Source organism: Caulobacter sp. Root1472 (assembly GCF_001426985.1).
Taxonomy (GTDB): domain Bacteria; phylum Pseudomonadota; class Alphaproteobacteria; order Caulobacterales; family Caulobacteraceae; genus Caulobacter; species Caulobacter rhizosphaerae.
In genome coordinates this window covers 1-54,656 of the sequence record NZ_LMFX01000007.1, presented here as the reverse complement: position 1 = coordinate 54,656, position 54,656 = coordinate 1, and the positions used below count along the sequence as shown (strand labels likewise).

Below are 54,656 nucleotides of genomic sequence, written 5' to 3'. Positions count from 1 at the left end.
CGCCGGCGCGCCAAGACGCTTCACATGCGGGCTGAACCAGGGGTCCCGGGCACGAGGCCCGGGATGACGGTTCGAAAGGGAATGGGCGCTCGTGGGCTAGAACCATGACCCGCGCCCCCTTCACCCGCGAGGCCCCCGACGTCCGCCGCGCGGCCCTGGTCGAGGCCGCCGCGCGGATCCTCGCCGCCAAGGGCGTGGCCGGGGCGTCGGTGCGGACGATCTGCGCCGAGGCGGGGGTCAGCCCCGGCCTGCTGCGGCACTATTTCGACGGCGTCGACGCCCTGGTCGCGGCGACCTACGAGGCGACCGGGGCGCGGATCGACGCGGCGCTGGAGGCGGCGGTCGCGGCGGCGGGCGAGGGCCCCCGCGCCCGGCTGTCGGCCTATCTGACCGCCAGCTTCGCCCCGCCGGTTCTGGACCCGGACCTGCTGGCCACCTGGCTGGCCTTCTGGAGTCTGGTCAAGGTGGACCCGGCCATCGCCGCCATCCACCGGCGGACCTATGCGGGGTATCGCGCCCGGCTGGAGGAACTGCTGGGCGCCTGCGACCCGCGGGTCGACGCCCGGCTGGCGGCCATCGGCCTGACCGCCGTGGTGGACGGGCTATGGCTGGAGCTGTGCCTGGACGCCACGGTCTTCACCCCGGCCGAGGCCGGAGCCATCGCCGAACGGCTGGCGGCGGGCTATCTGGGCGGATGACCCAGATCCGCACCGCCCGCCTGGTCCTGCGCAAGCCGCGCGAGGACGACCTGCAGCCGCTGCACGCGATCATGTCGGACGCGCAGGCCATGCGCTACTGGTCGACGCCGCCGCATCGCGACATCGAGACCACCCGCGACTGGCTGGCCGGGATGATCGCCCTGCCGGCCGAGCTGGGCGAGGACTACATCGTCGAGCGCGAGGGGCGGCTGATCGGCAAGCTGGGCCTGTGGCGGACGCCGGAGATCGGCTTCCTGCTGGACCGCGCGGTGTGGGGACTGGGCTATGGCGCCGAGGCCCTGAGGGCCTTCGCCGTCCATGTCTTCGCCGAACGCACCGACCACCTGACCGCCGACGTCGATCCCGCCAACGCCGCCAGCCTGGCGCTTTTGACCAAGGTAGGCTTTCGAGAGACCGGCCGGGCGGCGCGCACCTGGCAGGTCGGCGACCACTGGGTAGACAGCGTCTATCTGCGGCTGGACCGCGCCGACTTCGAAAACCTCGTCCTTCGACAAGCTCAGGATGAGGTTTTCTAGCGGCTTATCAATGGTCCTCATCCTGAGCTTGTCGAAGGACGAGGACCACGCACGGCCTCGAAGGTCGATCAGCCCGGGGGCGAGGGCGCGTCCCGCTTCCGGTCTTTATGACTCCCTTATATGCCCGCCTGGAATCCGCATCGCGCCCTTATGCGGCGGGCGTGTAGGCCGTCGCTCCCTTCGATGGACGTCAGCCTCATGGCCCATACCCCACCCGAGCCGGCCACGCCGGCGGCGCGCGCCGCCCGGTTCGGCGCCCTGTGGCTGGGGGCCATCGGCGTGGTGTTCGGCGACATCGGCACCAGCCCGCTCTACGCCATGCGCGAGGCCCTGGCCCACGCCGGCGGGGTGGAGCCCCGGCTGGCGGTGTTCGGCGTGGTGTCGCTGGTGTTCTGGGCCCTGACCCTGGTGGTCACCCTGAAATACGTCGTGATCGTCATGCGGGCCGACAACGGCGGCGAGGGCGGCACCCTGGCGCTGATGGCGCTCGCCCAGAAAGCATTGGCGCAGAACGCCTTGAAGAAGCGCTCGGCCTGGCTGGTGCTGCTGGGCATCGTCGGGGCGGCGCTGTTCTACGGCGACGGCCTGATCACCCCGGCGATCTCGGTGCTGTCGGCGGTCGAGGGCCTGACCACCGCGCCGGTGATCGGGGCCCACTTCCAGCCGTTCGTCCTGCCGCTGGCGGCGGTGATCCTGCTGGGCCTGTTCGCGGTGCAGTCGCGCGGCACCGAGGTGGTGGGGCGGTTCTTCGGGCCGATCACCCTGGTGTGGTTCGTGGCCCTGGCGGCGCTGGGCCTGCCGTTCGTGCTGCAGCGGCCCGACATCCTGCTGGCCTTCAGCCCGGTCTACGCGGTCAAGCTGCTGGTCGCCGACGGCCCGCTGGGGGTGACGATCCTGGGCAGCGTCTTCCTGTGCGTGACCGGGGCCGAGGCGCTGTACGCCGACATGGGCCATTTCGGCAAGGGACCGATCCGGGCCGGCTGGCTGCTGGTGGCCCTGCCGTGCCTGATGGTTAACTATCTGGGCCAGGGCGCCCTGTGCCTGATCCGGCCGGCCGCCATGGACAACCCGTTCTTCGCCATGATCCCGCACGCGGTCTACTGGCCGGTCATGCTGCTGACCACGGCGGCCACCATCATCGCCAGCCAGGCGGTGATCACCGGCGCCTTCTCGGTGACCCAGCAGGCGGTGCAGCTGGGCCTGCTGCCGCGGATCGACATCAAGCGCACCAGCGAGACCGTGGCCGGCCAGATCTTCGTGCCGCAGGTCAACATCGCCCTGGCCGTGGGCGTGCTGTTCCTGCTGTTCATGTTCAAGACCTCGTCGAACATGGCCTCGGCCTATGGGGTGGCGGTGACCACGACCATGGTCGTGACCGTGGCCCTGCTGTTCGTGGTCGCCCACCGCCACTGGAAGTGGCCGCTGTGGGCCTGCGTGGCGGTGCTGGCCCCGTTCCTGGCCCTGGACCTGGTGTTCCTGGGCTCCAACGCGCTGAAGATCGCCGACGGCGGCTGGGTGCCGCTGGCGGCGGCCGGGGCCATCGTCCTGGCGATGTGGACCTGGCGGACCGGCAGCGAGCTGCTGCACAGCAAGGTCCATCGCGACTCGATCGCCCTGGCCGACCTGATCGACAGCCTGCGGGCCCGGCCGCCGCATCCGGTGCCGGGCACGGCGATCTTCCTGACCTCGGACCCGTCGGTCGCCCCGGTGGCCCTGCTGCACAATCTCAAGCACAACAAGGTGCTGCACGCCGAGAACGTGGTCATGACCGTGCGCACCGCCGACCAGCCGCGGGTGGCCGAGAGGGACCGGGTCGAGATCGAGTCCCTGGGCGGAGCGGGCGAGGGCCCGGGCTTCCGGCGGGTGACCATCCACTACGGCTTCATGGAGACGCCGAACGTGCCGCGCGCCCTGGGCAGCTGCCGCCGTCGGGGCCTGGTCTTCGACCTGATGTCGACCTCGTTCTTCGTCGGCCGCCGCACGGTGGTGGCCTCGCCCGGGGTCGGCATGCCGCTGTGGCAGGACAAGCTGTTCATCTGGATGGTCCGCAACGCGGCGGATCCCATCGACTACTTCCACATCCCGGCCGGGCGGGTGGTGGAGATGGGTTCGCAGGTGGTGGTGTAGACGGCGGCTTCACTCACAAACACGCACCTTCAACCGTCATTCCGGGCCTTGTGCCCGGAACCCCTCTATCGGTCGCAGGAGCAGCGGGGGCGGTTCGCCGGCGAACCGCTTGCGTCTCACGTAGAAGCTGAACCAGGGATCCCGGGCACAAGGCCCGGGATGACGACCGGAAGGAGATGGGGCCCAAATCAAACCCTCACTCCGCGGCGTAGACCACCGGGTGGACGTGGGCCCACAGGTGGGCGCGGTAGGTGTCGAAGCACTGCTCGCCGCAGATCAGCCGCATGACCGCGCCCTCGGCGATGAAGCGGGCGCAGTCGGGGCGTTCGCTGACCAGGGGGTGCAGGGCCTCGGCGTTCCAGGCCTTGGAGTGCTCGATGTCCAGCTGGGCGTGCAGGGCGAAGTACTTGCGGGCCGTCGGCGAGACGCCCAGGCGCTTGAGGCCGGCGTCGACGCAGGCCACGCGGCCCGGAGCGGTCAGCTCGACCACCCCCAGGGCGCCGATCGACTGGTAGGTGTAGCGCCGCGTGGTGGCGAAGGCGGTCATGGTGTTGGCCAGGCACAGCGACTGCCACAGGGTGGAGTCGATGGTCGGCGCCAGGCCCAGGACCTCCGTCGTGCGGACCAGCATCGGGCCGTGCATGCCGCCGGCCGTCCCCCGGCCCATCTCGTCCCAGTAGTTGCGGGCCAGCTCCAGCTTGGCGCGGTCGCTGACCTTGACCTGGGTCATGGCCACCAGGTCGTCGAAGCCGGCCTCGCCGGCCGCCTCCTGGGTCAGGAACCACTTGACGTCCTCCAGGCTGGCTGCGCCCTCCAGCCAGTCGAACAGCGGGTCGTCCTGGCCAGGGCCGGTCTCTTCGAGATGCTCGAACCAGGCCACGAAGTCGTCGGCGTGCGTCGGGACGTCGGCGACCATGGGCAGGACGTGGTCGCGGAACTGCTCGACGAACTCGCCCTCGATCCGCTTCATCCGGGCCTCGTTCGAGACCTCGGCGCGCCAGTCGGGGTCGGGCGTCCCGACCGCCAGGCGGCGGTGGTTCCAGTGGGCCAGGCCGCGGTGCAGGGCCTCGGCGTCGGGGAATTCAGGGCTGAAGACGCCGATGCGCGCCAGTCGTTCGCCACCAAACACGGCGTGCTCCTAAGGTCGGATACGGGTCTCTGAAAGGACGAAAAAGGCCGCTCCCGGCGAGGGGGCGGCCTGGTCGCGGACGCTGGGAATCAGGGCTGGTCGGTGCGGCCGGGCTCGATGGCGCCGGTGTCGACGCCGCCCTCCAGGCCATTGTTCAGGTCATCGACGCCCTCGCCTTCGACGCCTTCGCCGTCACGGCGGGGATCGCGCTGGCCCTGCTGATTCTGCTGATCGGACTGCCGGCGTTGGTCGTCCGACGGCTGTTGTTGCAGACCTTCGCGGTTGGTTTCGTCGCCCATGGTGGTCGCTCCCTGATCGCGCCGGAGGCTTCCGGCGGGGAGATCAACGGGGCGGCGTGCGAGGCGTTCCTAAGTCGATAGACCGACAAAAACGCCGGCGGTGTTGCATTGAAGGGCAACGTATGTGAACGCTCACCTCTAGCTTGAGGAGGGAAAGTGCGATGATTGTCGCGATGATGCTGGTCCTGACCGTGCAGGCCGCGCCGGACGAACAGCCGCCGGAATTCCGCTTCGCCGCCGGCTGCGTGGCCATCGCCGACATCGCGGCGAGCGATATCGCCAAGGCGCTGCGCAAGCCGTCGCTGACCCAGGAGGAGCGGGTGAAGGTCGAGCAGAGCGCGATGATCTTCGCCCGCGTCTCCGACCGGGCCAAGATCGCCAAGCGCATGGCCGCGAGTCTGGAGGGTCTGTCGCCGGCGGACCAGGACCTGATGTCACGCCAGCAGAGGCAGGTGTTCCAGTCCGTGCCCGGCGAGCTTCGCGTGGCCATGGTGGACAGCTGCGTCTACAGGTTCGCGCGCGACCTGATGCCAGACTGACGGAGGCCTGGTGTGAGCAGGGCCCGGGACACACGCATGCGTGTGTCCCGATCGGGGCTACCCCGCCATCGTCTCGCGCTTTTCCTCCAGCGCCAGCCAGTCCTCCTCGGCCGTGGCCAGGTCGGCGCGGGCCTTGTCGAGGTCCTTCATCACCTTGTCGAAGCCCTTGGGATCGCGGGCGTAGAAGCCCGGATCGGCCAGCCGGGCCTCGATGTCGGCGATGATCCTCGGCGAGGCGGCGATCAGGGCCTCGCATTCCTCCAGCCGCCGCTGGTCCTTGTAGGACAGCTTGACGGTCTTCTTCGGCGCCGCCGGGGCCGAGGGGGTGATCACCGCCTTGTGCGAGCCCGTGCCGGTGGCGAAGTCGCCGGCCGCGCCGCGCGCCCCCTTGAAGAAGTCGGGGGCCTGGTCGATCAGGTCGCTCCAGCCGCCGGGGGTCTCCAGCACGCGGCCGTGGCCGTTCATGGCGATGGTCGAGGTGGCCAGGCGATCGATGAAGTCGCGGTCGTGGCTGACCAGGATGAGGGTTCCCTCGAAATCGGCCAGCACCTCTTCCAGCAGGTCCAGGGTGTCCATGTCCAGGTCGTTGGTCGGCTCGTCCAGCACCATCAGGTTGGTGGGGGTGGCCAGGGCCCGGGCCAGCAGCAGGCGGTTGCGCTCGCCGCCCGACAGGCTGGTGACCGGCTGGCGCAGCTGGGCCTCGGTGAACAGGAACTCCTTGGCGTAGCCGGCCACGTGCTTGGGGACGCCGCGCACCAGGATCGAGTCGCCGCCGCCGGGGGTCAGGAAGTCCCACAGCGTCATCTTCTCCGACAGCGCCATGCGGTTCTGGTCGACGTAGGAGATCTCCAGGTTGGTGCCCAGGCTGATCGTGCCAGCGTCGATCGGGATCTCGCCCAGCAGCATGCGCACCAGGGTGGTCTTGCCCGCCCCGTTGGGACCGACCAGGGCCACGCGGTCGCCGCGCAGGATGCGGGTCGAGAAGTCCTCGACGATCACGCGGTCGCCGAATTTCTTGGTGACGTGCTTGGCCTCGACCACCTTCTTGCCCGACGTGCCCGAGCTCTCCACGGCCAGGGTCATGCTGCCGCGCTTGTCGGCCTGGATGTCGCGCTTCTGGGCGCGCAGGTCCATCAGGGCCCGGCGACGGCCCTCGTTGCGGGCCCGGCGGCCCTGGACGCCGCGCGCCAGCCAGGCGTTCTCGCGCTCCAGCTGCTTGTTCAGGCGGCGCTCCTCGTCGGCCTCGGCGGCCAGCACCTGCTCGCTCCAGACCTCGAATTCGTGGAAGCCCTTGTCCAGGCGGCGCACCTTGCGGTGCTCCAGCCAGAAGGTGCGCTGGGTGACGCGGTTGAGGAAGGCGCGGTCGTGGCTGACGATCAGGGCCGCGCACTTGGAGCTTGCTAACTCTTCCTCCAGGGTCTGGATGGCGAAGATGTCCAGGTGGTTGGTCGGCTCGTCCAGCAGCAGCACGTCGGGCTGCTCGGCGAACGCCCGGGCCAGGGCCGCGCGGCGCCGCTCGCCGCCCGACAGGCCCACCGTGCTCTTGGCGTAGTCCAGGCCGAAGTCGGCCAGGGTGGCGTGGGCCTCGTAGTCCTCGGCCCCGCCGGCCGTGCAGTAGTCCAGCAGGGTGTCGCCGACGATGTCCGGCTCCTGGCTGACATAGACGATCTTGGCGCCGGGCTGGGCGGCGCGCTCGCCGCTGTCGGCCTCGATCCCCTGATTGGCCAGGATCTTCAGCAGGGTCGACTTGCCCGCCCCGTTGCGCCCGACCAGGCAGGCGCGCACCCGCGGCTCCAGCGCCAGGTCGACGCCGTCGAACAGCGGCTTGGCCCCATCGGCGAGGCGGACGTCCTTGAGGGCCAGGACAGGGGCGCGAGTCGGGGAAGCCATGGTCGGTGGGGTCTAACTGTCGAGCGGAAAGGGGGGGAGATGGGGGCGTATAGCAGGGGAGGCGAGGGGGCGGGGGGAATTATTGGGGCTTGCCCCGACGCGCGAAACTAGCGCTACCTTGGCGAGCATGACCGACGCCGCCGAACCCATCGCCAAGCCCTATCGTGTCCACATGGTCGCCGCCGTGATCGTGGCGGGCCTGCTGTGGCTGGCCGACGGACGGCTCTGGCCATCGGTCGCGGATCGTCTGGGCAGGTTCTTCTGGCTGTTCTTCCTGCTGCAGCTCGTGCCGAACGCTTGGCTCTTGAGGTCCCGGCTGGGGCGGATCGTGGCCACGCTTCTGTATGGCGGGTTCTTCTGGATCGCTGGCGAAGGCCTCAGCGCGCGGGCCGCCGAGAGCAGCGGGGCGCGCAACCTGATCCTATTGGGCGGAGCGTGCATCCTGGCGGTGATCGCCGCCAACGTGATCTGGGACCGGGCGCCCCAGGCCTGGCGCGCCCGGATAGCGGCGTCACGGATCACCTACGGCGTCGGGTCCTGCGTGCTGCTGGTGCTGGGCGGCGGCGTGATCTGGACCGTGACCGGCGCGGTCGATGAAGGCGTCGGCGCGAGCGGGCGGGTCGGGCTGACCGCTTTGCTTTTGGCTATGGCCGGCGGGCTGGTCCTGGGCCTCTGGCGACTGGAGGGCTGGGCCCGCGCCTTCGCCTGCTGGGCCGTGGTCGGTCTGACCTGGATGGGGATCATGACCGGCCTCGCCACGGGCGCCGCGCCGGCTGGGATCGGCCTAGGCGGCTGGCTGCTGGCGACACTGCCGCCCCTGATCGTCGGCGCGGTGCTGCTGGCCTACTACCGGATCAGCAAGGCCTACAGAGTCTAGCACGTAAGGCCCAACGAAAAAGGGGCCGTCCTTTCGGACGACCCCCTTCCACCTCATCGGGCGCGCACGGATGCGCCCGTACGCGAGATCCTAGTACTTCAGGCGGACGCCCACCCGGAAGTAGCGGCCGACGATGCCCGACTGCGAGTAGGTCGGGTTCCAGTTCACGCCGGCGTAGTTGGCCGGGTTGAACATCGGGCCGGTGTCGAACAGGTTCATGACGTCGGCATAGACGGTGGCCTTTTCGGTCACGTCGTAGGCGCCGGTCAGGTCGACCGTCGTGAACGACTTGATGCGGCAGTTGAAGCCCTCGCCGCCGTAGAGGCAGGCGCTGTCGTAGCTGTCGTCGATCTCGCGCATGCCGCTGACGTAGCTCATGACGCCCGTGACGTGGATCGGGCCACGCTCGAACGTGTTGGTCCACGACAGGCGGTTCTTCGGGGTGCCGGCGCCCGAGGACAGCACGTAGGGCGCTTCCTTGCCGACGTAGTTATAGGTCGTGCCGTCCTGCGTGTACTTGAAGTCGAACAGGGTGGTGGCGTCCAGGTTGCTGGTCCACTTCACGTCGGCCGGCAGGTAGAAGGTGGCCTGGACGTTCAGGTCCAGACCGCTGGTCACCAGCGAGTCGGCGTTGATGTAGGGCGAAGCCACCGAGAGCACGCGTGGCAGGGCCGTCGGGTGTTCCGGATCGGCCGCGTCCGGCGTGACGACGTAGCCGGCCGGGATGGCTTCGCCGGCGTAGTAGGCGGCCAGGGCCGTACCGGCGCTGGCCTGGGCGATCACGTCGGTCTTCTTGATGTGGTAGTAGTCCAGCGCGATGCTGAAGTTGCGGGTCGGGGCCCAGACCGCGCCGACCGTGTAGCTGGTCGATTTTTCAGGATCCAGGTCCGGATTGGCCGTGGTGATCGACGAGAGCGAGTAGGCCTTGGTGTACTCGTTGTTGCCGTGAGCGTCGCGGAAGGCGGCGTACTTGTCGGCGTTGAACGAGAACGTCGTGAAACCCTGGCTGGCCGAGTTGCCGGCTTCGGAGAAGCTGGGCGCGCGGAAGCCCTTCGAGATCGTGCCGCGCAGGGCGACCGTCTTGATCGGCGTGAACTTGACCCCGATCTTCGGCGAGAAGTTGCCGCCGAAGTCCGAATAGTGGTCGTAGCGACCCGAGACGTTGACTTCGATCTTGTCGGTGATCGGCATGCCCAGTTCGGCGAAGGCCGAGGCGACCGTGCGGTTGCCCTCGGTGCGGGCGTTGCCCAGGCCCTGGGCGTCGTTGACCGGGTTCAGGGCCGGGTCGTTGGTGGCCTCGTAGCGGAACTCGCCGCCCAGGCCCAGCTGGGCGTCGCCGCCCGGCAGGCTGAAGACCGGACGCGAGGCCTGGACGTTGATCGAGTCCAGGTCGGTGGTCGAGGTCTTGGCCAGGTCCGGCGACAGGGCCTTGCGGACGGCCGCGCTGTTCTGCGACGGGTCGACGAAGTTGTAGGCCCCCGTCTGGATGTCGCTCATCAGCTGCTTGTAGCTGAGGAAGCCGGTCTGCACGCTTTCCAGCGAGTCGTGGGCGATCACCAGGTTGGCCTGGTAGTTCCAGTCCGCCACGTCGCCCTTAACGCCGCCCACCATCCGCAGCATGCGGTTGTTGTAGCGGGCCGAGGCCGGCAGGTCGCTGAAGCGGTACTTGATCAGGGCGTAGTCGCCGTCGGCCGCGAACGGGTTGTTCGGGTTCAGGCGGCGGTTCACCGCGGTGGTGTCGGTGGCGCAGTTGACGCCCGTGTCGCAGATCCACACCGGCAGGACCAGGTTGGACAGGTTGTTCGGGGTGCTCGACGAGATGGTCACGGGCGTGCCGCGGACCGAGGTCTTGCTCTGGACGAAGCTGCCGCTCAGATAGGCTTCCAGGTGCTCGGTCGGCTTGATCGTGAAGCGGCCATAGACCGCCGCGCGCGACTGCTTGGGCTGGATGTCGCCGAAGTTGGCGATGTTCTGGGCGCAGTAGGTCCCCATCGGAACGCCGTCTTCGTCGGTCTGCGAGGTCAGCGGCGCGTCGGCGGCGCAGGTGCGCAGCGGCTGCCACAGGCTGCCGTCGACGGCCAGGCCGGTGGTCAGGTCGTTGCCGGTGATCGTGGCCGGCTTGATGTTGCCGTAGAAGGTGCTGCCGCCGGTCTGCGGGTTATTGTTCTGGCCGCCGGGGATCGAGGACAGGTCGTTGGTGTTGTACGGGAAGCCGCGCTGGTCGCCGCGGATGGCCTTGTCCAGCTGATATTCGACGTCGAAGTACAGGTTGTACTTGTCGGTATCCAGGTCGCCGTAGCCGACGTCGCCGGTGAAGCGGAACTGGTCGCCGCCGCCATGCTGGCTGGTGCCGTACGAGGCGTCGGCGCTCATGCCCTGGTAATTGGACTTCATGATGATGTTGACGACGCCGCCAATGGCGTCGGCGCCGTACAGCGACGAGGCGCCGTCCTTCAGGGTCTCGACGCGCTCGACCGCGTTGAACGGGATCGAGTTGAGGTCGACGAACGCCTTCTGGCCGTCGTCGGCCAGCGGGTAGTTGGCGTTGCGCAGGCCGTCGATCATCACCAGGGTCGAGTTGACCGACAGGCCGCGCAGCGACACGCCGGTGGAGCCGGCGGCGAAGCCGCTGCCGAAGGCGGCGGGGATCGAGCCGGAGTTGTCGGCCGACAGGCTGCGGATGGCGTCGGCGATCGTGGTGATGCCCTGGGCCTTCAGCTGCTCGGTGGTCTGGACGGTGACCGGCGAGGGGGTGGCGGTGTCGGTGCGGCGGAGCAGCGAACCGGTGACGACGACGGCTTCGACTTCGTTGTCGGCGGGCGCGGCCTGGGCGGCGGCGGCCGGGGTCGACGCGGTCTGAGCGTTCGCGGCGAAGGCGGCGAAGGTGGCGACCCCCGCCATCATCGTCGTCGCGAGCAGGCGCCCGCGGGTGATCTGCAATTTCATGTCGGTCCCTCCGGGCGCTCGGAGCCTGGCCGCATCGGCTGCTCGTCCCGTCGCCCTGTCAGCTTCAGGTTTCCCGGCGGACCTTCGTCCCCGGTTGCCGCTGGGATTGGAACCGTCAAAGACAGGCGTCAATCGCCGACGCTGTCATGTAATCAATATGTCTAGGACCTGTCACATCCAAGCAACGGCCGATGCGGAAATGTGGCGGGAATAGGTCTTTTGGGTGTCAGCTGCGCAATGCGCTGTAGAGAAAACGCCGATCTTCTAGCTTGACTATAAGTATCGCGGTTCGAGGAACGGGTGATCTGAAATCTGATCCTTACAGATCCGTAATCATTATGACGATGCTCATCGACAGTCGATATTCCTGGATCGACTATCGATATGGGCGACGGCGCAAAACGGCCGATTTCGCGGGTGTCGGCGCGAGCCGGAGACCGTTCCCGGCCAGCCGGGATCCGTCGGGGATGGAACGATGACCGGCCGGTCCGCCACGATCCCGCCCGGCGTGGCCGAGCGGCGGCGTTTGGATGCGGCTCCGGCTAAGGAAGCGTGCCCGGTCGATACGGATCGGTGGCGTGACTGTGTCCTTCAGGTCTCGACCCTTCCACTAGCCGCCGGGCGGATCGGCATCCGCCGTGGGGCCGAAAACCTCGTCCTTCGACAAGCCCAGGATGAGGTTTTCTTACTGCCGGGCCTGCAAATGGTCCTCATCCTGAGCCTGTCGAAGGACGAGGGCCACGCACGGCCTTGAACGTCGATCCGCCCCTAATACGGCAACGGCTCCGGCGAGGGCGCCGGCCCGGGCGCCGGGACGTCGGGCTGGGTCACCGGCTCCAGCGCCGAGGCCGAGCGGGCGAACTCGGCGGCCAGGGTTTCGTAGAAGCCGTTGCGGGGATCGGGCGTGGACAGGGGCGCGGGGTCGGCCAGCAGCCAGGGGAAGTCGCGCACCGCCAGGCCCTCGTGGGCGGCCAGCATGTAGCGCCGCCAGATGCTGGCCGGCATGTCGCCGCCGACCACCTTGTTCATCGGCTTGTCGTCGTCGTTGCCGACCCAGACGCCGGTCACGTAGTCGGGGGTGAAGCCCACGAACCAGGCGTCGCGCCAGTTCTGGCTGGTGCCGGTCTTGCCGGCCGCCGGCCAGCCGAACGCCGCCCGCCGGGCGGTGCCGACCTCGACCACCTTCTTCATCATCTTGACCATCATGCTGGCCTTGCTGATGTCATAGACGCTGGCCGGGACCGCCGGGGCGGAATGGGCGAAGATCGGCCGGCCGTCCTGGGTGGCGATGCTCTCGATCACATAGGGCTCCAGGCGCAGGCCGCCCTGCTGGAACACCTGGAACCCCGAGGTCAGCTGCAGCAGGCTGACCTCATAGGCCCCCAGCGCCACCGACAGGTCGGGATTGGGGGGCAGGGTGGTGATCCCGAACCGCCGGGCCAGGTCGCCGATCGCCGGGCCGCCGGCCTCCTGGGCCAGCTTGACGGCGATGGTGTTGATCGAATTGACCAGGGCGTCCTGCACGGTCATCGGGCCGCGATAGCCGCCGCCGTAGTTCTCGGGCTTCCAGGCGCCGAACCGCACCGGACCGTCCACCCGGATGTCGGTGGGCAGCACGCCCTTTTCCAGGGCGGCGGCGTAGACGAACGGCTTGAAGGTCGAGCCCGGCTGGCGGCGGGCCTGGACGGCCCGGTTGAACGGGCTCTCGACATAGTCGGTCCCGCCGACCATGGCCCGCACGGCCCCGTCGCCCGACAGCGACAGCAGGGCCGCCTGGCCGGCCCCGGCGTTGGCGCCGCCGATCTCGATGGCCTGGCGGACGGTCTCGGCGCCCACGTGCTGCAGGCGCGAATCGATGGTCAGGCGCACCACCAGGTCGGGGGCGTTCTGGCCGGCGATGCGCACGGCCTCGGCTGTGGCGTAGTCCAGCACCCAGCCGTAGTCGCCCTCCTCGGCCACGGCCAGGGGCGAGAGCCTGGGGGTGTCCTCCAGGGCCCGGCGCTCCTGCTCGGCGGTGATCCAGCCCTCCTGGCGCATGTTGGCCAGGACCAGGCGCGAGCGGGCCAGGGCCGCGCCCATGTCGCGGGTCAGGGCCAGGCGCGAGGGGGCCTTGGGCAGGCTGGCCAGCAGGGCCGCCTCGGACAGGCTCAGCTGGCTGGCCGACTTGCCGAAATAGGTGCGCGACGCCCCGTCCACCCCGAAGGTGTTGGCCCCGAAGAACACCCGGTTCAGATACAGCTCCAGCACCTCGTCCTTGCTCAGGACCTGCTCCAGCCGGTAGGCCATCAGCATCTCCTGCAGCTTGCGCTTGACCGTGCGGTCGGGCGTCAGGAACAGGCCCTTGGCCAGCTGCTGGGACAGGGTCGAGGCGCCCTGCACGGTGCGGCCGGCCTTGTGGTTGACGTAAGCCGCGCGGGCGATGCCGTAGGGGTCGATGGCCCCGTGCTGGTAGAACCGCTTGTCCTCGGCGGCCAGGAAGGCCAGCGGCACGTAGTTGGGCAGGCCGGCCAGGCCTATGCGCTGGCCATAGCGCGGGCCGCGGGTGGCGATCACCTGGCCGCTGCGGTCCTCGAACCGCACGCCCGGCGCGCGGTTGACCGCGAACAGCGCCTCGCGCGAGGGCAGGGTCGGGGTGTCGCGCAGGTACTTCCACCAGACGAAGCCGGCCCCGGCCGCGCCGCCGACCACCGGGGCCATCAGGACCGCCAGGGCGGCGATCCAGATCCAGCGGCCCCGGCGGGCGCGGGCCTTGGCCCGGGCGTGCTTGAGGTCGGCGCGGAACGGCTCCTCCGGCGGCGGCGGCGGGGGCGGCGCGGACCCGAAGACCGGCGGCGCGGCCGGCGGGGTCGCCGGCTTGTCGTCGTCGAACCGGTAAGGCGGGAGCGTCCAGTCGTTCACGTGCGTCCTATGGTCCGCTTTGGCTCGGTCCTGGCTTCACCCGTTTGTCGCGGGCGCGATTTGGGTTTAGGACGCCGCCATGATGGCGCGCAAACCTTTCTGGGAGACGAAGTCCCTACACCAGATGACCGTCCCCGAGTGGGAAAGCCTGTGCGACGGCTGCGGCCTGTGCTGCCTGGTCCGCTTCGAGGACGAGGACACCGGCGAGATCATCCCCACCCGAGTGCACTGCCAGCTGTTCGACGAGCACCGCTGCAGCTGCAAGGACTATCCCAATCGCCGCAAGACCGTGCCCGACTGCATCAAGCTGACGCCGCACAACATCGAGACCCTGGAATGGATGCCGCCGTCCTGCGCCTACCGCCGGCTGCACGAGGGCAAGACCCTGCCAGACTGGCATCCGCTGGTCACCGGCGACCCCGACAGCACCCACAAGGCCGGGATCTCGGTGCGCGACCAGACGGTGTCGGAGCTCTCCTTCGAGGACGCGGAGGACGCCATGGACTTCGTGGCCACCGACCTGATGGTCGACAAGGGCGACCTGCCCTACGACCCGGAGGACTGAGCGGCCGCCGCCTCGGGGGCGGCCCGTCAGTCGCCCGGCTTCCGCTTGCCCGACAGTAGGGCGTAGATCGCCATGGCGTGGCCGTGGCCCAGGCCCAGCGTCCCCTTGCCCCAGTCCACCACCTGGCCGGCCTTGACCGCGGGCTTGAGCCGGCCGCCGTCGGACAGCCCGGCCGTGTCGGCGGCGGCCTTCAAGGCGTCGGCGTCGAGGCCGGTCTTGGCCTGGATGGTGTCGAGATAGGCTTGGAAGGACATGGCGCGGCTCCGTTCGGCGGCGTGTTCGACCAAGGACGGTCCGAAGCGGCGAGGGCCGACAAGGCGGCGAAGTTTTTAGTCCTGAACGGCTGTCCGCGCGGCCTCGCCGAGGCGCCTTGCGACGTCGAGCGGGCCACCCGGGGGCGACTCTGAACACGGTGGTCGCTGAGTCGATCCACGCCTCCGCCCCGTGGCGACCCGCGCCGAATCCCGGCACGCCTGTCCTCGCCGAAGGAGGCGCCCCATGGCCCACGACGACCGCACCCGGTTCATTCCCCGTCGCACGCCCGAGTCCGCGGCCATGGTGGCCAATGTCCGGCGGGCCATGGCGCTCACCGCCGCCCTCAACCGCCTGACCTATGACGACTCCGACCAGGTCCGCGCCCTGTTCAGCCAGCTGACCGGCCAGGCCGTGGACGCCGGCTTTTGCCTGATCCCGCCGTTCTACACCGAGAGCGGGGTCCACATCCGGGTCGGGCGCGACGTCTTCGTCAACCAGAACTGCACCTTCTACGACCTGGGCGGCATCGACATCGGCGACGCGGCGATGATCGGGCCGAACGTCAGCCTGATCACCTCCGGCCACCCGATCGAGCCCTCCCGGCGGCGCGACGGCGTGGTGGCCAAGCCCATCGTCATCGAGCGCAACGTCTGGATCGCGGCCGGGGCGACGGTCATCGGCGGCGTCACCATCGGCGAGAATTCGGTGGTCGCCGCCGGCGCGGTGGTCACCCGCGACGTCCCGCCCGACACCCTGGTCGCCGGCAACCCGGCCCGGGTCGTGCGGTCGATCGCGGAGTAGCGTGAAAACCCGGCCCCGCGTTCCTCCACCGTCATCCCGGGCCTTGTGCCCGGGACCCCCGGTTCAGTTGAACCGTGAGGCGGGGGCGGTTCGCCAGCGAACCGCCCCCGCTGCACCTGCGGCGGACCGAGGGGTTCCGGGCACAAGGCCCGGAATGACGGAGATATAGGGGCGAAAGCCGTCGCCAGACCGCCTCTTCAGCGCCCCTGGCGGGGATACAGCCGCGTCTATCCTCGGCGTTCAGCGACTCAACGCCAACGAAATCAACGCCCTAAACTTTCTCGACCAAACTTATCAGCGGCGCCCGCTGCTCCCGTATCTTTGTGTCATGGCCGGAAGAAGCGAAACAGACGCCGAGGCGATCACCAGCCGGGCGACGGCTCCGGCGACGTCCACTTCCACCTCGACCCGCTGTGGAGCGACGCCAACATCGATTTCGTCGGGATCGACTTCTATCCGCCGATGGCCGACTGGCGCGACGACGACGACCACCTGGACGCCGGACGGGGCGGACCGCACGACCTGGCCTATCTGCGCGCCAACCTGGTGGGCGGCGAGGGCTTCGACTGGTTCTACGCCTCCGAAGCGGCGCGCGCCGCCCAGGTCCGCGCCCCGATCACCGACGGCGCCTATGGCGAGCCGTGGGTGTTCCGGCCCAAGGACCTGCTGTCCTGGTGGAGCAAGCCGCATTTCGATCGCCCGGGCGGGGTGCGCGCCGCGACCCCGACCGCCTGGATCCCCCGGTCCAAGCCGCTGCGGCTGGTCGAGTTCGGCTGCGGCGCGGTCGATAAGGGCGCCAACGCCCCGAACCTGTTCGTCGACCAGAAGAGCGCCGAGAGCGCCCTGCCGCCGTTCTCGGACGGGGCCCGCGACGAGGTCGGCCAGCGGCGGGCGCTGGAGGCGGTGCTGACCCACCTGGCCGACCCGGCGACCAACCCGGTCTCGCCGGTCTATGGCGGGCCGATGATCAAGGCCGCGGCCGCCTGGTGCTGGGACGCCCGGCCGTTCCCCGACTTTCCGGCCCGGAGCGGCGTCTGGGCCGACGGGCCCAACTGGACCCTGGGCCACTGGCTGAACGGCCGGGCCGGGGTCGCGCCGCTGCCCGAGCTGGTGGCCGCCCTGGCCCAGCGGGCCGGCGTGGCGATCGATCCGGGCGAGGCCGGCGGCTCCATCGTCGGCTACGTGGTCGACCGGCCGATGCGGCTGCGCGACGCCCTGGCGCCGCTGCTGGAGGCCTTCGCCCTGGACCCGGTCGAGCGCCAGGACGGCGTCGCGCTGGCCGGCCGCTCGGGCGCGGCGGCCCGGAGCCTGGGCGACGACGACCTGGCCTGGCCGGAGGACCGCGCCGCGCCGCAGAGCGCCGCCCGGACCCTGGCCGCCCCGGTCCAGGCCCTGCGCCTGCGCTTCATCGACGCCGCGCGCGACTACCAGACCGGTTCGGTGATCGTCCGCCGCGAGGACGGGGAGGGGAGCGCCGACCTCGACGCGCCGCTGGTGCTGGCCGCCGCCGACGCCCGGGCCGTGGCCGAGCGCCTGCTGGCCGCCGCCGATCCGCGCGAGGCGACCGTCCACCTGTCGCCCTTGGCCGCCCTGAGGCTCGAGCCGGGCGACCGGCTTGTGCTGGACGGCGCGACCTGGCGGGTGACGCGGGTCGACCTGGACGAGCATCCCCGCGCCCAGCTGGCGCCGGTGGTCGATCCCGTGCGCGCCGGCGGCGACCTGGACTGGTCGCCCGCCGCGCCGCGCGAGGTTCCCGGCCCGCCGGTGCTGCACGTGCTGGACCTTCCGGGCCAGGCCGACGAGCGGCCGCTGGTCGCGGTGGCGGCCTCGCCCTGGCGGGCCTTCGACGTCCACGCCGGTCCCGGCGTCGAGGCCGTGCGCGTGCGCGCGACCGCCGCCGCGCCGGCCACGGTGGGCGTCACGTGCTCGGACCTGCCGGCCGGGCCGCTGCACCGCTTCGACCACGCTACGCGCCTGACCGTTCGGCTGGAGGGCGCCGCGCCCGCCAGCCGCGACCGCTCGGCCGTCCTGGCCGGGGCCAACGCCCTGGCGGTGCAGGGCGCGAACGGCGAGTGGGAGATCCTGCAGTTCCTGACCGCCGAACCGATGGGCCCCGACGCCTGGACCCTGTCGGGCCTGCTGCGCGGCCAGGCCGGCAGCGACCCGGCCATGGCCGTCCTGACCCCGGCCGGGGCGGCGGTGGTGGTGCTGGACGAGGCCCTGGTCCGCGCCGACCTGGCCCTGGCCGAGCGCGGCCTGCCGCTGACCTGGCGCGCCGCCCCGGCCGGCGGCCCGGCCTCGGGGGCGTCGATGAGCCAGACCGTCGAGACCTGGCGCGGCCTGGCGGCCCGACCCTGGTCGCCGGCCTGCCTGCGCGCGCGGACCCAGGGCGGCGACACGGTCGTGACCTGGATCCGACGGACCCGCCTGGCCGGCGACGGCTGGGACGCCGAGGTCCCGCTGGGCGAGGAGCGCGAGATCTATCGCGTCGAGATCCTGGACGACGAGAGGGTAGTCCGCGCCGCCGAGACCACCACGCCGAGCTTCACCTACGCCGCCGCCCAGCGCGCCGCCGATTTCCCCGCTGGACCGACCGGGGTCCTGGCTGTCAGGGTCGCCCAGGGCTCGGCCCTGTTCGGGTGGGGCGCGATGTCACGGACCTTGCTGTGATAATAATGCAACATAACGCTTGCGCGCCGCGCCGAACGGCCTAATTGAGGCGTTCCGCCTTTTGAACTGACGTGAGGAGCCTCCTTGGCGCGCGACCCCTATCTGGAGCTTGGCGTTTCCCGCACCGCGAGCGCGGCGGAAATCCGCAAGGCGTTCCACAAGCTCGCCAAGCAGCATCACCCCGACGCCAACAAGGGCGACAAGAAGTCGGAGGAGAAGTTCAAGCAGGTCAGCGCCGCCTTCGACATCCTGGGCGACGCCGACAAGCGCAAGAAGTTCGACGCCGGCGAGATCGACGCCGACGGCCGCGAGACCATGCGCGGCGGCTTCGGGGGCGGCGGCAACCCGTTCGGGGCCGGCTTCGGCGGGCGCGGCGGCGGCTTCCGCAGCAGCGGCGGCGGCGAGGGGCCCGAGATCGACCTCAACGACCTGTTCGGCGACATCCTGGGCCGCAATCGCGGCGCGGGCGCCGGGGCGGGCGGCGGCTTCGGCGGCGGCGGCTTCGCGGCCAAGGGCGCGGACGTGCGCGCCCGGCTCGACATCGACCTGGAAGAGGCGATCAAGGGCGGCAAGAAGCGCGTGGCCTTCTCGGACGGCCGAACGATCGACGTCACCATCCCGGCGGGGGCCCAGGAAGGCCAGACCCTGCGCCTGAAGGGCCAGGGCAGCCCCGGCCGCGGCGGGCAGGGCGACGCCCTGATCGAGCTGGCCATCAAGCCGCACCCGATCTATCGCCCCGAGAACGGCGCCCTGGTCATGGACCTGCCGGTCAGCGTTCCCGACGCGGTGCTGGGCGGCAAGGTCGAGGCCCCCACGCCCGACGGCCCGGTGACCCTGACCGTTCCCAAGGGCTCCAACACCGGCGCCAAGCTGCGACTCAAGGGCCGCGGTCTTTCCGACGCCAAGGGCCACCGCGGCGACCTGTTCGCCCGCCTGGTGGTCACCCTGCCGGAAACGCCGGACGCGGAGCTGGAGAAGTTCGCCGAGACATGGCGGGAGAAGCGGCCCTACGCGCCGAAGCGGCGGTAGGGGTTGGCCCGAGACGCCCTCTCCGGCGACCTCGGTTCCGTCGTCGAAAGGCGTTCAGCTATAAAGCCGCGATGATGGTTTCAATGGGCAGGAACAGCGTGCGGCTCTCCGCCGGATATTCGATGAATTCAGCGCAAGCCATATAGAACTGCTTGGCCCGCCGATCCTTGGCTTGAACGAGGACCGCGCCGATCCCGATGCTTTGCGAAGCGATAGCGATCCGTCGAAGGGCGTCTGAGAGAATGTCGGCGCCGAGGCCTCGGCCGGCATAGGCGCGGCTGACCGCCAGGCGGCCGATCACGGAGACCGGGATCGCGTCGGGCGCATTGCGGCGGAGTTTGCCCGGCGCGGCCTCTCGGTCCACCGCTCCTGCGGAGATGCAGAAATAGGCGACAACGCTGGCGCCTTCACAAACCACATAGGTCCTGGAAAAGCGGCTCTCGTTCTTGAGCGCGCGTTGCTTCAGCCAGTCGTCCAGCGCCGGCTCGCCGCAATCGAAGTTGGAAAGATCATGCTCCGCCTTCAAAGGGACCGGAGCGGACAGCTTCGCCTGCGAATCTTCGGCGTCCGACCCTACGTCTTCCACGCGGGAACTCGACCTAGCAACGCGCGCAACTTGGGCCCCGGCGCGGGAGGATTGTCGAGCGCGTGGACGAACGCATCGTAGCGCGCGGAGTCGAGGACAAACAGGCGCTGGTCCAGCAGCACGTCGATGGCGAGCGTCCGGGCGCTTTCGATCATGAACTCGGTTCGCGTCTTTCCCAGGACGGCGGCTGCGTCATCGATGAGCTGGCGCGTTTGCGCCTCGATACGCAGGTTGATGCTGCCCTTGACCTCCGCGCCGGACGAGGATGGCTCCGCGCTCGCCGGGGCTCCCGCAGGCAAGTCAGCCAAGGTAGGGGAGTGGCTCTTATCCATCCGAACAGTGTTGGAGGATGTATCCACATTGTCAATACGAACGGGCGCGGGGCGGGCCATAGAACGCCGTCCACGGGCGTTGAACCACTTCACCCCACCCCGTTCGGCAGCGCCGCCTTCTTGATCAGGTAGGCGCCCTGGCCGACGCCGAAGCCGCCCAGCAGGGCGGTGTCGACGTCGGGGAGGGTGGTGGCGCGGACGATGTCGACCATCGTCAGGAACTCCCAGCTGGCGGCGGCGAAGATCAGGGTGGCCAGGCTGCTGATCAGGATCATCTGGAAGTCGCCCAGGTCGGCGGCGCCGTAGTCGTGAGCACCAGGTCGGCGATCCGGGGCCGGGGGGCGGGACCGGGCGGGGCGGGGGCGGCGCCGGGCGCGGCCGCGGCGTCGGCGTCTTTCTGCACGGCCACCACCTTGGCCGCGCCGAACGACAGGCCCGAAAGCCCGGTCATGGCCAGGACGTTGGCGGTCATCGCGATGCCGCCCATAAACTCCCAGCCCAGGAACCAGACGCGCAGGATCAGGGTGGCGCCATAGACCATGGCCACGACGCCGAACCACAGCGCCATCTGGGTCTGGGAATTGCTCATGCGGTTGTCGTTGCCGACCAGGAACCGCCAGGGGCGGCCGGCCGTGGCCAGGCTGGCGAAGGCGGCGATGACCGCGAAGGCGGCGACCAGGGCGATCGTCCGCTGCAGGGCCGGCACGGGCCGCGCCAGGCGGGTGATCTGGACCACATGCCGCGGGTTCAGCGGATCGTCCACCGTCAGCCAGATCCGGTCGCCCGGCCGGGCGCCCAGGTCCAGGGCCTGCTTGTCGGCCGGCCGGTCGACGGTCAGAGTCACTGGGCCGGGCGCGCCGGCGGGCAGGAAGGTCAGCTGGTCGGCGTTGGCGCCCAGCCTGGCGGGCGAGATCCCGATGGCCTGGACCACGCCGTCGACCGGGCTTGGGCTCAGGCTGGGGCTGGGCGGCGGCGCGTCGGCGACGGCCGTGGCGGCCAGGCTGGCCAGGCCCAGCGCCAGCGCCCCGGCCAGGAAGCCCCGCCTGACCTCTCCGAACCGCGGCATGCCTCTCTCCCCAGAAAAGTTGGTTCCCAAGGACCCTTGAGGATCCGGCGCGGCGCGCGGCGCGTTGGGCTGTAAGCCTGCGGGCATGCACGCGAAGATTGCACGCTAGAGCCGTGCTATTTCGCTGGCAAGTCCGCGGCGAAGGCGTCGGTCTCCAGGCCTGGCGGCAAGAGCGATCGAAGGGCGGCCGCCCGACCTTTGTTCGTCGAATCCGTGACAGAACGACGTTGCCCGTCCATAACGGCCGTGTTCAGCCTCTATTCAGCCGCGACGCTCTACACCGGAGCCCATGAAGCCGATCCATTTCCTCTTCGCCGCCGCCCTGGCCGCCGCCGCCCTCCCCGGCGCGGCGTCCGCGCAGCGCGGCCCGGACTCGCTGGGCGCCGACTGGCGCGCCCGGCAGGACCAGGCGCGCGGGGGCGTGCAGTCGGGACGTCTGGTGCCGCTCAGCCGGGTGATCGAGCAGATCGGCCGCCGCACGCCGGGCCGGGTGCTGGACGCCGGCCTGGAAGGCCCCAACTACAGGGTCCGCTGGGCCACGACCGACGGTCGCCGCATCGACTTCATCGTCGACGCCCAGACCGGCCAGATCCTCAGCGCCAACTAAGTTTCCTATCCAGCGTCACGAGACAGAGACCCCTCCATGCGCATCCTGCTTGTCGAAGACGACCCCGACCTGTCGCGCCAGCTGAAGCTGGCCCTGGGCGACGCGGGCTACGCCGTCGACCATGCCGCCGACGGCGAGGAGGCCCAATTCCTGGGCGAGACCGAGCCCTACGACGCCGTGGTGCTGGACCTGGGCCTGCCCAAGGTGGACGGCGTGTCGGTGCTGGAGCGCTGGCGGCGGGGCAATGTCGCCACGCCGGTGCTGATCCTGACCGCGCGCGGTTCGTGGAACGAGAAGGTCGCGGGCTTCGACGCCGGCGCCGATGACTACCTGACCAAGCCGTTCCACACCGAGGAACTGCTGGCCCGCCTGCGCGCCCTGCTGCGCCGCTCGTCCGGCCACGCCTCGCCGACCCTGTCGTGCGGCGGCCTGCGCCTGGACCCGCGCGCCGCCCGGGCCAGCGTCAACGGCGAGCCCCTGCGCCTGACCTCGCTGGAATACCGCCTGCTGCACTACATGATGATGCACCAGGGCCGGGTGATCGGCCGCACCGAGCTGGTCGAGCACCTGTACGACCAGGACTTCGACCGCGACTCAAACACCATCGAGGTGTTCATCGGCCGGCTGCGCAAGAAGCTGGGCAGCGACCGGATCGAGACCGTGCGCGGCCTGGGCTACCGCCTGACGCCGCTGGAAGGCGAGACGACGGAAAGCTGATCGGCCGTCGAAGCCGGGGCGCGCCTCGTCCTTCGACAGGCTCAGGATGAGGGCGACTGTGAGCGGCGGACCATTCGAAAACCTCATCCCGAGCCTGTCGAAGGACGAGGTTTTCGCGACGCTGTCCTTCCGCCTGGCTGGGCTCTAGGCGATGTGGGACCTCAGCAAGCGTTCGCTGGTCCGGCGGCTGGTGCTGCTGGCGGCGGCGTGGAACCTGGTGGTGCTGGTGCTGGCGGGCGTGTTCCTGACCGCCCAGTTCCGCGACGCGGCCATCCGCCGGTTCGACCAGTCGCTGGCCGTGCTGACCGACGACCTCTATGCCGGCTCCACCGTCGACGACGGGGTGCTGAAAGCCCCGGTCCTGACCGACATCCGCGCCACCCGGGCCTATTCCGGCCGCTATTGGACGATCTTCGACCAGCCGGCCGGCGGTGGCGGGCTGAACGTGGTCGAGCGTTCGCGGTCGCTGTTCGACAGCGACCTGGTGATCCCGGTCGAGCAGTCCGAACGGCTGATGTCCGAGCCCGGCAAGACCCTCTATTTCGACCTCAAGGGCCCGCAGAACCGGCCATTGCGCGCCGCCGCCCTGCTGGCCCGGCTGCCCGGCTATCCGCGGCCGGTGGTGTTCATCGCCGCCGAGGACCGCTCGCCGATCGACGCCGACGCCGACCGTTTCGGGCGCATCACCACCCTGGCCCTGGTCATCCTGGGCGTGGGCCTGATCGCCGCGGTCGTGGTGCAGGTGCGGGTCGGCCTGGTGCCGCTGTTCCGCCTGCGCCGCGAGGTGGCCTCGGTCCGCCGCGGCAAGGCCGAGAAGCTGGACGGCGACTATCCCGAGGAGCTGGCGCCGCTGGCGGTCGAGCTGAACGCCCTGCTGTCGCACAACCAGGAGGTGGTCGAGCGCCAGCGCACCCACGTCGGCAACCTGGCCCACGCCCTGAAGACCCCGCTGTCGGTGATGCTGACCGAAGCCGGCCAGCGGCCGGGCGCCCTGGCCGAGGTCGTCGAGCGCCAGGCCCAGACCATGCGCGAACAGGTCGATCACCACCTGCGCCGGGCCCGCGCCGCCGCCCGCTCCCAGACCTCGGGCGAGCGTACGCCGGTCGAGCCGATCATGGACGAACTGGCCGTGACCCTGGAGCGGATCTTCCAGGACAAGGGCGTGCAGATCGACTGGCGGTGCCCCGACGACCTGTGCTTCCAGGGCGAGCGCCAGGACTTCATGGAGCTGGCCGGCAACGTGATGGAAAACGCCGGCAAGTGGTGCAAGGGCAAGGTGCGGGCCGAGGCCGTGGCCAGTTCGCCCGAGCAGATGACCCTGACCGTCGACGACGACGGTCCCGGCCTGCCGCCCGACCGCTGGACCGACGCCCTCAAGCGCGGGCAGCGGATGGACGAGCATACCCCCGGCTCGGGCCTGGGCCTGTCGATCGTCGACGAACTGGCCCGCGCCTATGGCGGCTCGGTCACTCTGGGCGCCTCGCCCCTGGGCGGCCTGCGCGTGACCCTGGTGCTGCCGAGGTCGGAGGGGTAGGGCGGCGCTTGCCCCCTCCCCGGTTCACGGGGGAGGAGAGCCAGGCGTTCCTCCGCTCAACCCCACATTTCGCGCATGCCGCGCCGGCCGCCCAGCGACCTTTCGACGCTGCCGTTCGCGCTGCGAAAACTTATGGTTTCGGAAAGTCTTAACCTCGTTGGCGACATGGTTGACGCGGCCCGGAGCGGGCTCGTCCTGTGGGGGGTTATGGCAGCGATCGCCGCCAACAAGTTGCTGATGGTTCGGAAGCTGGTGGAAACCGCGCCCGACGCCGCGCTGCGCAGCCTCGAGCTCGCCCTGGCCGGCCCCGCCGGCGGGCAGGGCGCGCTGGCGACCGTGCGCGGCCTGGTCGAGGACGAGGTCACCGCCCGCTATGTCCGCAACAGCGTGCTGGCCCCGATCGTCCCGCTGTGCGTCGCGCGCGACGCCGGGCAGACGGCGTTCCCGCCTCGCGCCCTGACCCTGCTGTGGGCCGCCCTGAGGCAGCAGGCGCCCAAGAAGGTCGAGGAGGCCGCGGCGCGGTGCAATCCGTGGGACCTGGAACAGGGGCCGCCGGACGTCTTCGACGAACTGTGCAAGGTCGCCTCCCGCGGCCTGCGCGCCCAGACCGAGGCCGGCTTCAAGGCGCTGGACGCCCTCTGCGACGTTGACGCCCTGGCCTCGTGCCTGGAGCTGTCGACCATCGTGCGCGGCGCCCTGCCCAAGCTGCAGGAGTGGGTCAGCAAGATGAGCGAGGAGCGCGCCTCCTCGGCCCGACTGGCCTACAAGGACGCCTGCGCCATCCGCCCCGACGCCGGGCCGCTGCTGTTCGAGATGCTCGCCGCCCACCTGCCGGACGACTTCCGCATCCTGCGGGTGATCTCGGCGGTCATGGACCGGCCGGGCGACAAGTTCTGGGCCTCGTCGGAGGTCGGCGTGTTCGGCGAGCGGGTGCTGGCCGACATCGAAAAGAACATCGACTTCATCAACGCCTTCGACCCCGCCAAGGGCGAGGCCGAGGGCCGCAAGGCCGCCCACGCCGCCCAAAGGGTCGCCCAGCAGATCACCGAACTGGAGCAGTCGGTGAACATGGCCAAGGAAGGCCCCTGGGGCCGGCGCCTGGTCAAGTACAAACAGGCCATCGCCCAGGCTGTCGAGGCGCGGATGAACGCGGCCGAGAAGGAGCTGCTGGCGGCCCTGCCGCTGCGGCCGATCTCGATCCTGGGCGGCAAGAAGGGCAAGGGCGTGCCGCAATTGACGGCCGAGCCCGACGAGACCCAGGTCCGGCGGCTGACCGCGGTGCTGGTGTTTATCGCCGAGATCCGCGGCTGCGCCCTGCAGAGCGGCTACGGCTCCAGCCGCGCCAAGGTGCTGGAGAAGCTGAACGGCCGCCTGGACCAGTACATCGAAGACATCCTGCACATCGTACGGACGGGCGACGGCGGCGACCAGGGCCTGGCGCGGCTCTATGTCGACCTGGCCGCCGGCTATATCGCCTATAGCCGCGACGAAAAGACCGCCGAGATCGTCCGCCGCCGCGCGGCCGCGGCGATGGCGGCGGCGGCTTAGGGCCGGCTTTCAACGTCCCATCCATCTATCCCCAAACCCCGCTCATCCCGGCGAATGCCGGGACCCAGATGGAATGGCGGTGTGTCGGACGCCAAGAACTCAGCGGTCGTCCCATCAGACTCTCCGCCATGGGATCTGGGTCCCGGCATTCGCCGGGATGAGCGGAGCAGGGGGAAGGCTCCCCTTAAGCGCTTTTTTCGCTAACGGCGCCGCCGTGTTCCCGGCTAACACGCGCGACATGATCGCTTTCTGGATCGCTGCGGCGGGTTTGTCGGCCGTCGTCGCCGCCCTGGTGCTGCGCGGCGCCGCGCGGGCGTCCGCGACCGCGGGCGCGGGCGGCGACGACGCCAGCCTGGCCGTGCACCGGCGGCAGCTGTCCGAGATCGACGACCTGGCCGCGCGAGGCCTGCTGGCCGACGCCGAGCTGAAGGGCGCGCGGGCCGAGGCCGGGCGCCGCCTGATCGCCGCCGCCGACCGCCAGGCGCCGTGGCCGCCCGCCAATCCCAAGCTGCGGCCGCTGGTGCTGGCCCTGGCCGCCGCCGCCCCCGTGCTGGCCATCGGGATCTACGGCCTGGTCGGCGGGCTGGGCATGGTCGACCAGCCGTTCCTCAAGCGCGTGGCCGAATGGCGCAGGACCGACCTCACCCAGCTCGAGCCGCAGAAAGTGGCCGCGGTGCTGGAGCAGATCGCCATCCAGCGCCCCACCGACCCCGAACCGCTGAAGAACCTGGCCCTGGTTCGGATGATGGCCGGCGACGCCACCGGCGCGTCCCAGGCCCTGCGCCGGGCCGTGATCCTGGCCCCCGCCCGCGCCGACCTGTGGGCCGGGCTGGGCGAGACCTTCGTGGCCGACGGTCAGGGCGAGATCGGGACCGATGCTCGCAAGGCCTTTACCGAGGCGCTGAAGCGCGACCCCAAGAACGTCAGCGCCCGCTATCACCTGGGTCTGGCCAGGATCGCCGACGGCGACGTCCCGGGCGGGCTGGGCGACTGGAAGGCCCTGCTGGCCGACCTGCCGCCCGACGATCCGCGCCGCATGGGCTTTGGCCACCAGATCGCCCAGGTCCAGGCCGACGGCGGCCTGCGGCCCAGCGCCGCCCCCGCCGGCCAGCCGGCAGAGGGCGGCGACAATGTCCAGGACATGATCCAGGGCATGGTCGCCGGCCTGGCCGCCCGGCTGGAGGCCAATCCCGACGATCCCGACGGCTGGGTCAAGCTGGTGCGCGCCTATGCCGTGCTGGGCGACGCCGCCCGCCGCGACGCCGCCCTGGCCAAGGCCCAGGCGCGCTACAAGGACCAGCCCAAGGTGCTGGCCGCCCTGCGCCAAGCGGCGCAAACTCCGTCTCAAAAGACCTCCACGCCATGAGCTTCCTGCCCAAATCGCGCAAGGCGCGCCGCCGCCTGACGGTCCTGACCGTCGCCGCCCCGGTGGTGGCCCTGGCTGTGGGCCTGGCCCTGTGGGGCATGCGCGACGCCATCTCGCTGTTCTACACCCCGGCCCAGGCCGCCGCCGCCCACGTGCCGGCCGGCCGCAAGGTGCAGCTGGGCGGGCTGGTCAAGGCCGGCAGCGTGTTCAAACATCCGGACGGCCTGGTCGAGTTCGTGGTCGCCGACCAGCGCTCCACCGCCCTGGTCCGCTACAAGGGCGACCTGCCGGACCTGTTCCGCGAGGGCCAGGGCGTCGTCGCGTCAGGGGCGTTCGACGAGTCCGGGACCTTCGTCGCCAAGCAGGTGCTGGCCAAGCACGACGAGCGCTACATGCCGCGCGAGGTCTCCAAGGCCCTGAAGGAACAGGGCGAGTGGCGCGGCGACGGCGCCAAGCCGGCTTACGGGGCGGGGAAGCCCACCTCATGATCACCGAATTCGGCGCCTACGCCCTGGTCCTGGCCCTGGTCCTGTCGGCCCTGCAGCTGATCCTGTCGGCGATCGGCGGGGCGCGGCGCTCGTCCATGCTGGCCGGCGCCGGGCGCGGGGCGGCGCTTGGGGTCTTCCTCTGCACGGCCCTGACGTTCCTGGCCCTGGTCCACGCCTTCGTGGTCTCGGACTTCTCGGTGGCCAATGTCGCGGCCAACTCCCACACCGCCAAGCCGATGCTCTACAAGGTGGCCGGCGCCTGGGGCAGCCACGAGGGCTCGATGCTGCTGTGGTGCCTGGTGCTGACCGGCTACGGCGCGGCCGTGGCCAGCTTCGGCGAGGCCCTGCCGCCGCGCCTGCGGGCCTATGCGGTGGCGACCCAGGGCGCGCTGGGCGTGCTGTTCCTGGCCTACACCGTCTTCGCCTCCAACCCGATGGCCCGGCTGCTGGACGTTCCCGTCGAGGGCGCGTCGCTGAACCCGCTGCTGCAGGACCCGGCCCTGGCCTTTCACCCGCCGTTCCTCTACTGCGGCTATGTCGGCTTTTCGGTGGTTTTCTCGTTCTCGATGGCGGCCCTGATCGAGGGCCGGGTCGACGCGGCCTGGGCGCGCTGGGTGCGGCCCTGGACCCTGGCGGCCTGGAGCTTCCTGACCGTCGGCATCACCCTGGGCGCCTTCTGGGCCTATTACGAGCTGGGCTGGGGCGGCTGGTGGTTCTGGGACCCGGTCGAGAACGCCAGCTTCATGCCCTGGCTGATCGGCTCGGCCCTGCTGCACTCGGCCGTGGTGCTGGAAAAGCGCGGCGCCCTGCCGGGCTGGACGGTGTTCCTGGGGCTGGCGGCCTTCACCTTCTCCATGCTGGGCGCGTTCCTGGTGCGCTCGGGCGTGCTGACCAGCGTCCACGCCTTCGCCGTCGATCCGACGCGCGGGATACTGCTGCTGACCATCATGGGCATAGCGGCTGGGGCCGGCTTCGTGCTGTTCGCCCTGCGCGCGCCCAGCCTGAACAGCGGCGGCCTGTTCGCCCCGGTCAGCCGCGAGAGCGCCATCGTCCTGAACAACATCATCCTGTCGACGGCCACGGCCGTGGTGCTGGTCGGCACCCTGTTCCCGCTGATCCGCGAGGCGACGGACGGCGAGGCGGTGTCGGTCGGGGCGCCGTTCTTCAACATGACGTTTGTTCCCCTGATGGTGCTGGCCATGGCGGTCCTGCCGGCCGGCCCGCTGCTGGCCTGGAAGCGCGGCGACGCGCGGCTGGTGGTCCGCCGCCTGTGGCTGGCCCTGGCGCTGGCCGCGATCCTGGGCCTGGTCGCCTTCGCCGTGGTCGCCCCGCGCAGCGCCCTGGCCAGCGCCGGCCTCGTGGTCGGCTTCTGGCTGATCGGCGGCGCGCTGCTGGAGCTGACCGAGCGGGTGAAGGCCTTCCGCGCGCCCTGGGCCGAGGTCCGCCGCCGCCTGACCGGCCTGCCGCGCGGCGCCTGGGGCACGACCCTGGCCCATGCGGGGCTGGGGATCTTCGTGCTGGGCGCGAGTTTCGAGACCACCTGGCGGGTCGAGGCGGCCCAGGCCCTCAGCGTCGGCGGGCAGCTGAAGCTGGGCGCCTACGAGCTGGTCCTGACCGAGGTCGGCACGGGGGAGGGCGAGAATTACATCGCCGAGCGCGGGATCGTGAAGATCACCAAGGCCGGCGCGCCAGTCTGCGAGGCCAGGCCCGAGCGCCGCTTCTATCCCACCGGCAAGCAGACCACTTCGGAGGTGGCGATCTGTCCCAAGGTGCTGGACGACCTCTATGTGGTGCTGGGCGAGCGCCGCGCGGGCCCGGGCGGCCAGCCGGCGTGGCTGGTGCGGGCCTTCGTCAATCCGTGGGTGCGGCTGATCTTCCTGGGCCCGCTGGTCATGGCGATCGGCGGCGTGGTGTCGCTGTCGGATCGTCGCCTGCGGTTCGGAGTGGCGCGGAAGGCGGAGACGGCGGCGTGAGGCGGCTCCTGATCGCGTTGGCCGCCATCGCCTGCATGGCCGGCGCCGCCGCCGACCCGGCCGAGCGCCTGCCCGACCCGACCCAGGAGGCCCGGGCCCGCACGCTGTTCCGCGAGGTGCGCTGCCTGGTCTGCCAGAACGAGTCCATCGACGACTCCGAGGCGGCCCTGGCCGGCGACCTGCGCCAGGTCGTACGCGACCAAGTGAAGCAGGGACGCAGCGACAAGCAGATCCGCGCGTTCCTGGTCGAGCGCTATGGCGAGTTCGTGCTGCTCAAGCCGCCGTTCTCGGCCGGCAACGCCTTGCTCTGGGCCACGCCGGCGATCGCGCTAATCCTGGGCGGCGTCCTGATGGCGCTGCTGCTGCGCCGACGGACCGCCTCGGCGGCGGACGGTGAAGATTCGCCCGCGCTTTCCGAGGTGGAGGAGGCGCGTCTTCAGGTGTTGTTGAAGGACGAATGACACGATTGCGCCGCGAAGACGCCGCAAGACCATCTTGAGCGTGGACGCATGATCTCATCGAAGACCATTGCGCCTTTCGCCAGCGCAACTAGGTTCTCAAGCCAAGGACCCGGCGCCGCGCGCCGTGGGTGAGGAAAGACGTAAGATGGCTGCTAGGAAGTCTGGTTTCTTTGTCGGTGCGGTGGCCGGGGCGGGCGTGGCCTGCGCGGCGCTGGTCGGCGTGGGTATGCGCATGGGTCCCGCGGGCGCCGCCGAGCCGGCGCAGGTGATCCGCACCTCGGGTGCGCCGATGGCCGCTGGCGCGCCGATGTTCGCGCCGCCGCCCGGCGCGCCGATGTCGTTCGCAGACATCTTCGAACAGGTCTCGCCTGCGGTGGTGCAGATCGACGTGACCTCCAAAGCCGCCGCCGCGCCGAAGCTGCGCATTCCCGGCCTGGAAGGTTTCGACATCGTGCCCAAGGGCCAGAAGGGCGAGGACGGCGAGGAGGCCCCGGGCCCCAAGCAGCAGTCCTCGGGCTCGGGCTTCTTCATCTCGGCCGACGGCTACCTGGTGACCAACAATCACGTGGTGGCCGACGCCGACGACGACGGCATCAATGTCGTGCTCAAGGACGGCCGCGAGCTGAAGGCCACGATCGTCGGTCGCGACGAGGGCACCGACCTGGCGGTCCTCAAGGTGGTCGACCCCAAGGCCAAGGGCGCGGCGTTCCCGTTCGTCAACTTCGAGAACCAGGCCAAGCCGCGGGTCGGCGACTGGGTGATCACCATCGGCAACCCGTTCGGCCTGGGCGGCACCGCCACGGCCGGGATCATCTCGGCCTATAACCGCGACCTGGGCGACAGCTCGTCGAACTTCGTCGACTACATCCAGATCGACGCACCGATCAACCGGGGCAACTCGGGCGGTCCGTCGTTCGACATCTACGGCCGGGTGATCGGGGTCAACACCGCGATCTTCTCGCCGACCGGCGGTTCGGTGGGCATCGGCTTCGCCATCCCCGCCGACGTGGCCGAGGCCACCGCCAAGCAACTGATCAACGGCGGCAAGGTGGTGCGCGGCTATATCGGCGCGCAGATCCAGCCCTTCACCAAGGAAATGGCCGACGCCCAGGGCCTGGGCGACGTCAAGGGCGCGATCGTCGCCGACCTGGTGCCCGGCGGTCCGGCCCAGAAGGGCGGCCTGCTGCCCGAGGACGTGATCACCGCCGTCAACGGCGTGGAGATCAAGAGCGGCACGGAACTGACGCGCGAGGTGGCCAAGGGCCGTCCGGGCGACACCCTGAAGCTGTCTGTCCTGCGGGGCGGCAAGCCGCGGACGATCGAGATCAAGTCGGGCGTGCGTCCCACCGAGAAGGAGCTGTCGCTCAACGACGACGACAGCGACGAGGGCGGCGCCGACGCGCCGGCCAAGCCGCAGGTCCAGAAGTCGGAAGCCCTGGGCATGACCCTGGTCCCGATCGACGAGTCGGCCCGCCGCACCTACAGCATCGACCCGGCCGTCAGGGGCGTGCTGATCGACGGCGTGAAGGCCAATTCCGACGCCGGCGAAAAAGGCCTGCGCAAGGGCGACGTCCTGACCAGCGTCAACGGCGAGCCGGTCGCGTCGGCCGCCCAGGTGTCGTCGGCGGTCGAGGCGGCCAAGAAGCTGCAGCGTCCCAGCGTCAACCTGCGGATCATTCGCGCCGGTCGTCCCACGATCGTGCCGCTGAAGATCGCGCCGTAGGCCGACGATCACGGAGGCCCTCGCAAGGGGGCTTTCGCCAGAGCGCGGATCGCGCCACCATGGGTGGACGTGACGACAACACGACTGGGGCGTCATCGATTCGTACGATGACGCCCTTTCCTGCTTTGGGGGCTGGTGATGCGTATCCTGATCATCGAGGACGATCTCGAGGCGGCCGGGGCGATGAGCCACGGCCTGACCGAGGCGGGCTACCAGTGCGTCCACGCCCCCGACGGCGAGGCTGGCCTGACCGAGGCGGGCAAGGGCAAGTTCGACGTGATGATCGTCGATCGGATGATGCCCAAAAAGAACGGCGTCGAGGTGGTCGAGACCCTTCGCCGCGAGGGCGACCAGACGCCCGTGCTGTTCCTGTCGGCCCTGGGCGAGATCAACGACCGCGTCACCGGCCTGCGCGCCGGGGCCGACGACTATCTGGTCAAGCCCTACGCCTTCGCCGAGCTGATGGCCCGGGTCGACGCCCTGTCGCGCCGCCGCGAGACGGGGGCGGTCGCGACCACCCTCAAGGTGGGCGAGCTTGAGATGAACCTGATCAACCGCACGGTCCATCGCCAGGGCAAGGAGATCGATCTCCAGCCCCGCGAGTTCCAGCTGCTGGAGTTCATGATGCGCCACGCCGGCCAGTCGGTGACCCGCACCATGCTGCTGGAAAAGGTGTGGGAGTACCACTTCGATCCGCAGACCAACGTCATCGACGTGCACATCTCCCGCCTGCGCTCGAAGATCGACAAGGGCTTCGACCGGGCCATGCTGCAGACTGTGCGCGGGGCGGGCTACCGGCTCGATCCGTAGGCGGCGTTCCGAGGCTGTGTTAGGCTAGGGACCATGAACAAGCCGGCGAAACCCGAGGCGGACGACTTCGACGATCTGTCGGACCTGTATGGTCCGCTGCCGACGGAAGCCGAGATGGACGCCTGGATCGAGCGCAATCGCGACGAGATCAACGCGTCACTTGAGCAAGCTCGCCAAGAGCTTGCCGAGGGCAAGGCCACGCCTTGGAGCATGGACGAGATCATGGCCGAGGTGCGTGAAGAGCTGCGCAAGGAAGGCCGCTAGCGTCACGAATGCCGGGGCCGACAATCGAGCGCAGCTTGAACGCACGTCGCGACGTGAAGCAGTTGGCTTTATGGATCGCACGAGAAAGCGGCGACACTCGAGCAACAGCCGTCACCGACCGACTGGAGATCGCTTTCGAACGTCTGGCGCGTCGACCCCAACTGGGCCGGATTCGGTTTGATTTCGCGGGAAATCCCAGATCCTTTTCAATTACGCCGTGGGTCATCGTGTATGAGGTTCTGGAAGACGGAAGCGGCATCCATCTTCTCCGCGTCCTCGACAGCCGCCGAGACATCGCCGCCCTGATGGGCAAGAAGAGCTAGCCCATGCGCCTGCCGCGCCTGATCCGATCGACGCCGTTCCGGCTGACCCTGCTGTTCCTGGCCCTGTTCGCGGCGGCCGCCAGCGCGTTCCTCGGCTATATCTACATCGCCACCGCCGGCGAGGTGAACCGCCGCGCCGACGCCGAGATCACCCGCGAAATGGAGAGCCTGGAGGCCGCCTATCGGGTGGGCGGGGTCAACGCCCTGAACCAGACCATCGTCGAGCGCGCCACCGGCGAGCGGCCGTTCCTGTACCTGCTGCTCGACAAGGACGGCAAGCGGATCTCCGGCTCGATCGAGGAGTCGCCGATCGACGACTTCACCGGTCCGGGGCCGACCTGGGAGACCTTCAAGCTCACCGAGACCGACATCGACGGCGCCGAGGTCAAGCGCGCGGCGCGCGGCGTGCAGGAACGACTAAGCGGCGGCGAGGCCCTGTTCGTCGGGGCCGACGTCCAGGAGTCGGAAGGCTATGTGATGAAGATCGTCCGGGCCCTGCGCGGGGCCGGGGCGCTGGTCATCATCCTGGGCCTGGCCGGCGGGGTGCTGATCAGCCGCAACGTCTCGCGCAGCATGCAGGGCCTGGTCGACGTGGTGAACGCGGTGCGGGCCGGCGACCTGCACGCCCGGGCCCGGGTGCGCGGCACGCGCGACGAGTATGACGAACTGGCCGAGGGCCTGAACGACATGCTCGACCGCATCGAGCGGTTGATGGGCGGCCTGCGCCATGCCGGCGACGCCATCGCCCACGACCTGCGCTCGCCGCTCACCCGACTGCGGGCCCGCATGGAGGTGGCCCTGATCGACGCCGAGAACGGCAAGGGCGATCCCGTGGCGGCCCTGGAGACCGCCCTGATGGACGCGGATGGCGTGCTCAAGACCTTCAACGCGGTGCTGGCCATCGCCCGCCTGCAGGCGGCCGGCGAGGCGCCGAACCAGACGGTGTTCGACGCCAGCGAACTGGCCTCGGACATGGCCGAGCTCTACGAGGCCGGCTGCGAGGACAAGGGCCTGGATTTCAAGGCCGAGATCGTCCCGGCCCTGGGCGTGCGCGGCAACCGCGAGTTCATCGCCCAGGCCCTGGCCAACATCCTGGACAACGCCATCAAATATACGCCGGAGGGCGGGGCGGTGATGCTGCGGGCCCGGCGCACCTCGTCCAGCGAGCTGGAGTTTTCGGTCACCGATACGGGCCCCGGCGTGCCCGAGGCCGACCGCGCCCGGGTGGTCCAGCGCTTCGTGCGGCTGGAGAACAGCCGCAGCGAGCCGGGGGCGGGACTGGGCCTGTCGCTGGTCCAGGCGGTGGCCGCCTCGCACGGCGGGCGACTGGAATTGGCCGAGGGGCCCGGCGAATACGGCGGCTTCGGCCCGGGCCTGCGGGTGGCGCTGCTGCTGCCGCGCGTGGAGTAGGGCGCAGCGACCTACCGCCCGTACACGACGTCGAAGCACCGCCGCCGGCCCAGCTTCGTCGGGCAGAAGCCGGTTTCCTCCGAGCCTTCGCGAATGACCACGTAGCGATCGCGCTTGCAGGCCCACCATTCCTCCTCGAAACCGGGCCGGCCGTCCTGCTTGAACACCGGCTCGTCGCCCTGGGCGTAGAAGCGGGTCATGCCGGTCAGGCCGCCGAAACTGCCCCAGCCGTTGACCAGGCCGCAGACCCGGCCGTCGCGCCGCGCCCACACCTTGCCCAGTTCCAGGGCGTGCGGTTGTGCCAGGCGGGCGACCAGTCGCGGCTTGACGCTGGCCCAGCGCACCCGCGCCATCGATCGGGCCTGGAGGAGTTGGGCGCCCGCAGCCGGAGCCTTGGGCTCGACCTTCATCTCGTACCGTACCGTGAACATCACCATCAGGCCGACGGCGAAGGCGACCAGGGCCATGACGCCCAGGTCGAAGATCCTCACCGCCAGCGCCTTGCGACGGCTGCGGCGACCGCGCGCCACGGGCATCCTGAGAACGAAGGTCATGATCGCGGCCCGCCTGTCGCCGCGCCGTGCGCGGACTACATCTGTAGTTCTAAAAACTTACAGATGTAATTATTGCCGTCAAGCCACCGGGCGGTGGGGCGATCGAGACGCGGCGATGTCAGTGATGCAGCTTGGGCAGGGTGATGCCGTCGACCGGGCTGTCGCCGACGAACCGGCCCGGCCAGGAGATCTCCTGATTGGGCAGCGGGCCGCGCGGCGTGACGGTCCAGACGCCCAGGGCGGTGACCACGGCGATCAGGGCGATCGTCGCGGCGCCGGCCGTCTGGCGTCGATAGCTGGGCTCGGGCCGGGCCAGCAGCTTGACCCGCAGCAACAGCGGATGGGCGGCGAAGAAGCAGGCCAGGGGCGAGCCCGTCCGGCGCGTATGGGCCTCCAGCAGCGCCTCGGCATAGGGGCGGCGCAGCTTGGGCCGCAGGCTCAGGACGGAGGCGTCGCAGGCCATCTCCTGGTCCAGCCGCGCGCACAGGGCGCCCAGGTGGATCAGCGGATTGCACCAGCCCAGGACTTGGATGCCGGCGATGGCCAGGTTGGCGATCGGGTCGCCGCGCTTGATGTGGGCGCGCTCGTGCAGGTCGACCATCTTGCGGGCCTGCTCGTCGAAGCGGGTCGAAAAGTCGGCCGGCAGCACGATGCGGGGCCAGAAGACGCCCATGACGGCCGGGCCGGCGCGTCCGGCCTCGGCCCGGGCGCGGAAGGCGCGTTCCTGCAGCAGGATCACCGTGGCCAGGGCGACGCCGCCGGCCAGCCAGACCGCCAGCACCAGCACCGCGCGCTCCTCGCCCATCAGCGGCGGCGGCGCGCCCGAGCCCAGGGTCTCCGACAGGCTCGGGAACACCGTGGCGATCGCCGCCACCGGCACCAGGGCCCACAGGCGATAGGCCAGGCCGGCCCCGAACGCCGCGCGCATCGGCCCGCGCAGCAGCAGGACCAGCAGCACCGCGGCGGCGGCCGCCGCCTGGGTGCGCAACAGGGTCAGGGCCAGCAGTTCAGCCATCATGTTCGAGACCCTCGATCAGAGTCTTCAGTTGCTTGATCTCGTCGGTCGACAGCGCGCGGTGCTGGGCGAAATGCGCCACCAGCGGCGTCAGCTGGCCGTCGAAAAGGCGGTTGAGCAGGCTCTGGCTCTCGGCCTGCACATAGTCGGCGCGCTGGATGATCGGGGCGTAGCGCGCCCGGCCGTCGATGCGGTCCGAGCGGATCGCCTTGCGCTTCAGCAGGCGGTTGATCAGCGTCTTGACTGTGGCCTCGCCCCAGCCCTGCGCCTCGGCGACCTCGGCCATGATCTCGTCCACCGTCAGGGGCTGGCGCGTCCACAACGCGTCCATGATGCGGCTTTCGGCCTGGGTGATGTTCATGGCGTTCGGTCTCCAACTGCAACGATTACGCCTGTAACATCACCTGTCAAGCGGTCGTGGACGCCACACGAGACGGGATGACCTCGCCGCCCGCCCGCGCCACAGTGGCCGCCATGACTCGTCTGCTCGAACGTCTCGCCCCCTGTGGTCCCATCGCTGATCCCAAGGCCGCCGAACGGGCCCATGAGGCGATCATCCGGCGGGTCGGCGAGGCCGCGCCGCTGGTCGAGGCCGCCTGGCCCGCCCTGGCGCCGATCTTCGCCGCCTCGCCCTATCTGAGCGGCCTGGCGCGGCGCGACGGCCAGAGGCTGCCGTCGATCCTGACCGCCGATCCCGAGGCGCGCCTGGCCCAGATCCTGGCCGCGGCCGAGGCGGTCGCCGCCGAGCCGGACTTCGAGACGGCCCGCCGCGCGATGCGCGAGTTGAAGGCCGACCTGCACCTGCTGACCGCCCTCGCCGACCTGGGCGGGGTCTGGGACCTGGACGCGGTCACCGCGGCCCTGACCCGCTTCGCTGACGCGACCCTGCACGCGTCCCTGGCCCAGGCGGTGCGGCTGGAGGTGGCGCGCGGGGCCCTGACCCACGTCGGTGAAGGCCCGGACGGCCCCGCCCCCGGCCTGTTCTGCATCGCCATGGGCAAGCACGGGGCGTTCGAGCTCAACTATTCCAGCGACATCGACTTCTCGATCTTCTACGCGCCGGAAGCCCTGCCGGTCGCCGACGGCGTCGAGCCGCAGGGCGTGGCGGTGCGCATCGCCAACCACCTGGGCCGGCTGCTGGCCGAGCGCACGACGGACGGCTACGTGTTCCGCATCGACCTGCGCCTGCGCCCCGACCCGTCCTCGACCCCGCCCGCCATGCCGATCGACGCGGCCTTGGACTATTACGAGAGCGTCGGCCAGAACTGGGAGCGGGCGGCGCACATCAAGGCGCGGATCTGCGCCGGCGACCTGGGGCGCGGCGCGGCGTTCCTGGCCGAGCTGCAGCCGTTCATCTGGCGCAAGAACCTCGACTTCGCGGCCATCGCCGACATCCACTCGATCAAGCGCCAGATCCACGCCTACAAGGTCGACGACCGCCTGACCGCCAAGGGCGCGGACCTGAAGCTGGGACGCGGCGGCATCCGTGAGATCGAGTTCTTCGTCCAGACCCAGCAGCTGATCCTCGGCGGCCGCCATCCGGACCTGCGCAGCCCCCGCACCCTGGAGGCCCTGGCCGCCCTGTCCGACGCCGGCCACGTGACGCCCGAGGACCGCGACTATCTGATCAAGGCCTATCGCGACCTGCGCGCCCTGGAGCACCGGGCCCAGATGATCGCCGACGACCAGACCCACAAGCTCCCGGAGTCCGACGCCGACCGCAAGAGGGTGGCCGCCCTGTGGGGGCACGCAGGCCTGCGCGGCTTCGATGCGGCGGTCGGCCAGATCCTCAAGGGCGTGAACCGCCGCTACGGCGCGCTGTTCAAGGGCGAGGAGGCGCTGTCGTCGCGGTTCGGCAGCCTGGTGTTCACCGGCGTCGAGGACGATCCGGAGACCCTGGCCACGCTCAAGCGCATGGGCTTTTCCCATCCCGAGCGGGTGGCCGCCACGATCCGCGGCTGGCACCACGGCCACATCGCCGCCACCCGCACCGAGCGGGGCCGCGAGCTGTTCACCCGCCTGGCCCCGCGCCTGCTGGACGCCGCCAACGCCACGGGCGCGCCGGACGACGCCTTCAACCGGTTCAGCGACTTCTTCGCGGGACTCAGCAGCGGGGTGCAGATCCAGTCGCTGTTCCTGGCCCAGCCGCGCCTGTTCGAGCTGATCGTCGAGGTGATGGCCTTCGCCCCGCGCCTGGCCAGCACCCTGGCGCGGCGGCCGACAGCGCTGGACGCCCTGCTGGACCCGGCCTTCTTCGGGCCGATGGAGATGCCGACCGAGCCGCCCTGGGATCCGGCCGATTTTGAGGGCGCGATGAACGCCGCCCGGCGGCTGTTCCGCGACCAGAGCTTCCGGATCGGCGTGCGGGTGATCAGCGGCACGGCCGGGGCGCGCGACGCAGGGGCGGCCTTCGCCGACCTGGCCGACCTGATCGTCGGCGGCCTGGCCCCGGCGGCCCTGGCCGAGGTCGAGCGGCTGGGCGGCGCATTCCCGGGCCAGGTGGCCGTGGTCGCGCTGGGCAAGGCCGGCTCACGGGAGATGACGGCCAAGTCCGACCTGGACCTGATGACCCTCTACGCCGCAGACGATCCGGCGGGCCAAGGGGAGGCGGTGTCGGCGATCAAGGGCTGGGCGGCCGACAGCTTCTACGCCCGCTTCACCCAGCGCCTGACCTCGGCCCTGTCGGCCCCGACCGGCGAGGGCACACTGTACGAGGTGGATTTGAAGCTGCGGCCCTCGGGGACCAAGGGGCCGGTGGCGGTCAGCTTCGCGGCCTTCGAGGACTATTACGAGCGCGAGGCTGAGACCTGGGAGCTGCAGGCCCTGACCCGGGCGCGGGTGATCTGGGCCTCGTCGCCGGCCTTCCAGGCCAGGGCCGAAGCGGCCATCGCCACGGCCCTGCGCCGGGCGCGCGATCCGAAGAAGACCGCCGTCGACGTGCTGGAAATGCGCCAGCTGATGGAGGACGAGCGGCCCGGCAAGGGCGACTGGGATCTCAAGCTGACGCCCGGCGGCCTGGTCGACATCGAGTTCGCCGCCCAGTTCCTGCAGTTGGTCCATGCGGCGCAGGGCGGCCCTCTGGCGCAGAACACCGGCGAGGCCCTGGCGGCTCTGGGCCGCGCGGGCCTGGGTGATCCGGCGGCCCTGGCGGCGCTGGAGGGGGCCTGGCGGCTGGAGCAGGACCTGTCGCAGCTGCTGAAGGTGGCGTTGGAGGACGGGCATGATCCGGACACCGAGCCCAAGGCGTTCCGGGCGCTACTGGCCCGGGCCGGCGGGGTGCGCGAATTCCGGTCGCTGAAGACCAAGCTGGCCAAGGCCAAGGTGGAGGCGCGGGCGGCGTTCGAGGCGGTGGTGAGGGCTCCCGCCAAATAGATCCTCCCCCTGTGGGGGAGGTGTCGGCGAAGCCGACGGAGGGGGGAGTAGGTGGGGGAGTAATAGGAAGGCGGCTACTGTCCAATCGAACGCCTGCCACTCCCCCCACCGGCCTTCGGCCGCCTCCCCCAAAGGGGGAGGGTCTTTTTTGGGCGAAGTCCGTGCCTCCCTGTAACCATTCGCCCTGCCAGCACGTATCTTCCAGCGTAGCCCTGGAGCGTTCCCCATGCTGATCCGCCACGCCCCCGACCTGACCGACAAAGACGTCACCGATCGCAGTCTCTATCTGCGTCGGCGCGAATTCATCGGTGGGGCGGCGGGGCTCGGCCTGCTGGCGGCGGCCGGGACGGCCAGCGCGCGGGGCTTGGCCTACAAGCCGGGGTTCTCGACCACCGAGCCCAAGACCTCGAAGAAGGACATCACCAGCTACAACAACTTCTACGAATTCGGGGTCAACAAGGAGGATCCGTCCGAGAACGCCGGATCGCTCAAGACCCGCCCCTGGACGGTGCGCGTCGACGGCGAATGCGAGAAGCCGGCCAGCTTCGGGATCGACGACCTGATCAAGGGCCAGAAGCTGGAGGAGCGCATCTATCGCATGCGCTGCGTGGAAGGCTGGTCGATGGTGATCCCGTGGGTGGGCTTCCCGCTCAGGGACCTGATCGCCCAGGTTCAGCCGACCTCGAAGGCCAAATTCGTCGCCTTCGAGACCCTGATGCGGCCCTCCGAAATGCCGGGCCAGCGCTGGGACACCCTGCAATGGCCCTATCGCGAGGGCCTGCGTATCGACGAGGCGACCCACCCGCTGACGATCCTGGCCGTGGGCCTGTATGGCGACGTCCTGCCCAACCAGAACGGCGCGCCGCTGCGGCTGGTCGTGCCGTGGAAGTACGGCTTCAAGGGCGCCAAGTCGATCGTGCGGATCAGCCTGGTCGAAAAGCAGCCGGCCACCGCCTGGAACGTGCTGGCGCCGCGGGAGTACGGCTTCTATTCCAACGTCAATCCGGCCGTGGACCATCCGCGCTGGTCGCAGGCCACCGAGCGCCGCATCGGCGAGTTCCGCCGCCGCGAGACCCTGCCGTTCAACGGCTACGGCCAATATGTCGCCGACCTCTATCGCGGCATGGACCTGAAGCGGGACTTCTGATGGACGCCTCGGTGAAGCGGGCGGCCACGCGCAAGCGCCCCTCCAAGACCCAGGACAACCTGGTCTACGCCGCCGTCTGGCTGGCCTGTCTCGCGCCTCTGGTCTGGCTGGCCTGGCGCGGGTTCAGCGGCGACCTGGGGGCCAACCCGATCGAGACGCTGATCCGCCAGATCGGCGTCTGGGGCCTGCGCCTGCTGCTGGTCGGCCTGGCGATCACCCCGGCCGCGCGGATCCTCAAGAAGCCGCGCCTGGTCCGCTTCCGCCGCACGATCGGCCTGTTCGCCTTCAGCTACATCTGCCTGCATCTGCTGACCTATATCGGTGTCGACCTGTTCTTCGACTGGGGCCAGCTGTGGAAGGACATTCTCAAGCGGCCGTTCATCACCCTTGGCATGGCCGGCTTCGTGCTGCTGGTCCCACTGGCCGTGACCTCGACCAACGGCTGGGTGGTCCGCCTGGGCCGCGCGACCTGGCAGAGGCTGCATTGGCTGATCTATCTGATCGTCCCCCTGGGCGTGACCCACTACTACCTGCTGGTTAAGGCCGACCACCGGCCGCCGCTGGTCTATGCGGCGATCCTGGCGGTGCTCCTGGGCTGGCGGGGGTGGGACGCGTGGCGGAGGCGTGTCCGTTTTTAGGCCCAATTTTTATCCGCTCATCCCAACATTCGCCGGATGAGTGGACTTTGGTTTCCTAGAACAGCTCCGCTTCCGGATCCCGCGTCTGGTCTCGCTTCCACCAGCCGCCCAGCTTCGCGCCGCCGCACGGACCTTTCTGGGTCACGGTCACCTCGCCGACGCTGAACGACGCGTCCAGCCGACAGGCGTCGGGGCCGGTCCCGGCCAGCGGGAAGGCGACGATGGTCTGGCCGGGGACGACCTTCACCTTGGCCCCGTCGTCGGTGAAGCCCTGGGAGGTGTTGGCGTCGGCCAGCTGGTAGGCGAGCTCCAGCCCCGTCGGCGTCGCCTTGACGCTGAGGAAATCCTGGCCCCGCGTATAGATCCCGCTCAGCCGGAAGCCCGGGTTTCTCAGCACCGCGATGCGGTCGGCGTGGATGGTCCGCAGGCAGGACAGGGCGGTCTCGTCATCTTCGCAGAGGATCCCGCCTCCACTCATCCCCGGCGTTTCCAAGGCGCGCGCACCCATCCAGCCGCGTTGGCTTATCCGCACATAGGCGGCGATCTTGCCGTCCCAGAGCTTCAGCGCCTCGCCATAGGCCTTGGCCAGGTCCTCGTCCTGGCGCGACAGCTGGGGGTCCTTGCAGATCAGCGTCTCGACCTTGGTGCGGGCCTTGGCGCAGTCGAAGCTGGCCGCGGCGGCCGGCGAAACTGACAGCGATGGGATGACGGCGGCCAGGAGCAGGGCCGCGAGTGTGGCGACGAGACGAGTCATTGGTCTACTCCCCAAGATAGGGCGACTTGGCCGGATCGCGCCGGAAGGCGCGGGAGTCCGCCCCCCGCTCGCAGACCTCCGTCTTCGGCGCGGAGAGGGTGGCGGCGTCCTGGGTGAAGGTCAGCACGCGCGGGCAGCCGGCATCGTCGAAGCGCAACTTGCCCGCCGCATCGACGTCGCCCTCGGCCTGCAGCAGCATGTTCCCCTTCGGGTCCGGGCAGAGGTAGAGCGTGACCCCGATGCCGGCGTCGGGATAGCTGGGCGTCACGTCCAGATAAACGCCGTCCTGCGGGCAGCGCCCAGCGACGTAGCGGCCCATCCACTTCAAGCTGGGATGGGTCAGGAAGGTCAGGCGGCGCTCGTAATCTTCCTTCAGGCAGGCGACGTCGGCCTTGCAGATGCCGTTGCGGTCCTTCAGCCACTCCCGCTGTTCGTTGCGGATGAAGACCGGCCAGTTCCCCGCCGGCCACAGGCCCTGGGCCGCCTTGAACGCCGCGGCCACCTGCTCGTCCAGCTTGGAGACCGCCGCGTCCTTGCAGATCGCCTTCTCGGTCGGCGTGCCGGCCTTGGCGCAATCGAAACTGGCGGCCCAGCTCGCCGTCGGCGCGGCAAGCCAGACCAGGGCGGCGACGCTCGCCCAACACGCGACACGAACCATTCGGAACCCTCCCGGACCGATGTCCGGCCAGGGTAACCGAGAACGGCGTTATCCGATAGGCTTGGCCTTGGCGGCTTCCTTCGTCGCGTAGTCCTGGGCCTGGCGCACGATGCGCAGCACGTTGCCGCCCCAGATCGCCGCCACGTCGGCGTCGGTGTAGCCGGCCGCCTTCAGCCGGGCGGTGACCTTGGGCAGGTCGGCGACGTCCTCGAAGCCGATCACCCCGCCGCCGCCGTCCCAGTCGGCGCCGATGCCCACATGCTCCGGGCCGACCAGCTTGAGGGTGTGGGTCAGGCTGGCCATGAAGTCCTCGAAGCTGGCGCGGACCGGCGGGAACTCCGCGTCGACCTCGGCGCGCTTCTTCAGATAGGCGACCATCTGCGCCTCGGTCGCCGTCTCGCTGTCGGGCGCGGCCCCCAGGGCCTTCAGGGCGGCCACGCGTTCGGGGCTGGCGGCGGTGTTCTTCAGATAGACCGAGTTGATGCAGATCACGCCGCCGGCGTCGGCGATCTTCTTCAGCCGGCCGTCGTCAAGATTACGCGGGTGGTCGTAGATCGCCCTGGCCCCCGAGTGCGAGGCGATGATCGGGACCTTCGACAGCTGCACGGCCTGGTCCACCACGTCGTCGGAGGCGTGGCTGACGTCGACCAGGATCCCCAACCGGTTGGCCTCGGCCAGCCAGCGCAGGCCCAGGGGCGAGAAGCCATGCCAGATCGGCTTGTCGGTCGAGCTGTCGGCGAACTGGTTGTTCTTGAAGTGCACCGGCCCGGCCATCCGCACGCCGGTCTTGTGGAAGGTGTCCATCAGGGTGAGGTCCTCACCCATCGGCCAGCTGTTCTCGATGCTCTGGAAGACGAACTTCTTGCCGGCCTTGTTGATCCGTTCGGCGTCGTCGGCGCTGTAGGCCAGTTCGAACCTGTCCGAATGGGCCGCGACCATCTCGCGGATCTCGGTCGCGCGCTCCAGGGCGAAGTCGCGGGCCTGGCGATAGCCCTCGGCGGTCAGGTCGCCCTGGGCCGTGTAGATCACGAAGAACCCGCCATCCAGGCCGCCGGCGTCCATGCGCGGCAGGTCCACCTGGGTGCCGTCGGCCTTGACCGAGTGCCGCTCGACCATGCTCCAGCCCTGGCGGGCGAAGTGCTCGGGGGTGTCCAGGTGGGTGTCCAGGGTCAGGGCCCGTTCGTGCAGGGCGCGGTCGGCCTTGGAGACCTCACCCGGCTTGGGAGCGTCCGCCGCATCAGCGGTTGAGGCGAGGAGGGCGGCGGAGCCGAAGAGAACGGTCAGCAGGCGGGTCATCTGGGCTCCAAGGCGACGTGTACGACGGCCACGCTCGGGGATCGCGGGCGGACGGTCAAGGCCGCAAGCCCACTCCGGCCCTTCGGGCCAGCTCCCCCAACGGGGGAGGATCTTTTCCCACCAGATGCTCCCCCTTTGGGGGAGCTGTCGCGGAGCGACTGAGGGGGCTCGCTCCGCGATCAAGCCGTACGATGGGCTAGTAGAACGCCCCGTAGATGGCGTCGTCGATCCGTCCGGTGCGGGTGTCGACCAGCAGCAGGTCGGGCCCGTAGCGCACCCAGCGGTAGCCCCACGGCGGACCTTCCAGCCCCATGCGCCAGTAGTCCTCGTAGTAGTAGCCCGGCGTCAGGAACAGCGACGGCAGCATCAGGCCGATGGTCCAGCGCCTATAGCGATAGCCGCGCGGATAGCGCCAGCGCGGTCCGCGGATCGGCCGGAAGCCGGGGGGACGGCCCGAGCCGGGGCGGTGCGGTCCCAGGGGCGGCGGCCGGCCGGGACGCGGCGGCGGCGGACGATGGCCGCCCGGCGGCCGGGGCGGCGGCTTCGGCGTGGGCCGCGGCGGCGGGCCGCCGGGATTGGGCCGGGGCGGCGGGCCCGATCCCGGGGGCGGGCGTCCTCCGCCCGATCCTCCGCCCGGTCTGCCGCCCTGTCCGCCGCCGGGGCGGCCGTGCGGTTCGTTCGACTGGGCCAGGCCGATCCCGGGGATCAGCAGGCCCAGGGCCGAGGCGAGGAGAAAACGCCGGTTCATCGCAATCCTCCGAAAAGCCCCCCCGGCCAAGATCGACCATAGCCGGCGATCGAAAATGCAAAAGCAGGTTGTATCGATGCGCCGCTCGCTCAGAACAATCCCAGCGCCTTGAAGCTGGCCACGCCGTCGCGGCCGACCACCAGGTGGTCGTGGACATTGATCTTCAGCGCCTTGCCGGCCTCGACGATCTGCTTGGTCATCTCGATGTCGGGCCGCGACGGGGTGGGGTCGCCGCTGGGATGGTTGTGCAGCAGGATGATGTTGCTGCTCGACAGCTCCAGCGCCCGGCGCATCACCTCGCGCGGATAGACCGGGGCGTGGTCGACCGTGCCGTGGTTCATCACCTCGTCGGCGATCAGCTGGTTCTTGTTGTCGAGGAACAGCACGCGTTATCTGGACAATAAGGCTCTCGCTGTGGACTTTACTGAATGCAAGACATCCGCGTACGGAAACGACGAGCAGGCGGAACGCTAGGCCAGCAACTGCCACCTGAGATCGTTCGGGGTGAAGCCGCAGTGGACCTGCACGTCGATCGCTTCCTGCTTCTTCTTCCTATACTCGGTGCGAGTTCGCCTCAATCACAGAGGGCATACGCTCACGACCTTGCTGTGTGGATCCGGTACCTTGAACAGGCATGCGGGACTTCGGTCTGGCAGGCGCGAGAGGAGCATTTGCGTGGTTTCCGGGAGGTCCGCCGCAACCCGCTCAGCAGTTCTGCTGTGCTGGCGCCGACTTGGAACCGGCAACTGGTCGCCATCGAAAAGCTGTATAACTGGGCCCTGGAAGAGAAGCTGATTACCGAGCTTCCGTACCGTCTGAAGCAAAAACTGATCCACCTGCCAGATCGCCGAAGCGCGATTGTCGAGCAGAGCACCGCGCGCGAGGGGGTCCGCGATGCGCGTGAGACGCTTTATCTGACGCTGAACGAATACAAGTTCTTCCGCGATGTCGGCCTCGGCCGCTCGCATGGAACTGATTTCAAGCGCAGTCGGAATGTCGCTCGAAACCTTGTCTTTGCCGACCTTCTCGTAACAACAGGTTTGCGATTGCAAGAAGGTGGCGCCCTGTTCGCCGAGGAAATCCCGCAGCGCGCCGCCTTTGATGGTCCAAATCAATTGCCAATCCGCCTGCCGGCTGGCCTCACCAAGGGAGGAGTCGAGCGCACCGTCAGGGTCTCGCAATCAGTGCTTCACCGCCTCCGCAACTACATCGAAATCGAAAGGCCGCACGCGGTCAGCAAGTTTCGTGCTCGGAAGAAGTGGATGGATATGGAGCATCCGATCTTCTGTAGGTCGCAGACCCTGAAGCACATGGAGATCAAATCCGACGAAGGGCAATGGCGGCAGATCGCAACGCGACACCTTCGCCCGGGCGAGCGGATGCGCATGATCCTGTGCAATCAGGACGGTGATCCACAGGAGCCGGCGATTGTATGGCTCACCGAAACTGGACTGCCTCTCGAGCTGAACTCCTGGGAGGTAGCATTTCGGCGTGCTGCCGATCGCTGCAATCAAGCCGGGGCCGTGATGCACGTCCACCCACACAAGCTGCGGCACACTTTTGCAGTACACATGCTTCTTATGTTGAGAGCGCGACTGGAGATGGAGTGGAGGGAGGTGGTGCCCAAAGGATACGGCTCCATAACTGAGGAACCCCTCCGGACTTTGCAACGGTTGCTCGGTCACGCCTCTATAAGCACCACAGAGCGCTACGCGGGGCCCGCGAATGAAATGTTGGATGTGCTTCCAGAGGACCTTGTCCGCTTCGTTAATCTGCTGACGGAGACGCACACGTGAAGCCGCGAAAGGGTCAACCCAGGTCCTTCACGGCCGCAGATGCACCCGCGCCACCGCGCGGTGAGGTCGTGCCGTCGCTCTTGTTTCGTATCGGAACAAAGGTCGGCTACTATGAAGTAGATTTCCGCACAGCTGCCGCAAGACCGACCGCCATAGAGTTCGCACGCGAACTGGTAGCGCATTTTGCCGACCATAGAGTTCCGCCAAATCAGCAAGTGGTGTCGCGGTATGCGACGTTCTTGCGCCGTACGCTCGATTTCATGGACGCAGTTGGCGCGAAGCGGCCATCAGATTTCACTGATGAACTCTTCACAGATTACATCAAGCGATTAAGCCAAGACTATAAACCGTCGCACGTGCGCAATATCGCAGGCTTCATTCGTACAATACTATGCAAAATTGATGATCGCGAACCGATCATGCCTTCTGGCCTGCGCGAGCAGCTCGCATACCGTGTGAAGAGCATCGCCGCTCCCAGATCAAAACCCCGCAATAGCTATAGCCCCTTCGTCGTTGAGCAACTGCGCGTAGCTGCGCAGGAAGACGTACGACGGATCGAGCGACGGTTCAAAGAAAGGAGATCGCCTTGGGGAGAGGGCGGCGAGCGGTATCTTACTCGTATTGATGAAGTGATCGAGGCAGAGGGTAGTATCAAGGGCAAGCACCTTGCCTACAGATGCTTGTTTGAGCATTGTAGGCGCAATGGGCTACCTACCACCAGACTTATGGAGGATGTTCATAGTAGGCACTACCTGGTACGTTCAGACCTGCCGCCGATCTTTGTATTGCTTTCTCTCGAGACCGGAATTGAAATCGAGTCTCTGAAGTTTTTGAAGGCTGGAAGTCTCACTGCCAGTGGTCCCGGGAAGGGTACGCTGGAGCATCAGAAGACGCGCGTAAAAGGGATTACGATCATGTCTCCCGTCAAGGTCGGCGGGACGCTATCGGCCGGTGGGCTCATCAGGGCGGTCACCGAATGGTCTGCGACCGCGCGTGAACGTCTCGGCAGTCCGTTCCTCTTTTGCCACTTCACGAGTGGAGAACTTAGGGGAGGTCTCGAGCGCTCGACAGCTTCCGCGATTGCGTGGGCGGAGAGGCACCAGATCGTCGACGACAATGGGCAGACCCTCGTCCTGAGTCTCAGTCGGTTACGCAAGGTGGTCAAGAAGGACGCATACATCGCCCACCGCGGCGAGGTTCGAACTTTCTCTCGAGATCACTCGCTCAAAGTTAGGGTGCTCAACTACGCAGAGATCGAATCTAATCAGGAGCTTCATGAGAGCGTTGCTGAGGATGCGCTACATGACATTGAGGCGCTGGGCCGCAGCGGTGATCTGAGCATAGTCTCGGAGCTCTCGCCCGACAGTCAAGAAACCTGGTTGGCCACCTGCGATGCCCCAAGGCGCGGCCCGTATGAACCTGCCGGCACGCTATGTTCACAGCCGCTATTCGGCTGCCTTGGCTGCGACAATGCGGTGTATTCACTTCCAAAGCTTCCCGCTTTGCTCGGTGCGCTAGAGGAAATGAGGTCAGCGCGGGAACTGCTGAGCGCAGCGGAGTGGGAAGCACGCTTCGGCGGACACTTCCGTCGCATCGATCAGCAGATACTCTCGAAGTTTCCGACAAGCGCGGTCGAGGCTGCAGCTAAGGCGCTTCAGGATAGCGGCGTTTCCAGCCTGCCGGAGTTCCGGTTGTGAGGCCGGCTGCGATGGAGGTGCTGCTCCGGCCTGACCGGCAGAAGCCCGTGATTGATGCTGCTCTGCTGAAGCCAGAGGCGTCCCCACGAGACATTCCCAGGTGGCAGGATCAAATATGGGACCTCTCCTGCGCAGTTCATCGCCCAAATGCAATGCCCTGGCCCGCAAAGGTCACCTTTGCTGCAGACGATCAGCACGGTACTGGCGTCTTACTGCGGGATGTCGTGTTTGCACGTTTGAACAACGTCGTGTGGCCTTCTCGTGCGCCTTTGCGACCGAGTTACGTCGGCGTATACGCTAATAAAATGAGGCATTTTCTGCGGTTCGTCACAGATGTACGTGGCAGAAGAAACATAAAAGAAGTTGTTACTGAGGATTTCGTTGCTTTCTGTGACGATTTGCTGGCTACGCGGGATGCGTCAATTAAAAGCATTCGAAGTATCGTAGATACAGTCAGTGACTTGTATTACTACAGGGCCCATCTTCCAGAAGGTTCGCTGACATTCATTCCGCCGACGCGGTACGTCCGCAGAGACGCGCGCCGCGTTGAAAACAAGACACCTCGCATTCCCCCGAAGGCGATGGTCTGTGTCTTGGAGTGGTCGCTACGCTACGTGGAGGAGTTCGCCGACGACATCATTGCTGCCGGACAAGAGTTTGATCGGGTGAATGAACACCGTGATGCGTTGGCCTCTGAGGATGCGACCGTCACCCCGAGCGAGGCGAGCAGACGCCGTAAGGCGCGGCTACGCGCCCTCATCCAGCAGTGGGAGGCAAGTGGGTGGGGCGTTCCAGTATGGGTTGGCGGATACTACGGCGAACGCTCTTACCGGGGTGGATGGTCAAGCAAACGGCCCGTATATGTTCCCTTCATCGATACTCTGATCGGGGTACCGACGAGCAAGCAAAACTACTTCTCGCCTATCAGAGGGAATCTACGCACCGAACTCGATCGCGCTGTTATCAGACTAGGCGAGCGGCTCGGGGGCGCGACAACGCCTATTAGGGGACGGCTTCCCGGTGGAGAACCCTGGGTAGATGGCTTCGATTCAAGCGTGCTTCGGATCGAACGGAGGATGCTGCGTGCGGCTTGCTACGTCCTGTGTGCAACATTCACCGGGATGCGCGACTCCGAAGTGCAGTCGATGGCGCGAGGAGCGCTCAAAATTGCGCGATCAGAGGATGGCGTAATCAGGCGGTACAAGATCGTCAGTCGCGCTTTTAAGGGTCAGAGCGTCGTACAGGGCGCGGCGGCAGAATGGGTTACGATTGCCTCAGTCGCGCGCGCGATCCAAATCCTCGAGCAACTCGTGCCGAACGAGCTCCTGTGGGAGCCGCTCCCCCATCATAACGTCAACCATGCGGTGCGCGGCTATCGCATGAATATGGATCTGAAGGAGTTTGTACAGCATCTGGACGCCCGTTTCGGGGTACGCGCCGAAGGGCCTGATGGAAAGCTGTGGCAGCTGACCACGCGACAGTTTCGTCGGACTACAGCGTGGTTTTTCGGAAACCGGCCTTTCGGAATTGTGGCTGGCAAGATCCAGTTCAAGCACGCGTCCACCGCCGCGTTCGAAGGCTACGCAGGTACTAGCGATTCGGGCTTCCCTCAGGAGGTCGAACGTGAGCGCGCGCTCGGGCAGATGGACGACGTGCTTGAATATTATGATCAAGTCGAAGCGGGCGGGGAACTGCGTGGTGGGGCCGCGCCCAGGATAACGAAGCTCTTCCGCGGGCTAGATCAGCCTGCGGCGCCGCCGACGGGCGTCGTGGCGGACCGAGCGCGCCTTAGAACGATGCTCCAGAGCACTGCCCGCACTCTGCATGTCGGTCTATACGCCGATTGCTTTTTCGAGCCTGCTTCGGCCGAGTGCCTGCGTGATGAACCGCTCGAGCAGCGCCAAGCACCCGCCATAGCTCTGTGCAAGCCGAACGTCTGCGCGAATGCATGCATCGGGAGCCGCCATACCAATGTCTGGCGACAGGCGCATAGTCACGCGAAGCGTCTGCTGGAGACCAAAGGCCTGAGCCGACTCCAGCGAGCCTCACTGAAGGCCGACTTGGCTCGAATTGAAGAGGTGTGCAAGCCAGGCTAGCTGCTGCCAACTCGCTTCCCGCCGGAATGTGTTTCGGCTTGCAAAATTGACCCCCTTCTCGGGGATCGGCGTCAAGAATGACCCCCTGCGCTCTGGCGACCGTCCGACTTGGGTCGATGCTGTTGAAAAAGTCGAAATACAGCCTCTTGGGAATTTTTGCTTTTTGTCAGATGCTTTAGAGTGTTCCGGAATAGATCGCCGTCAGCGGCTATTAATAGGTCGCTCAGGGCCAAAGCTGGAGAATACACGTCCGGCCGCACAAAATTCTGGAAGGGGGCTAATATCGCAGGAAAATCAGCGCCCTGAGCCGGAAGCCGACTTTTTCAACAGCATCGGTCGAGAACCGAAATACGCTGCCCCGCGAACATCGGACCTACATTCGCGCGTCGGTGTCGATCAGACCATCCCGACCTCGCGCCCCACAGGCGTCGCAACGGAGTTTCGCGCGGATTTGGTGCGGCAGCGTGTGACCGCCCAACCTCTCGATGGCCAAGGCGCGAGGCCAAACCTGTCGGTTGCCGCACGCGCGGCAGCGGATCGTCAGGTCGCTCTTGATCCGGCGAAGGGTGGGCCAAATTTGCGCCACGGCTCACCCCGGCGCGGATGACGTAAGGCCGGCGTCTTCCGGCATTATGCCGGCGTCCAGCAGCGTTTCGACCAGCCACGCACGCCGCCGCCGCGCGTCGGATCGATCAAAGCCGTCCTGATAGCCGCCCTGCATCAAGCGGATGATCGGCATGGGCCCGCCGCACCCCTTCATCGGGCAGGTCGCCGCCCGCTGAACGCGGTCTATCGTCCAGCTTAGGTGCTTGCGCAGCCGCCGGCTCAGCATCTCCCCGCGACCCCAGGTGCGCTCCATGCCGCAGTACTGGCACTTGAACCACACATCGTGACCCGCCTCGACGCAGGCGATGAGACGCGTGGTCGCGACCTCGGGGCTCAGCTGCGCGGCCTTGCGGCGATCGCTGTCACTGGGCTCAGGCATCGGGTGGGACGTTCCGACCGATCATGTCGGGACTGCTCCCGAAATAGAAACCGCGACGCTTGGTGAAGAACTCGGCCGCGACATCGATCGCCGCGATGATCACGTACATCATGTGGTAGTGCGCGCTGGCCGGCGGCAGATTGCGCAACTGGCCAATGCACGCCGCTCGGGCGGGGCGTAGCGCCTCGAAGAAGGCGACCGGATCGCTGAGACCTCCACGTCTATGCCTAGTGGTCATGGCGACCCGCCAGAACGGTTGTCGAGGCGTGCGGGATCGCCCGCGAGCGAGGGGGGTGAGGTAGCATTGGCGGCTCCGATGTTCCGCTAATGTTCTCATTCCAGCAGAGGCGAGAGTCAATCAGCTGAGAGTTGTCGCCTCAGGATTCTTCGACAGCCATGGCGCCAGACATGAGGTCTAGCCCGCTCAGACTTCTGAGCGGCTGGGTCGTTCGGGGCCACGCACTCTTCGCAATCGCGCTCGCTAGAGCCCAAGTGGCCGCTGTCGCGGCAGATTGCCGCGAAGTCGCCTGATCGTCTCCTTCCGCTCTTCGGGAAGCAGATGATCAACCCACAACACGCTGGCGACCGCGCCCATGATCAGCTCCCGAGTGGATCGAGAGCCTCAGACTGCGTCACTCCGGCGACAGCGCGATGGCGCGCCCTAGGCGAACAGGTCCGCCGGCGCCGGCGGGAAGTCCCGCTCGACGTTCAGTGTGCTCGCGGGGGCCGGGGCGAGGATCTCGGCCTGAGGCCGGCTCAGGTCCAACCAGTCGCGTCCCTGCTCGGCCGACAGAAGCACGATCTGACGATCATGGTAGGGGGCGATGTCCGGCCCAGGCTCGGTCGTCAGCATGGTCCAGCAGCCGCTCTTGACGATCCCGGCGATCCAGAACAACGGGTTGTCGGCCATCGTGAACTTCCAGCGCGTCTTGCGCTTCTGGCCCGGCTGCGGCGCGGTGAACTCATAGAAGGCGTCGGCTGGGATCAGCACGCGGTCGTTCTTGGCGAAGTCGCGGTTCTCCGAGACGTAGTTGAAGACCGGCTTTCCACTTGGCGCCTTCCAGGCCCATTGCGTCATGGAGACCACGGCCTGGTCGCCGATGTGGCGCACGATCGGTGCGGTCTCTGTCATCTTGATCTCAGGGCGCGGCTCGAAGTTCGACGCTTGGCCCTCCCAGACGACGGGCAGCTTCAGCACCTTGTTCCAGGTGGCGAAGAGATCGCCGGTCTTGAGGCTGTAGAGGTTGCACATCAGGGACCGTTCCAGAGCTTCAGATGCCACCAGCCCAGTGGGGCGTTGTCGGGATCGCCGAGAGCGTCGATGAACAGTTCGGCGTAGTAAGCCTGGTCTGCGCGCGCCTTGACGACGTCCGACGGCGCACCTTCGCCGTGGGTTTCTTCGTCGGGTGCGCGATCGGGTTTCGGGTTCTTGGTCTGGCTCATGTTCCCAACCCTAGCGGGGCGGCGCCGGCTCGCCTACCTTCTCGGCATGGCCGATATGCCCGACATTTCCGATCCGCATCCCAGCCTGGTCGCCAAGGAAGTCTCCGAGGTGCTCGCCGACTACGGACCGGCGACAACACCGGAAGATTATGAACGCCTGGCGCGGGGAGCCGAGACCAACCCCAAGGCTTATGATGGCGGTCCGGCGCTGGCTCACGCTGTGGCGGCGGAATTGCGCCGGCGCGCCGATCACATGCGCCGGGGAGGAATCGGGCCTCTGCTCTAGGCTTGAGCCGACTGGCCGCGAAGTGTGACGGTGAAGGTGTATCCGTGCGGCGTCGCCATGTTCGGGCGATGTGACGCGGCGCGAGGGCGATCCGACTCAGCTATTGCCCAGGCCCATGACCCTCGACGAAATCGACAAGATGATCGACCTCTACGCCGCCGAAGGCGGCCCGGGCCTGATCAAGCTCTCCGCCGACACATGGTGCGAGTTTCCGATGAATTCGGGCGCCCAGTGCACCGATCAACGGCGCGGCATCCGCTATCGGGGCGTCCGGATCTGGGTCTCGCGGAGTTTTGAGGACCAGGTGCTGTCACGCGCCGAAGCGATGGCGCTAGGGCACGATGGCTTCGAGGATCTGATGACGGTAGGCTCGCGGACCGTGGGCGCTCAGGAGCACCGGCGATGAACGATGTCAGGCTCTCAGCGACGCCAAAGGGCAACGGCTACCAAGCCACCATCACCTTTCCCGACGGCGCCTCGATCAGCTCGGCCGAGGCTTTCCCGTCGATCCCCGAAGCGATCGCGGCGGCCGCGCTCAAACTGTTGGACATGCCGGAGCGGATCGAGGCCCTTGGCGATGAGGCCGGGAAGCCACGAAGCAGGACGTCCTGATCCGTTTTGCCGATCAAATGGGACGGTCAGGCGGGATCAGGTTTGGGCGGGGATGCGCCAAAATCGGAACTTGGCTCGACTCCAGGAACGCGACCTTCGCGGGACAGGCGCATCCGCATGATCACCGGCCGAGGACACCCTGTTCCAGAGCCAGCGACCTACAAGTCGATGGCTTCGGACATCTCGAGCGCGTCGTCGACCTCGATGCCGAGATATCGAACCGTGCTCTCCAGCTTCCGGTGGCCGAGGAGAAGTTGGCAGGCCCGCAGGTTGCCCGTTTTCTTGTAGATCATCGCGACTTTCGTTCGCCTCAGGCTGTGGGTTCCGTAAGCCCGCGGCTCAAGTTCAATCATCGACACCCACTTGTCGACGAGCCGGGCGTACTGCCGGGTGCTGACGTGCCCACCCGGCCGGCTGCGGCTGGGAAATAGCCAGTCGTCATAGCGGCGGCCGCGAAGCTGGATCCAGGTGGCCAGAGCATCTCGCGTCGGCTCTGTGATCTCAAAGGGTACGGGTTGGCCCGTTTTCTGCTGGATGATCGTCGCACGTGGTCGGATCAACCCGCCGGGCGCCACGTCGCTGACCCGCAACTTCACCAGGTCGCAGCCTCTGAGCTTGGCGTCGATCGCACAGTTGAACATCGCCAGATCGCGTACTCGCCCGTTGGCTTTCAGCTGTTGGCGAATTCCCCAGATATGCTTGGGCTTGAATGGCGGCTTGGGCCCGATGATGCGGGCAGTATTCCAAGGCCGCTTAGGCGAAAGAAAGAGGTCAAATTGAGCCATGTTCGCCTCCTGCGAATTGGCTACGTCCCTCGCCTCATCTTACCACCTTCGGCTCCTTATATTCACGTGCAGCGGAGCGGCCCCTAGCGCTCATCCGGCTTCCGGGTATTCGCTCCCGACGCCAGTGCGATCTGCCACCTGGGCGGATGTTTGCTCGGTCTGCTCGCCCAAGGTCCGGTTTCAGCCGCGGGCCTCATTTCCGCACCCGACCGAGGCTGTGTAAAAACCCTCTAACCGCTGCGCCCCTGCGAGAGAGCATGAGCGTGGCGCGAGGCCGGCGTCAGGCCTGGATCGCCTTCATCAGCGG

53 protein-coding genes and 3 pseudogenes are annotated in these 54,656 nt (G+C 68.5%); 33 read left to right on the top strand and 23 right to left on the bottom strand.

Annotated elements, in window-relative coordinates:
* The first annotated feature begins 104 nt into the window (after nt 1-104).
* The 4 genes and pseudogenes from ASD47_RS06580 to ASD47_RS06570 all read left to right on the top strand — a co-directional run bounded on the left by ASD47_RS06580 (nt 105) and on the right by ASD47_RS06570 (nt 3,361).
* Entirely contained in the window at nt 105-698 is a 594-nt protein-coding gene (locus ASD47_RS06580; RefSeq protein WP_056753308.1) for a TetR family transcriptional regulator C-terminal domain-containing protein, read from the top strand.
* A pseudogene (locus tag ASD47_RS06575) lies at nt 605-1,048 on the top strand (GNAT family N-acetyltransferase); the annotation flags it as partial. The gene ASD47_RS06580 and the pseudogene ASD47_RS06575, both read left to right, overlap by 94 nt.
* A gap of 126 nt (nt 1,049-1,174) precedes the next feature.
* Nucleotides 1,175-1,279: pseudogene (locus tag ASD47_RS28125) on the top strand (hypothetical protein); the annotation flags it as partial.
* 153 nt (nt 1,280-1,432) lie between these two features.
* Nucleotides 1,433-3,361: a potassium transporter Kup gene (locus tag ASD47_RS06570; protein WP_056753306.1), complete on the top strand. Its 1,929-nt coding sequence runs from the start codon at nt 1,433-1,435 to the stop codon at nt 3,359-3,361.
* A 196-nt stretch (nt 3,362-3,557) separates the two neighbouring features.
* On the opposite strand, the gene ASD47_RS06565 is transcribed toward ASD47_RS06570, so the two are convergent.
* Together ASD47_RS06565 and ASD47_RS06560 are read right to left on the bottom strand one after the other, a co-directional pair.
* Nucleotides 3,558-4,490: an iron-containing redox enzyme family protein gene (locus tag ASD47_RS06565; protein WP_082564497.1), complete on the bottom strand. Its 933-nt coding sequence runs from the start codon at nt 4,488-4,490 to the stop codon at nt 3,558-3,560.
* 89 nt (nt 4,491-4,579) lie between these two features.
* Nucleotides 4,580-4,789, bottom strand: a complete 210-nt coding sequence (locus ASD47_RS06560) for a hypothetical protein (protein WP_056753305.1) — start codon at nt 4,787-4,789, stop codon at nt 4,580-4,582.
* 161 nt (nt 4,790-4,950) lie between these two features.
* Between ASD47_RS06560 and ASD47_RS06555 the strand changes: the two genes are divergently transcribed.
* Nucleotides 4,951-5,328, top strand: a complete 378-nt coding sequence (locus tag ASD47_RS06555; RefSeq protein ID WP_056753304.1) for a hypothetical protein — start codon at nt 4,951-4,953, stop codon at nt 5,326-5,328.
* Between the two features lie 57 nt (nt 5,329-5,385).
* On the opposite strand, the gene ASD47_RS06550 is transcribed toward ASD47_RS06555, so the two are convergent.
* Nucleotides 5,386-7,218, bottom strand: coding sequence for an ABC-F family ATP-binding cassette domain-containing protein (locus ASD47_RS06550; RefSeq protein ID WP_056753301.1), 1,833 nt, complete (start codon nt 7,216-7,218; stop codon nt 5,386-5,388).
* Between the two features lie 127 nt (nt 7,219-7,345).
* On the opposite strand from ASD47_RS06550, the gene ASD47_RS06545 reads away from it, so the two are divergent.
* Complete coding sequence (locus ASD47_RS06545; RefSeq protein ID WP_056753298.1) at nt 7,346-8,095, top strand: hypothetical protein; 750 nt, start codon at nt 7,346-7,348, stop codon at nt 8,093-8,095.
* A 90-nt stretch (nt 8,096-8,185) separates the two neighbouring features.
* Here ASD47_RS06545 and ASD47_RS06540 read toward each other — a convergent pair whose 3' ends face one another.
* Nucleotides 8,186-11,041, bottom strand: a complete 2,856-nt coding sequence (locus ASD47_RS06540; protein WP_056753296.1) for a TonB-dependent receptor — start codon at nt 11,039-11,041, stop codon at nt 8,186-8,188.
* Between the two features lie 475 nt (nt 11,042-11,516).
* On the opposite strand from ASD47_RS06540, the gene ASD47_RS06535 reads away from it, so the two are divergent.
* Nucleotides 11,517-11,795 carry a hypothetical protein gene (locus ASD47_RS06535; protein ID WP_056753293.1) on the top strand — a complete coding sequence of 93 codons (279 nt, stop codon included), beginning with the start codon at nt 11,517-11,519 and terminating at the stop codon, nt 11,793-11,795.
* 14 nt (nt 11,796-11,809) lie between these two features.
* Here the strand turns inward: ASD47_RS06535 and ASD47_RS06530 are convergent, their stop codons facing one another.
* Nucleotides 11,810-13,939: a PBP1A family penicillin-binding protein gene (locus tag ASD47_RS06530; RefSeq protein ID WP_056753290.1), complete on the bottom strand. Its 2,130-nt coding sequence runs from the start codon at nt 13,937-13,939 to the stop codon at nt 11,810-11,812.
* Nucleotides 13,940-14,018: 79 nt separating this feature from the next.
* Between ASD47_RS06530 and ASD47_RS06525 the strand changes: the two genes are divergently transcribed.
* Nucleotides 14,019-14,504 (top strand): YcgN family cysteine cluster protein, encoded by a 486-nt coding sequence (locus ASD47_RS06525; RefSeq protein ID WP_056753287.1) that lies wholly within the window; start codon nt 14,019-14,021, stop codon nt 14,502-14,504.
* A gap of 26 nt (nt 14,505-14,530) precedes the next feature.
* Here ASD47_RS06525 and ASD47_RS06520 read toward each other — a convergent pair whose 3' ends face one another.
* On the bottom strand, nt 14,531-14,758 hold the full coding sequence (locus ASD47_RS06520) for a DUF4287 domain-containing protein (RefSeq protein WP_056753285.1): 228 nt from the start codon (nt 14,756-14,758) through the stop codon (nt 14,531-14,533).
* Nucleotides 14,759-15,002: 244 nt separating this feature from the next.
* Here ASD47_RS06520 and ASD47_RS06515 point away from each other — a divergent pair, with 244 nt between their 5' ends.
* The 3 genes from ASD47_RS06515 (at nt 15,003) to ASD47_RS06505 (ending at nt 19,259) form a co-directional block, all read left to right on the top strand.
* A complete protein-coding gene (locus tag ASD47_RS06515; RefSeq protein WP_056753283.1) occupies nt 15,003-15,560 on the top strand; it encodes a sugar O-acetyltransferase in 558 nt (185 codons plus the stop codon).
* 321 nt (nt 15,561-15,881) lie between these two features.
* Nucleotides 15,882-18,230: a glycoside hydrolase TIM-barrel-like domain-containing protein gene (locus ASD47_RS06510; RefSeq protein WP_235525790.1), complete on the top strand. Its 2,349-nt coding sequence runs from the start codon at nt 15,882-15,884 to the stop codon at nt 18,228-18,230.
* Between the two features lie 84 nt (nt 18,231-18,314).
* Nucleotides 18,315-19,259 (top strand): DnaJ C-terminal domain-containing protein, encoded by a 945-nt coding sequence (locus ASD47_RS06505; RefSeq protein WP_056753275.1) that lies wholly within the window; start codon nt 18,315-18,317, stop codon nt 19,257-19,259.
* Nucleotides 19,260-19,317: 58 nt separating this feature from the next.
* Here the strand turns inward: ASD47_RS06505 and ASD47_RS06500 are convergent, their stop codons facing one another.
* The 4 genes from ASD47_RS06500 to ASD47_RS06485 form a co-directional block, all read right to left on the bottom strand.
* Entirely contained in the window at nt 19,318-19,845 is a 528-nt protein-coding gene (locus ASD47_RS06500; protein ID WP_056753273.1) for a GNAT family N-acetyltransferase, read from the bottom strand.
* Complete coding sequence (locus ASD47_RS06495) at nt 19,833-20,153, bottom strand: DUF1778 domain-containing protein (protein WP_235525787.1); 321 nt, start codon at nt 20,151-20,153, stop codon at nt 19,833-19,835. The genes ASD47_RS06500 and ASD47_RS06495 overlap by 13 nt, the downstream gene beginning before the upstream one ends.
* 113 nt (nt 20,154-20,266) lie before the next feature.
* A complete protein-coding gene (locus tag ASD47_RS06490; RefSeq protein ID WP_056753267.1) occupies nt 20,267-20,452 on the bottom strand; it encodes a hypothetical protein in 186 nt (61 codons plus the stop codon).
* Nucleotides 20,449-21,243, bottom strand: a complete 795-nt coding sequence (locus ASD47_RS06485; protein WP_056753264.1) for a hypothetical protein — start codon at nt 21,241-21,243, stop codon at nt 20,449-20,451. The genes ASD47_RS06490 and ASD47_RS06485 overlap by 4 nt, the downstream gene beginning before the upstream one ends.
* A 289-nt stretch (nt 21,244-21,532) precedes the next feature.
* On the opposite strand from ASD47_RS06485, the gene ASD47_RS06480 reads away from it, so the two are divergent.
* The 13 genes from ASD47_RS06480 to ASD47_RS06425 all read left to right on the top strand — a co-directional run bounded on the left by ASD47_RS06480 (nt 21,533) and on the right by ASD47_RS06425 (nt 34,467).
* The gene (locus ASD47_RS06480; protein ID WP_056753261.1) at nt 21,533-21,850 is read left to right on the top strand and encodes a PepSY domain-containing protein; all 318 of its coding nucleotides are present in this window, start codon (nt 21,533-21,535) and stop codon (nt 21,848-21,850) included.
* 36 nt (nt 21,851-21,886) lie between these two features.
* The gene (locus tag ASD47_RS06475) at nt 21,887-22,567 is read left to right on the top strand and encodes a response regulator transcription factor (protein ID WP_056753258.1); all 681 of its coding nucleotides are present in this window, start codon (nt 21,887-21,889) and stop codon (nt 22,565-22,567) included.
* Nucleotides 22,568-22,718: 151 nt separating this feature from the next.
* Nucleotides 22,719-24,101 carry an ATP-binding protein gene (locus ASD47_RS06470; RefSeq protein ID WP_056753255.1) on the top strand — a complete coding sequence of 461 codons (1,383 nt, stop codon included), beginning with the start codon at nt 22,719-22,721 and terminating at the stop codon, nt 24,099-24,101.
* Between the two features lie 207 nt (nt 24,102-24,308).
* Nucleotides 24,309-25,649: a hypothetical protein gene (locus tag ASD47_RS06465; protein WP_056753252.1), complete on the top strand. Its 1,341-nt coding sequence runs from the start codon at nt 24,309-24,311 to the stop codon at nt 25,647-25,649.
* A gap of 238 nt (nt 25,650-25,887) precedes the next feature.
* Nucleotides 25,888-27,015 carry a c-type cytochrome biogenesis protein CcmI gene (ccmI, locus tag ASD47_RS06460; RefSeq protein ID WP_056753248.1) on the top strand — a complete coding sequence of 376 codons (1,128 nt, stop codon included), beginning with the start codon at nt 25,888-25,890 and terminating at the stop codon, nt 27,013-27,015.
* Complete coding sequence (gene ccmE, locus ASD47_RS06455) at nt 27,012-27,503, top strand: cytochrome c maturation protein CcmE (RefSeq protein ID WP_056753246.1); 492 nt, start codon at nt 27,012-27,014, stop codon at nt 27,501-27,503. The genes ccmI and ccmE overlap by 4 nt, the downstream gene beginning before the upstream one ends.
* Nucleotides 27,500-29,476 carry a heme lyase CcmF/NrfE family subunit gene (locus ASD47_RS06450; protein ID WP_056753243.1) on the top strand — a complete coding sequence of 659 codons (1,977 nt, stop codon included), beginning with the start codon at nt 27,500-27,502 and terminating at the stop codon, nt 29,474-29,476. Before ccmE ends, ASD47_RS06450 begins: the two co-directional genes overlap by 4 nt.
* Nucleotides 29,473-29,937, top strand: a complete 465-nt coding sequence (locus tag ASD47_RS06445) for a cytochrome c-type biogenesis protein (protein WP_082564496.1) — start codon at nt 29,473-29,475, stop codon at nt 29,935-29,937. Before ASD47_RS06450 ends, ASD47_RS06445 begins: the two co-directional genes overlap by 4 nt.
* Nucleotides 29,938-30,082: 145 nt before the next feature.
* Nucleotides 30,083-31,660: a trypsin-like peptidase domain-containing protein gene (locus ASD47_RS06440; RefSeq protein WP_056753240.1), complete on the top strand. Its 1,578-nt coding sequence runs from the start codon at nt 30,083-30,085 to the stop codon at nt 31,658-31,660.
* 138 nt (nt 31,661-31,798) lie between these two features.
* On the top strand, nt 31,799-32,470 hold the full coding sequence (locus ASD47_RS06435) for a response regulator transcription factor (protein WP_056753238.1): 672 nt from the start codon (nt 31,799-31,801) through the stop codon (nt 32,468-32,470).
* A gap of 33 nt (nt 32,471-32,503) precedes the next feature.
* Nucleotides 32,504-32,734, top strand: a complete 231-nt coding sequence (locus tag ASD47_RS06430) for a hypothetical protein (RefSeq protein WP_056753236.1) — start codon at nt 32,504-32,506, stop codon at nt 32,732-32,734.
* 35 nt (nt 32,735-32,769) lie between these two features.
* Nucleotides 32,770-33,057, top strand: coding sequence for a type II toxin-antitoxin system RelE/ParE family toxin (locus ASD47_RS26025; protein ID WP_162251624.1), 288 nt, complete (start codon nt 32,770-32,772; stop codon nt 33,055-33,057).
* 3 nt (nt 33,058-33,060) lie between these two features.
* A complete protein-coding gene (locus ASD47_RS06425; RefSeq protein WP_056753233.1) occupies nt 33,061-34,467 on the top strand; it encodes a HAMP domain-containing sensor histidine kinase in 1,407 nt (468 codons plus the stop codon).
* Between the two features lie 11 nt (nt 34,468-34,478).
* Here ASD47_RS06425 and ASD47_RS06420 read toward each other — a convergent pair whose 3' ends face one another.
* From ASD47_RS06420 to ASD47_RS06410, 3 genes are all read right to left on the bottom strand, one after another.
* Nucleotides 34,479-35,021 carry a hypothetical protein gene (locus tag ASD47_RS06420; protein WP_056753231.1) on the bottom strand — a complete coding sequence of 181 codons (543 nt, stop codon included), beginning with the start codon at nt 35,019-35,021 and terminating at the stop codon, nt 34,479-34,481.
* A gap of 118 nt (nt 35,022-35,139) precedes the next feature.
* The gene (locus ASD47_RS06415) at nt 35,140-36,039 is read right to left on the bottom strand and encodes a M56 family metallopeptidase (RefSeq protein ID WP_056753228.1); all 900 of its coding nucleotides are present in this window, start codon (nt 36,037-36,039) and stop codon (nt 35,140-35,142) included.
* Nucleotides 36,029-36,397 (bottom strand): BlaI/MecI/CopY family transcriptional regulator, encoded by a 369-nt coding sequence (locus ASD47_RS06410; protein ID WP_056753226.1) that lies wholly within the window; start codon nt 36,395-36,397, stop codon nt 36,029-36,031. Before ASD47_RS06410 ends, ASD47_RS06415 begins: the two co-directional genes overlap by 11 nt.
* Nucleotides 36,398-36,510: 113 nt before the next feature.
* Here ASD47_RS06410 and ASD47_RS06405 point away from each other — a divergent pair, with 113 nt between their 5' ends.
* The 3 genes from ASD47_RS06405 to msrQ all read left to right on the top strand — a co-directional run bounded on the left by ASD47_RS06405 (nt 36,511) and on the right by msrQ (nt 41,193).
* The gene (locus tag ASD47_RS06405; protein ID WP_156402150.1) at nt 36,511-39,408 is read left to right on the top strand and encodes a bifunctional [glutamine synthetase] adenylyltransferase/[glutamine synthetase]-adenylyl-L-tyrosine phosphorylase; all 2,898 of its coding nucleotides are present in this window, start codon (nt 36,511-36,513) and stop codon (nt 39,406-39,408) included.
* A 226-nt stretch (nt 39,409-39,634) separates the two neighbouring features.
* Nucleotides 39,635-40,555 carry a protein-methionine-sulfoxide reductase catalytic subunit MsrP gene (gene msrP, locus ASD47_RS06400; protein ID WP_056753220.1) on the top strand — a complete coding sequence of 307 codons (921 nt, stop codon included), beginning with the start codon at nt 39,635-39,637 and terminating at the stop codon, nt 40,553-40,555.
* Nucleotides 40,555-41,193 (top strand): protein-methionine-sulfoxide reductase heme-binding subunit MsrQ, encoded by a 639-nt coding sequence (msrQ, locus tag ASD47_RS06395; RefSeq protein ID WP_056753218.1) that lies wholly within the window; start codon nt 40,555-40,557, stop codon nt 41,191-41,193. Before msrP ends, msrQ begins: the two co-directional genes overlap by 1 nt.
* A 55-nt stretch (nt 41,194-41,248) precedes the next feature.
* Here the strand turns inward: msrQ and ASD47_RS06390 are convergent, their stop codons facing one another.
* The 5 genes and pseudogenes from ASD47_RS06390 to ASD47_RS06370 all read right to left on the bottom strand — a co-directional run.
* Nucleotides 41,249-41,947, bottom strand: coding sequence for a lysozyme inhibitor LprI family protein (locus tag ASD47_RS06390; protein ID WP_056753215.1), 699 nt, complete (start codon nt 41,945-41,947; stop codon nt 41,249-41,251).
* Between the two features lie 4 nt (nt 41,948-41,951).
* Entirely contained in the window at nt 41,952-42,605 is a 654-nt protein-coding gene (locus ASD47_RS27230; RefSeq protein WP_056753212.1) for a lysozyme inhibitor LprI family protein, read from the bottom strand.
* A 48-nt stretch (nt 42,606-42,653) separates the two neighbouring features.
* Nucleotides 42,654-43,901, bottom strand: coding sequence for a dipeptidase (locus ASD47_RS06380; RefSeq protein ID WP_056753210.1), 1,248 nt, complete (start codon nt 43,899-43,901; stop codon nt 42,654-42,656).
* 196 nt (nt 43,902-44,097) lie between these two features.
* Complete coding sequence (locus ASD47_RS28025) at nt 44,098-44,649, bottom strand: RcnB family protein (protein WP_082564494.1); 552 nt, start codon at nt 44,647-44,649, stop codon at nt 44,098-44,100.
* Between the two features lie 89 nt (nt 44,650-44,738).
* Nucleotides 44,739-45,038 (bottom strand): annotated as a pseudogene (locus ASD47_RS06370) (RadC family protein); the annotation flags it as partial.
* 39 nt (nt 45,039-45,077) lie between these two features.
* Here ASD47_RS06370 and ASD47_RS26015 point away from each other — a divergent pair.
* From ASD47_RS26015 to ASD47_RS26530, 3 genes are all read left to right on the top strand, one after another.
* On the top strand, nt 45,078-46,445 hold the full coding sequence (locus ASD47_RS26015; RefSeq protein ID WP_082564493.1) for a tyrosine-type recombinase/integrase: 1,368 nt from the start codon (nt 45,078-45,080) through the stop codon (nt 46,443-46,445).
* Between the two features lie 68 nt (nt 46,446-46,513).
* Complete coding sequence (locus tag ASD47_RS26535; RefSeq protein ID WP_156402137.1) at nt 46,514-48,142, top strand: hypothetical protein; 1,629 nt, start codon at nt 46,514-46,516, stop codon at nt 48,140-48,142.
* 11 nt (nt 48,143-48,153) lie between these two features.
* Nucleotides 48,154-50,238: an integrase gene (locus ASD47_RS26530; RefSeq protein ID WP_156402136.1), complete on the top strand. Its 2,085-nt coding sequence runs from the start codon at nt 48,154-48,156 to the stop codon at nt 50,236-50,238.
* A gap of 589 nt (nt 50,239-50,827) precedes the next feature.
* On the opposite strand, the gene ASD47_RS06345 is transcribed toward ASD47_RS26530, so the two are convergent.
* The 4 genes from ASD47_RS06345 to ASD47_RS06335 form a co-directional block, all read right to left on the bottom strand.
* Nucleotides 50,828-51,223 carry a hypothetical protein gene (locus ASD47_RS06345; protein ID WP_056753196.1) on the bottom strand — a complete coding sequence of 132 codons (396 nt, stop codon included), beginning with the start codon at nt 51,221-51,223 and terminating at the stop codon, nt 50,828-50,830.
* Nucleotides 51,216-51,461 carry a hypothetical protein gene (locus ASD47_RS26525; protein WP_156402135.1) on the bottom strand — a complete coding sequence of 82 codons (246 nt, stop codon included), beginning with the start codon at nt 51,459-51,461 and terminating at the stop codon, nt 51,216-51,218. The genes ASD47_RS06345 and ASD47_RS26525 overlap by 8 nt, the downstream gene beginning before the upstream one ends.
* A 423-nt stretch (nt 51,462-51,884) precedes the next feature.
* Nucleotides 51,885-52,475 carry an SOS response-associated peptidase family protein gene (locus ASD47_RS06340; protein WP_056753193.1) on the bottom strand — a complete coding sequence of 197 codons (591 nt, stop codon included), beginning with the start codon at nt 52,473-52,475 and terminating at the stop codon, nt 51,885-51,887.
* Nucleotides 52,475-52,666: a hypothetical protein gene (locus ASD47_RS06335; protein ID WP_056753191.1), complete on the bottom strand. Its 192-nt coding sequence runs from the start codon at nt 52,664-52,666 to the stop codon at nt 52,475-52,477. The genes ASD47_RS06340 and ASD47_RS06335 overlap by 1 nt, the downstream gene beginning before the upstream one ends.
* Before the next feature lie 55 nt (nt 52,667-52,721).
* On the opposite strand from ASD47_RS06335, the gene ASD47_RS26520 reads away from it, so the two are divergent.
* From ASD47_RS26520 to ASD47_RS06325, 3 genes are all read left to right on the top strand, one after another.
* The gene (locus ASD47_RS26520; RefSeq protein WP_156402134.1) at nt 52,722-52,952 is read left to right on the top strand and encodes a hypothetical protein; all 231 of its coding nucleotides are present in this window, start codon (nt 52,722-52,724) and stop codon (nt 52,950-52,952) included.
* A gap of 115 nt (nt 52,953-53,067) precedes the next feature.
* A complete protein-coding gene (locus ASD47_RS06330) occupies nt 53,068-53,358 on the top strand; it encodes a hypothetical protein (RefSeq protein WP_056753188.1) in 291 nt (96 codons plus the stop codon).
* A complete protein-coding gene (locus tag ASD47_RS06325) occupies nt 53,355-53,564 on the top strand; it encodes a hypothetical protein (RefSeq protein WP_056753185.1) in 210 nt (69 codons plus the stop codon). Before ASD47_RS06330 ends, ASD47_RS06325 begins: the two co-directional genes overlap by 4 nt.
* Nucleotides 53,565-53,722: 158 nt before the next feature.
* Here the strand turns inward: ASD47_RS06325 and ASD47_RS06320 are convergent, their stop codons facing one another.
* Nucleotides 53,723-54,349, bottom strand: a complete 627-nt coding sequence (locus ASD47_RS06320; RefSeq protein ID WP_028040512.1) for a site-specific integrase — start codon at nt 54,347-54,349, stop codon at nt 53,723-53,725.
* Nucleotides 54,350-54,656: the final 307 nt, after the last annotated feature.

What these genes read in the sequence shown, in the direction of transcription:
- ASD47_RS26520 (WP_156402134.1), top strand. Translation starts at nt 52,722, where the DNA reads ATGCCCGACATTTCCGATCCGCATCCCAGCCTGGTCGCCAAGGAAGTC.
- ASD47_RS28025 (WP_082564494.1), bottom strand. Translation starts at nt 44,649, where the DNA reads ATGAACCGGCGTTTTCTCCTCGCCTCGGCCCTGGGCCTGCTGATCCCC.
- ASD47_RS06425 (WP_056753233.1), top strand. Translation starts at nt 33,061, where the DNA reads ATGCGCCTGCCGCGCCTGATCCGATCGACGCCGTTCCGGCTGACCCTG.
- ASD47_RS26015 (WP_082564493.1), top strand. Translation starts at nt 45,078, where the DNA reads ATGCAAGACATCCGCGTACGGAAACGACGAGCAGGCGGAACGCTAGGC.
- ASD47_RS06440 (WP_056753240.1), top strand. Translation starts at nt 30,083, where the DNA reads ATGGCTGCTAGGAAGTCTGGTTTCTTTGTCGGTGCGGTGGCCGGGGCG.
- ASD47_RS06320 (WP_028040512.1), bottom strand. Translation starts at nt 54,349, where the DNA reads ATGGCTCAATTTGACCTCTTTCTTTCGCCTAAGCGGCCTTGGAATACT.
- ASD47_RS06420 (WP_056753231.1), bottom strand. Translation starts at nt 35,021, where the DNA reads ATGACCTTCGTTCTCAGGATGCCCGTGGCGCGCGGTCGCCGCAGCCGT.
- ASD47_RS06450 (WP_056753243.1), top strand. Translation starts at nt 27,500, where the DNA reads ATGATCACCGAATTCGGCGCCTACGCCCTGGTCCTGGCCCTGGTCCTG.
- ASD47_RS06340 (WP_056753193.1), bottom strand. Translation starts at nt 52,475, where the DNA reads ATGTGCAACCTCTACAGCCTCAAGACCGGCGATCTCTTCGCCACCTGG.
- ASD47_RS06465 (WP_056753252.1), top strand. Translation starts at nt 24,309, where the DNA reads ATGGCAGCGATCGCCGCCAACAAGTTGCTGATGGTTCGGAAGCTGGTG.
- ASD47_RS26530 (WP_156402136.1), top strand. Translation starts at nt 48,154, where the DNA reads ATGGAGGTGCTGCTCCGGCCTGACCGGCAGAAGCCCGTGATTGATGCT.
- ASD47_RS06550 (WP_056753301.1), bottom strand. Translation starts at nt 7,218, where the DNA reads ATGGCTTCCCCGACTCGCGCCCCTGTCCTGGCCCTCAAGGACGTCCGC.
- ASD47_RS06515 (WP_056753283.1), top strand. Translation starts at nt 15,003, where the DNA reads ATGGCCCACGACGACCGCACCCGGTTCATTCCCCGTCGCACGCCCGAG.
- ASD47_RS06520 (WP_056753285.1), bottom strand. Translation starts at nt 14,758, where the DNA reads ATGTCCTTCCAAGCCTATCTCGACACCATCCAGGCCAAGACCGGCCTC.
- ASD47_RS06475 (WP_056753258.1), top strand. Translation starts at nt 21,887, where the DNA reads ATGCGCATCCTGCTTGTCGAAGACGACCCCGACCTGTCGCGCCAGCTG.
- ASD47_RS06335 (WP_056753191.1), bottom strand. Translation starts at nt 52,666, where the DNA reads ATGAGCCAGACCAAGAACCCGAAACCCGATCGCGCACCCGACGAAGAA.
- ASD47_RS06580 (WP_056753308.1), top strand. Translation starts at nt 105, where the DNA reads ATGACCCGCGCCCCCTTCACCCGCGAGGCCCCCGACGTCCGCCGCGCG.
- ASD47_RS27230 (WP_056753212.1), bottom strand. Translation starts at nt 42,605, where the DNA reads ATGGTTCGTGTCGCGTGTTGGGCGAGCGTCGCCGCCCTGGTCTGGCTT.
- ASD47_RS06480 (WP_056753261.1), top strand. Translation starts at nt 21,533, where the DNA reads ATGAAGCCGATCCATTTCCTCTTCGCCGCCGCCCTGGCCGCCGCCGCC.
- ASD47_RS06540 (WP_056753296.1), bottom strand. Translation starts at nt 11,041, where the DNA reads ATGAAATTGCAGATCACCCGCGGGCGCCTGCTCGCGACGACGATGATG.
- ASD47_RS06405 (WP_156402150.1), top strand. Translation starts at nt 36,511, where the DNA reads ATGACTCGTCTGCTCGAACGTCTCGCCCCCTGTGGTCCCATCGCTGAT.
- ASD47_RS06330 (WP_056753188.1), top strand. Translation starts at nt 53,068, where the DNA reads ATGACCCTCGACGAAATCGACAAGATGATCGACCTCTACGCCGCCGAA.
- ASD47_RS06325 (WP_056753185.1), top strand. Translation starts at nt 53,355, where the DNA reads ATGAACGATGTCAGGCTCTCAGCGACGCCAAAGGGCAACGGCTACCAA.
- ASD47_RS06545 (WP_056753298.1), top strand. Translation starts at nt 7,346, where the DNA reads ATGACCGACGCCGCCGAACCCATCGCCAAGCCCTATCGTGTCCACATG.
- ASD47_RS06380 (WP_056753210.1), bottom strand. Translation starts at nt 43,901, where the DNA reads ATGACCCGCCTGCTGACCGTTCTCTTCGGCTCCGCCGCCCTCCTCGCC.
- ASD47_RS06555 (WP_056753304.1), top strand. Translation starts at nt 4,951, where the DNA reads ATGATTGTCGCGATGATGCTGGTCCTGACCGTGCAGGCCGCGCCGGAC.
- ASD47_RS06435 (WP_056753238.1), top strand. Translation starts at nt 31,799, where the DNA reads ATGCGTATCCTGATCATCGAGGACGATCTCGAGGCGGCCGGGGCGATG.
- ccmI (WP_056753248.1), top strand. Translation starts at nt 25,888, where the DNA reads ATGATCGCTTTCTGGATCGCTGCGGCGGGTTTGTCGGCCGTCGTCGCC.
- ASD47_RS06560 (WP_056753305.1), bottom strand. Translation starts at nt 4,789, where the DNA reads ATGGGCGACGAAACCAACCGCGAAGGTCTGCAACAACAGCCGTCGGAC.
- msrQ (WP_056753218.1), top strand. Translation starts at nt 40,555, where the DNA reads ATGGACGCCTCGGTGAAGCGGGCGGCCACGCGCAAGCGCCCCTCCAAG.
- ASD47_RS06485 (WP_056753264.1), bottom strand. Translation starts at nt 21,243, where the DNA reads ATGCCGCGGTTCGGAGAGGTCAGGCGGGGCTTCCTGGCCGGGGCGCTG.
- ASD47_RS06490 (WP_056753267.1), bottom strand. Translation starts at nt 20,452, where the DNA reads ATGATCCTGATCAGCAGCCTGGCCACCCTGATCTTCGCCGCCGCCAGC.
- ASD47_RS06470 (WP_056753255.1), top strand. Translation starts at nt 22,719, where the DNA reads ATGTGGGACCTCAGCAAGCGTTCGCTGGTCCGGCGGCTGGTGCTGCTG.
- ASD47_RS06390 (WP_056753215.1), bottom strand. Translation starts at nt 41,947, where the DNA reads ATGACTCGTCTCGTCGCCACACTCGCGGCCCTGCTCCTGGCCGCCGTC.
- ASD47_RS06345 (WP_056753196.1), bottom strand. Translation starts at nt 51,223, where the DNA reads ATGCCTGAGCCCAGTGACAGCGATCGCCGCAAGGCCGCGCAGCTGAGC.
- ASD47_RS06410 (WP_056753226.1), bottom strand. Translation starts at nt 36,397, where the DNA reads ATGAACATCACCCAGGCCGAAAGCCGCATCATGGACGCGTTGTGGACG.
- ccmE (WP_056753246.1), top strand. Translation starts at nt 27,012, where the DNA reads ATGAGCTTCCTGCCCAAATCGCGCAAGGCGCGCCGCCGCCTGACGGTC.
- ASD47_RS06525 (WP_056753287.1), top strand. Translation starts at nt 14,019, where the DNA reads ATGATGGCGCGCAAACCTTTCTGGGAGACGAAGTCCCTACACCAGATG.
- ASD47_RS06535 (WP_056753293.1), top strand. Translation starts at nt 11,517, where the DNA reads ATGACCGGCCGGTCCGCCACGATCCCGCCCGGCGTGGCCGAGCGGCGG.
- ASD47_RS26525 (WP_156402135.1), bottom strand. Translation starts at nt 51,461, where the DNA reads ATGACCACTAGGCATAGACGTGGAGGTCTCAGCGATCCGGTCGCCTTC.
- ASD47_RS06430 (WP_056753236.1), top strand. Translation starts at nt 32,504, where the DNA reads ATGAACAAGCCGGCGAAACCCGAGGCGGACGACTTCGACGATCTGTCG.
- ASD47_RS06415 (WP_056753228.1), bottom strand. Translation starts at nt 36,039, where the DNA reads ATGATGGCTGAACTGCTGGCCCTGACCCTGTTGCGCACCCAGGCGGCG.
- msrP (WP_056753220.1), top strand. Translation starts at nt 39,635, where the DNA reads ATGCTGATCCGCCACGCCCCCGACCTGACCGACAAAGACGTCACCGAT.
- ASD47_RS06570 (WP_056753306.1), top strand. Translation starts at nt 1,433, where the DNA reads ATGGCCCATACCCCACCCGAGCCGGCCACGCCGGCGGCGCGCGCCGCC.